Annotated in this window: 53 protein-coding genes (2 of these 53 running past the window's edge); 29 read left to right on the forward strand and 24 right to left on the reverse strand. The window is 66.1% G+C overall.

The window, feature by feature from the left end:
* On the forward strand, nt 1-209 hold the 3' portion of the coding sequence (locus WS95_RS11140; RefSeq protein ID WP_011549613.1) for an ABC transporter ATP-binding protein. Its footprint begins 505 nt before the window's first position; 209 of the gene's 714 nt are visible here — the last part of the coding sequence; the start codon falls outside the window, past its left edge; it ends in the stop codon at nt 207-209.
* A 68-nt stretch (nt 210-277) separates the two neighbouring features.
* On the opposite strand, the gene pgi is transcribed toward WS95_RS11140, so the two are convergent.
* The 3 genes from pgi to WS95_RS11155 form a co-directional block, all read right to left on the reverse strand.
* Nucleotides 278-1,900: a glucose-6-phosphate isomerase gene (gene pgi, locus WS95_RS11145; protein ID WP_059823827.1), complete on the reverse strand. Its 1,623-nt coding sequence runs from the start codon at nt 1,898-1,900 to the stop codon at nt 278-280.
* 111 nt (nt 1,901-2,011) lie between these two features.
* Nucleotides 2,012-3,556 (reverse strand): NAD(P)H-hydrate dehydratase, encoded by a 1,545-nt coding sequence (locus WS95_RS11150; RefSeq protein WP_059823829.1) that lies wholly within the window; start codon nt 3,554-3,556, stop codon nt 2,012-2,014.
* Between the two features lie 52 nt (nt 3,557-3,608).
* Nucleotides 3,609-4,910: an FAD-dependent oxidoreductase gene (locus WS95_RS11155; RefSeq protein ID WP_059823831.1), complete on the reverse strand. Its 1,302-nt coding sequence runs from the start codon at nt 4,908-4,910 to the stop codon at nt 3,609-3,611.
* A gap of 327 nt (nt 4,911-5,237) precedes the next feature.
* Here WS95_RS11155 and purL point away from each other — a divergent pair, with 327 nt between their 5' ends.
* Together purL and WS95_RS11165 are read left to right on the forward strand one after the other, a co-directional pair.
* On the forward strand, nt 5,238-9,302 hold the full coding sequence (gene purL, locus WS95_RS11160) for a phosphoribosylformylglycinamidine synthase (protein ID WP_059780942.1): 4,065 nt from the start codon (nt 5,238-5,240) through the stop codon (nt 9,300-9,302).
* Nucleotides 9,303-9,307: 5 nt separating this feature from the next.
* Nucleotides 9,308-9,853 (forward strand): GNAT family N-acetyltransferase, encoded by a 546-nt coding sequence (locus tag WS95_RS11165; protein ID WP_059823832.1) that lies wholly within the window; start codon nt 9,308-9,310, stop codon nt 9,851-9,853.
* A gap of 172 nt (nt 9,854-10,025) precedes the next feature.
* Here the strand turns inward: WS95_RS11165 and WS95_RS11170 are convergent, their stop codons facing one another.
* The 5 genes from WS95_RS11170 to WS95_RS11190 form a co-directional block, all read right to left on the reverse strand.
* Nucleotides 10,026-10,808, reverse strand: a complete 783-nt coding sequence (locus WS95_RS11170; protein ID WP_034207536.1) for a peptidylprolyl isomerase — start codon at nt 10,806-10,808, stop codon at nt 10,026-10,028.
* Between the two features lie 18 nt (nt 10,809-10,826).
* Entirely contained in the window at nt 10,827-11,135 is a 309-nt protein-coding gene (locus WS95_RS11175; RefSeq protein WP_059823834.1) for a BolA family protein, read from the reverse strand.
* A 1-nt stretch (nt 11,136) separates the two neighbouring features.
* Nucleotides 11,137-11,667, reverse strand: coding sequence for a septation protein A (locus WS95_RS11180; RefSeq protein WP_006483893.1), 531 nt, complete (start codon nt 11,665-11,667; stop codon nt 11,137-11,139).
* 130 nt (nt 11,668-11,797) lie between these two features.
* A complete protein-coding gene (msrB, locus tag WS95_RS11185) occupies nt 11,798-12,229 on the reverse strand; it encodes a peptide-methionine (R)-S-oxide reductase MsrB (protein WP_034207534.1) in 432 nt (143 codons plus the stop codon).
* A gap of 46 nt (nt 12,230-12,275) precedes the next feature.
* Entirely contained in the window at nt 12,276-13,844 is a 1,569-nt protein-coding gene (locus WS95_RS11190) for a protein adenylyltransferase SelO (RefSeq protein ID WP_059823836.1), read from the reverse strand.
* A gap of 177 nt (nt 13,845-14,021) precedes the next feature.
* Here WS95_RS11190 and WS95_RS11195 point away from each other — a divergent pair, with 177 nt between their 5' ends.
* The 5 genes from WS95_RS11195 to WS95_RS11215 all read left to right on the forward strand — a co-directional run bounded on the left by WS95_RS11195 (nt 14,022) and on the right by WS95_RS11215 (nt 21,513).
* Nucleotides 14,022-15,665 (forward strand): 3-(methylthio)propionyl-CoA ligase, encoded by a 1,644-nt coding sequence (locus tag WS95_RS11195; protein WP_059823837.1) that lies wholly within the window; start codon nt 14,022-14,024, stop codon nt 15,663-15,665.
* 190 nt (nt 15,666-15,855) lie between these two features.
* Nucleotides 15,856-17,940 (forward strand): 3-hydroxyacyl-CoA dehydrogenase NAD-binding domain-containing protein, encoded by a 2,085-nt coding sequence (locus WS95_RS11200; protein WP_059823839.1) that lies wholly within the window; start codon nt 15,856-15,858, stop codon nt 17,938-17,940.
* 44 nt (nt 17,941-17,984) lie between these two features.
* On the forward strand, nt 17,985-18,617 hold the full coding sequence (gene pncA, locus WS95_RS11205) for a bifunctional nicotinamidase/pyrazinamidase (protein WP_006483895.1): 633 nt from the start codon (nt 17,985-17,987) through the stop codon (nt 18,615-18,617).
* A gap of 50 nt (nt 18,618-18,667) precedes the next feature.
* Nucleotides 18,668-19,846, forward strand: coding sequence for an acetyl-CoA C-acyltransferase (locus WS95_RS11210; protein WP_059823841.1), 1,179 nt, complete (start codon nt 18,668-18,670; stop codon nt 19,844-19,846).
* 266 nt (nt 19,847-20,112) lie between these two features.
* Entirely contained in the window at nt 20,113-21,513 is a 1,401-nt protein-coding gene (locus tag WS95_RS11215; RefSeq protein ID WP_059823842.1) for a GGDEF domain-containing protein, read from the forward strand.
* 100 nt (nt 21,514-21,613) lie between these two features.
* Here the strand turns inward: WS95_RS11215 and WS95_RS11220 are convergent, their stop codons facing one another.
* On the reverse strand, nt 21,614-23,755 hold the full coding sequence (locus WS95_RS11220) for a hypothetical protein (RefSeq protein WP_059823844.1): 2,142 nt from the start codon (nt 23,753-23,755) through the stop codon (nt 21,614-21,616).
* Between the two features lie 702 nt (nt 23,756-24,457).
* Here WS95_RS11220 and WS95_RS11225 point away from each other — a divergent pair.
* The 4 genes from WS95_RS11225 (at nt 24,458) to arsH (ending at nt 27,199) form a co-directional block, all read left to right on the forward strand.
* On the forward strand, nt 24,458-24,793 hold the full coding sequence (locus WS95_RS11225) for an ArsR/SmtB family transcription factor (RefSeq protein WP_034207527.1): 336 nt from the start codon (nt 24,458-24,460) through the stop codon (nt 24,791-24,793).
* 30 nt (nt 24,794-24,823) lie between these two features.
* On the forward strand, nt 24,824-25,318 hold the full coding sequence (locus tag WS95_RS11230; RefSeq protein WP_059780953.1) for an arsenate reductase ArsC: 495 nt from the start codon (nt 24,824-24,826) through the stop codon (nt 25,316-25,318).
* Between the two features lie 64 nt (nt 25,319-25,382).
* Nucleotides 25,383-26,456, forward strand: a complete 1,074-nt coding sequence (gene arsB / locus WS95_RS11235) for an ACR3 family arsenite efflux transporter (protein ID WP_059823846.1) — start codon at nt 25,383-25,385, stop codon at nt 26,454-26,456.
* Between the two features lie 20 nt (nt 26,457-26,476).
* Entirely contained in the window at nt 26,477-27,199 is a 723-nt protein-coding gene (arsH, locus tag WS95_RS11240; RefSeq protein ID WP_059823847.1) for an arsenical resistance protein ArsH, read from the forward strand.
* Nucleotides 27,200-27,501: 302 nt separating this feature from the next.
* On the opposite strand, the gene WS95_RS11245 is transcribed toward arsH, so the two are convergent.
* The 4 genes from WS95_RS11245 to WS95_RS33135 all read right to left on the reverse strand — a co-directional run bounded on the left by WS95_RS11245 (nt 27,502) and on the right by WS95_RS33135 (nt 31,428).
* Nucleotides 27,502-28,416, reverse strand: a complete 915-nt coding sequence (locus WS95_RS11245; protein WP_218921592.1) for a LysR family transcriptional regulator — start codon at nt 28,414-28,416, stop codon at nt 27,502-27,504.
* A gap of 212 nt (nt 28,417-28,628) precedes the next feature.
* On the reverse strand, nt 28,629-29,702 hold the full coding sequence (locus WS95_RS33130) for a nitrilase-related carbon-nitrogen hydrolase (RefSeq protein WP_082746900.1): 1,074 nt from the start codon (nt 29,700-29,702) through the stop codon (nt 28,629-28,631).
* A 231-nt stretch (nt 29,703-29,933) separates the two neighbouring features.
* Nucleotides 29,934-30,632 carry a DJ-1/PfpI family protein gene (locus WS95_RS11255; RefSeq protein ID WP_179950185.1) on the reverse strand — a complete coding sequence of 233 codons (699 nt, stop codon included), beginning with the start codon at nt 30,630-30,632 and terminating at the stop codon, nt 29,934-29,936.
* 49 nt (nt 30,633-30,681) lie between these two features.
* Complete coding sequence (locus tag WS95_RS33135) at nt 30,682-31,428, reverse strand: DsbA family protein (protein WP_218921593.1); 747 nt, start codon at nt 31,426-31,428, stop codon at nt 30,682-30,684.
* 465 nt (nt 31,429-31,893) lie between these two features.
* Between WS95_RS33135 and WS95_RS11265 the strand changes: the two genes are divergently transcribed.
* From WS95_RS11265 to WS95_RS11270, 3 genes are all read left to right on the forward strand, one after another.
* Entirely contained in the window at nt 31,894-32,697 is an 804-nt protein-coding gene (locus tag WS95_RS11265) for a hypothetical protein (RefSeq protein ID WP_257139715.1), read from the forward strand.
* Nucleotides 32,698-32,958: 261 nt separating this feature from the next.
* Nucleotides 32,959-33,546, forward strand: a complete 588-nt coding sequence (locus tag WS95_RS34765; protein ID WP_156444471.1) for a hypothetical protein — start codon at nt 32,959-32,961, stop codon at nt 33,544-33,546.
* A gap of 261 nt (nt 33,547-33,807) precedes the next feature.
* Entirely contained in the window at nt 33,808-34,317 is a 510-nt protein-coding gene (locus WS95_RS11270; RefSeq protein ID WP_156444472.1) for a hypothetical protein, read from the forward strand.
* A gap of 302 nt (nt 34,318-34,619) precedes the next feature.
* Here WS95_RS11270 and WS95_RS11275 read toward each other — a convergent pair whose 3' ends face one another.
* The 3 genes from WS95_RS11275 to WS95_RS33145 form a co-directional block, all read right to left on the reverse strand.
* On the reverse strand, nt 34,620-35,642 hold the full coding sequence (locus tag WS95_RS11275; RefSeq protein WP_059823879.1) for a Gfo/Idh/MocA family protein: 1,023 nt from the start codon (nt 35,640-35,642) through the stop codon (nt 34,620-34,622).
* A 399-nt stretch (nt 35,643-36,041) separates the two neighbouring features.
* Nucleotides 36,042-36,656 (reverse strand): tyrosine-type recombinase/integrase, encoded by a 615-nt coding sequence (locus tag WS95_RS33140; protein ID WP_179950186.1) that lies wholly within the window; start codon nt 36,654-36,656, stop codon nt 36,042-36,044.
* A 64-nt stretch (nt 36,657-36,720) separates the two neighbouring features.
* Complete coding sequence (locus WS95_RS33145) at nt 36,721-37,473, reverse strand: tyrosine-type recombinase/integrase (protein ID WP_082746903.1); 753 nt, start codon at nt 37,471-37,473, stop codon at nt 36,721-36,723.
* Here WS95_RS33145 and WS95_RS11285 point away from each other — a divergent pair.
* The 4 genes from WS95_RS11285 to WS95_RS11300 all read left to right on the forward strand — a co-directional run bounded on the left by WS95_RS11285 (nt 37,454) and on the right by WS95_RS11300 (nt 39,837).
* Entirely contained in the window at nt 37,454-37,768 is a 315-nt protein-coding gene (locus WS95_RS11285) for a Dabb family protein (RefSeq protein ID WP_006483902.1), read from the forward strand. The two genes, WS95_RS33145 and WS95_RS11285, sit on opposite strands and share 20 nt — an antisense overlap.
* Entirely contained in the window at nt 37,765-38,244 is a 480-nt protein-coding gene (locus WS95_RS11290; RefSeq protein ID WP_034207511.1) for a PaaI family thioesterase, read from the forward strand. The genes WS95_RS11285 and WS95_RS11290 overlap by 4 nt, the downstream gene beginning before the upstream one ends.
* A 159-nt stretch (nt 38,245-38,403) precedes the next feature.
* Complete coding sequence (locus tag WS95_RS11295; RefSeq protein WP_034207510.1) at nt 38,404-39,363, forward strand: alpha/beta hydrolase; 960 nt, start codon at nt 38,404-38,406, stop codon at nt 39,361-39,363.
* Between the two features lie 27 nt (nt 39,364-39,390).
* Nucleotides 39,391-39,837 (forward strand): GNAT family N-acetyltransferase, encoded by a 447-nt coding sequence (locus WS95_RS11300; RefSeq protein WP_034207509.1) that lies wholly within the window; start codon nt 39,391-39,393, stop codon nt 39,835-39,837.
* Between the two features lie 16 nt (nt 39,838-39,853).
* Here the strand turns inward: WS95_RS11300 and WS95_RS11305 are convergent, their stop codons facing one another.
* On the reverse strand, nt 39,854-40,699 hold the full coding sequence (locus WS95_RS11305; RefSeq protein ID WP_034207508.1) for an NRDE family protein: 846 nt from the start codon (nt 40,697-40,699) through the stop codon (nt 39,854-39,856).
* Between the two features lie 76 nt (nt 40,700-40,775).
* Entirely contained in the window at nt 40,776-41,810 is a 1,035-nt protein-coding gene (gene ygfZ / locus WS95_RS11310; RefSeq protein ID WP_059780968.1) for a CAF17-like 4Fe-4S cluster assembly/insertion protein YgfZ, read from the reverse strand.
* Nucleotides 41,811-41,887: 77 nt separating this feature from the next.
* Between ygfZ and mltG the strand changes: the two genes are divergently transcribed.
* The 9 genes from mltG (at nt 41,888) to WS95_RS11355 (ending at nt 50,557) form a co-directional block, all read left to right on the forward strand.
* Nucleotides 41,888-42,907 (forward strand): endolytic transglycosylase MltG, encoded by a 1,020-nt coding sequence (mltG, locus tag WS95_RS11315; RefSeq protein ID WP_034207506.1) that lies wholly within the window; start codon nt 41,888-41,890, stop codon nt 42,905-42,907.
* Nucleotides 42,907-43,527, forward strand: coding sequence for a dTMP kinase (gene tmk, locus WS95_RS11320; protein ID WP_059780970.1), 621 nt, complete (start codon nt 42,907-42,909; stop codon nt 43,525-43,527). The genes mltG and tmk overlap by 1 nt, the downstream gene beginning before the upstream one ends.
* An 18-nt stretch (nt 43,528-43,545) precedes the next feature.
* Complete coding sequence (locus WS95_RS11325) at nt 43,546-44,574, forward strand: DNA polymerase III subunit delta' (protein WP_034207504.1); 1,029 nt, start codon at nt 43,546-43,548, stop codon at nt 44,572-44,574.
* 141 nt (nt 44,575-44,715) lie between these two features.
* Nucleotides 44,716-45,495 (forward strand): TatD family hydrolase, encoded by a 780-nt coding sequence (locus WS95_RS11330; RefSeq protein ID WP_059823861.1) that lies wholly within the window; start codon nt 44,716-44,718, stop codon nt 45,493-45,495.
* A 43-nt stretch (nt 45,496-45,538) separates the two neighbouring features.
* Entirely contained in the window at nt 45,539-46,249 is a 711-nt protein-coding gene (locus WS95_RS11335; RefSeq protein ID WP_059506074.1) for an ankyrin repeat domain-containing protein, read from the forward strand.
* 118 nt (nt 46,250-46,367) lie between these two features.
* The gene (locus tag WS95_RS11340) at nt 46,368-46,724 is read left to right on the forward strand and encodes a Rap1a/Tai family immunity protein (RefSeq protein WP_006485939.1); all 357 of its coding nucleotides are present in this window, start codon (nt 46,368-46,370) and stop codon (nt 46,722-46,724) included.
* Nucleotides 46,725-46,814: 90 nt separating this feature from the next.
* Nucleotides 46,815-47,987, forward strand: coding sequence for a mechanosensitive ion channel family protein (locus WS95_RS11345; RefSeq protein ID WP_059823881.1), 1,173 nt, complete (start codon nt 46,815-46,817; stop codon nt 47,985-47,987).
* Nucleotides 47,988-48,030: 43 nt separating this feature from the next.
* The gene (locus WS95_RS11350; protein ID WP_059780979.1) at nt 48,031-49,206 is read left to right on the forward strand and encodes an AAA family ATPase; all 1,176 of its coding nucleotides are present in this window, start codon (nt 48,031-48,033) and stop codon (nt 49,204-49,206) included.
* 286 nt (nt 49,207-49,492) lie between these two features.
* Nucleotides 49,493-50,557, forward strand: coding sequence for a glycosyltransferase family 4 protein (locus WS95_RS11355; protein WP_034207499.1), 1,065 nt, complete (start codon nt 49,493-49,495; stop codon nt 50,555-50,557).
* Nucleotides 50,558-50,679: 122 nt separating this feature from the next.
* On the opposite strand, the gene WS95_RS11360 is transcribed toward WS95_RS11355, so the two are convergent.
* From WS95_RS11360 to WS95_RS11370, 3 genes are all read right to left on the reverse strand, one after another.
* Complete coding sequence (locus WS95_RS11360) at nt 50,680-51,267, reverse strand: BPSL1445 family SYLF domain-containing lipoprotein (protein WP_034207498.1); 588 nt, start codon at nt 51,265-51,267, stop codon at nt 50,680-50,682.
* Between the two features lie 239 nt (nt 51,268-51,506).
* Complete coding sequence (locus WS95_RS11365; protein WP_034207497.1) at nt 51,507-51,956, reverse strand: membrane protein; 450 nt, start codon at nt 51,954-51,956, stop codon at nt 51,507-51,509.
* A 258-nt stretch (nt 51,957-52,214) separates the two neighbouring features.
* A complete protein-coding gene (locus WS95_RS11370; protein WP_011549641.1) occupies nt 52,215-52,505 on the reverse strand; it encodes a PsiF family protein in 291 nt (96 codons plus the stop codon).
* Between the two features lie 271 nt (nt 52,506-52,776).
* On the opposite strand from WS95_RS11370, the gene WS95_RS11375 reads away from it, so the two are divergent.
* On the forward strand, nt 52,777-53,799 hold the full coding sequence (locus WS95_RS11375) for an asparaginase (protein WP_059823862.1): 1,023 nt from the start codon (nt 52,777-52,779) through the stop codon (nt 53,797-53,799).
* Between the two features lie 103 nt (nt 53,800-53,902).
* Here the strand turns inward: WS95_RS11375 and lysM are convergent, their stop codons facing one another.
* The 3 genes from lysM to hyi all read right to left on the reverse strand — a co-directional run.
* Nucleotides 53,903-54,373 (reverse strand): peptidoglycan-binding protein LysM, encoded by a 471-nt coding sequence (lysM, locus tag WS95_RS11380; RefSeq protein WP_034207495.1) that lies wholly within the window; start codon nt 54,371-54,373, stop codon nt 53,903-53,905.
* Between the two features lie 521 nt (nt 54,374-54,894).
* The gene (locus WS95_RS11390) at nt 54,895-55,785 is read right to left on the reverse strand and encodes a 2-hydroxy-3-oxopropionate reductase (RefSeq protein ID WP_059823865.1); all 891 of its coding nucleotides are present in this window, start codon (nt 55,783-55,785) and stop codon (nt 54,895-54,897) included.
* A 41-nt stretch (nt 55,786-55,826) separates the two neighbouring features.
* Nucleotides 55,827-56,557, reverse strand: partial view of a hydroxypyruvate isomerase gene (gene hyi, locus WS95_RS11395; RefSeq protein WP_034207492.1) — the 3' portion only. It continues 79 nt past the right edge of the window; the window shows 731 of its 810 coding nt (coding positions 80-810); its start codon lies off the right edge, out of view; its stop codon occupies nt 55,827-55,829.

Below are 56,557 nucleotides of genomic sequence, written 5' to 3' on the forward strand. Positions count from 1 at the left end.
CGATCCTGTTCGCCGACGAGCCGACCGGCAGCCTCGATGCCGCGACCGGCCACGCGGTCATCGACCTGATGTTCGAACTGAACCGCACGCATGGCGCGACGCTCGTGCTCGTCACGCACGATGCCGAACTCGCGCGCCGCTGCGCAACGACGGTCACGATCGACGCGGGGCGCATCGTCGCGCCGCACGCGGCTTCGCGCAACGCGTGAGCGTTCCGGCCGGCCGCGCGGGGCGGATCGCGCGGCCGGCACGGGCATGACGCGGTCGCGTCAGCGCTTCAACGCTTGAGCGCCGCGCGGGCGCGCTCGATCAACGCCGTGGTCGACGAGTCGTGCTTCGCTGGATCGACCGATTCGGCCGACAGGTCGGCTTCGACGACCTTGCCGAGAATCTTGCCGAGCTCGACGCCCCACTGGTCGAACGGATTGATGTCCCACACCGTCGCCTGCACCAGCACCTTGTGTTCGTAGAGCGCGATCAGCGCGCCGAGCGTGCGCGGCGTCAGCGCATCGACGAGCAGCGTCGTGGTCGGGCGGTTGCCGGGGAACGTCAGGTGCGGCGCGAGCGCTTCCCTGCCGGGCCCGGCGATCTTGCGCGCTTCTTCGAGCGTGCGACCGAGCATCAACGCCTCGCTCTGCGCGAAGCAGTTCGCGAGCAGCTTCGGATGGTGGCTCGCGAGCGGATGCTCGGGCGTCAGCACCGCGATGAAGTCGATCGGCACGATCGTCGGCCCCTGGTGCAGCATCTGGAAGAACGCATGCTGGCCGTTGGTGCCGGGCTCGCCCCACGTGACGGCCGACGTCGGGTAGTCGACGAAGGCGCCGTCCAGGCGCGCGGATTTGCCGTTGCTCTCCATTTCGAGCTGTTGCAGGTACGACGGCAGGTAGTGCAGCGCTTCCGAATACGGCGCGACGAGATAGCTCTGCGAGCCGAAGAAATTCCGGTACCAGATGCCGATCAAGCCGAGCAGCACCGGCAGGTTGCGCTCGAGCGGCGCTTCGCGGAAGTGACGATCCATGTCGTTCGCGCCGGCCAGCAACTCGTCGAACTGCTCGGGGCCCACCGCGATCATGATCGACAGGCCGACCGCCGACCACAGCGAATAGCGGCCGCCGACCCAATCCCACATTTCGAACACGTTGTCGGCGGCGATACCGAACTTCACGACTTCGGCCGGGTTCGCCGACACGCCGACGAAGTGCTTCGCGAGCGCCTCCTCGGGGCAGCCGCGCGCGACGAACCAGTCGCGCAGCGAGCGCGCGTTCGTCATCGTCTCGAGCGTCGTGAAGGTCTTCGACACGACGATCGCGAGCGTTTCCTCGGGATCGACCTGTTCGAGCACGCGTGCGAGATCGGCGCCATCGACGTTCGACACGAAGTGGGTCGAGATGTCGGGCGTCGCGACGTGGTGCAGTGCATGCACGACCATCTTCGGCCCGAGATCGGAGCCGCCGATGCCGATGTTGATCACGTGGCGGATGCGCTTGCCCGTATAGCCCGTCCACGTGCCGCCGCGCACGGCGCGCGCGAACGTCGCCATCTTCGCGCGCTCGGCGCTCACCTGCGCGTGGAACGGCGCCTGCGGGTCGGTCGCGCGCAGCGCGGTGTGCAGCGCGGCGCGGCCTTCGGTCGGGTTGACGATCTCGCCCGCGAACATCGCGTCGCGGCGCGCTTCGACGCCCGCGTCGCGCGCGAGCTGCACGAGCAGGCGCAGCGTTTCGTCGTCGATGCGGTTCTTCGAGAAATCGGCCGCGAGACCGCCGCCCGGAATCGTGAAGCGTTCGGCGCGGGTCGGCGCGCGGTCGTTTTCCGGCGCGAACCAGTCGCGCAGCCGCGCGTGGCGGATCCGGTCGAAGTGGGATTGAAGGGCAGTCCAGGCGGGGAGCGATTTCAGCGTCATGGCGGTTCGAGTGAAGCGTGAATCGGGAGGAATGCCGCGCCGGCTCATCGGGATCGGAAAGCCGGCGGACGAGAAGGCCCGCCGTGCGGCGGGGCAGTCAGTATAGCGGCGTTACGTGTCGGCGCGCGGCGACGGATAAAAAAGGCGATTGATCAGCGTGCGGACCATCGGCGCGAGCTCGCCCGCAGTCAGCCCGGCCGGGCCGGCGCCGTGCGCGGTCAGCGTATCGGCCGCGAGGCCGTGCAGATAGACGCCGGCCAGCGCGGCTTCGTACGGCGCGACCCGCTGCGCGAGCAGCGCGCCGATCAGGCCGCCGAGCACGTCGCCGGTGCCGCCGGTGGCGAGCGCTGCGTTGCCGGTCGGGTTGATCGTCACGCGCCCGTCGGGCGCCGCAATCACCGTGCCCGCGCCTTTCAGCACGACGATGCCCGCGTAACGGGCGGCGAGCGCCTGCGCGGCCGCGACGCGATCGCGCTGCACGGCTGCCGTGTCGCCGCCGAGCAGGCGTGCGGCTTCGAGCGGGTGCGGCGTCAGCACGCACGGCGTGCCGCGCACGCCGTGTGCGGCGACGGCGGCCGCGAGGTCCGCGTGCGTCGCGACGAGGTTCAGCGCGTCGGCATCGAGCAGCGTCGCGACGTCTCGTGCGAGCACGTCGCGCACGAGCGTCGCCGCGGCCTCGCGCGTGCCGAGCCCGCAACCGGCCGCGATGGCGGTCATCGCGCCGAGGTCCAGGGTGTCGGCCGGATGCAGCATCAGTTCGGGAAACGGCGGATCGTACGGCGGCGCGCCCGCGCCCAGAAAGCCGACGTGCACCTTGCCGGCGCCCGCGAACAGCGCGGTGCGGGCGGCGAGGATCGGGGCGCCGCACATGCCCGTGTCGCCGCCGAGCACCGCGAGGCTGCCGTACGTGCCCTTGTGGGACGAGAAGGCGCGCGCGGGCAGCGCCGCGGCGAACCGCGCGGGCGCGTTCAGCACGATGGCCGGCGCGGCGGGCGGTGCGACGTCGAGCGACGCGACGTGGATCTCGCCGGCGAGATCGCGGCCGTCGCCCATGTAGAGGCCGGGCTTCGCGCCGATGAAGGTGAGCGTGTGGGTGGCCGCGACGGCGACGCCCGCGCCGACGATCCGGCCCGTGTCGCCGTCGAGCCCGCTCGGCACGTCGAGTGCGAGCACGCGGCGGCCGCCGCGCGCATGAGCGGCGATGCGTGCGGCCTGCTCGGCGAACACGCCGTCGAGCGCGCGGCCGAGGCCGATGCCGAACAGCCCGTCGACGACCCACGCGTAGCCTTCCAGCGACGCAGGCGGGGTGGTCGACAACGGCACGCCCGCCGCGCGCGCGAGGCCGAGCGCCCATTGCGCGTCGTCCGGCTTGACCGGCACCGGCATCCACGCATGCGTCGCGACGCCGAGCTGCTGGAGCTGCGCGGCGGCCACCAGCGCGTCGCCGCCGTTGTTGCCGGGGCCGACCGCGAACCAGACGGGGCGATCGTCGCCGGCGACGCGCTCGGACAGCCAGCGCGCGGCGGCGGCGCCGGCGCGGCCCATCAACGTGTGCGGCGGCAGCGCGGCGGTCGCATCGGCTTCGGCCGCGCGCAGGTCGGCGACGCGCAGCAGCGCGATCGGATCGGAATCGGGAAGGGGGTGGGTAACGGTCATCGCGGGATCGTGGCGGCAGGCAAGGATGCCGCCACGGGTCGGCCCGCGGCGGTCAGGTCGTGAAGCGGCCGGCGCTCAGCGCGGCGAGCGTGTCGGCGGGCCAGTGCTGGACGTTGCCGCCCAGATAGTCGGTCACCACTTTAGCAGACCCGCACGCGAGGCCCCAGCCGGTCGGGCCATGGCCGAAATTGACGAACACACGCGGATGCGGGGTCGGACCCACGACGGGCAGACCGTCCGGCGACAGCAATTGCATGCCTTGCCACGACAGCGCGGCCGAGATCTTCGCGGCGCCCGGCACCCAGTCGTGGACGGCCTGGCCGAGCAGCGCGAGCGCGGCTTCGGACAGCGGCTCGGCGAGCGGCTTCGCGGTGTCGGCCACGCTCTGCAGCACGGCGGCTCCGCCGACGCGCAGCCGCTGGTGGGTGCGCGTGATCGAGATCCGCTTGATCGAATCGACGACGCTCAGGTGCGGTGCGTGTTCTTCGTACGCGACCGGCGCGGTGAGCGTATGGACGCGCACCGGGTGCAGCGGCAGGCGCCAGCCGAGCCGTTCGAGCAGCGCGAGGCTGCCGGCGCCGGCGGCGACCACGATCGCGTCGGCGGACATCACGTCGACCTCGCGCGCCTTCGCCGCGCTCCGGTTGCCCGGCGGCACGAGTTCGACCGCCGCGCGGCCGTTGTCGACGCGGATCGCGGCGACGTCCGCGCCGAAGCGGAACTGCACGCCGTGCTCGTCGAGCGTCTGCTTGACCAGTTTCGCGAACAGCGGGCAGTTGCCGGTGCGCTCGGTTTCGAGCAGCACGCCGCCGGCGAAGCCGGGCTCGGCCGGCACCGACGGTTCGAGCGCCGCGCATTCGTCGGCGGTGAGCGTGCGGTACGGCTGGTCGAGCGTGCGCAGCAGGTCGAGCGCCGGTTGCAGCGCGTCCCAGTCGCGCGGATCGCGCACGACGTGCAGGATGCCGGGCTTCTGCTCGAATTCGAGCTCGAGGCGCGCCTCGATATCGGCGAGCGCGTCGCGCGACACGTCGATCAGCGGGCGCAGTCGTGCGTACTGCGCGGCGAACGCGTCGGACTCGCGCAGCGTGCCGAGCTGCTTGACGAAGTGGCGCACGCCGCCGTTGAAGCCCGGCTTGTAGACCACGCCGCTGTCGCGCGACTGGCGCTGGCGCATGAAAGTCGGGCCGAACCAGACGTCGAGCGGGCTCGGCAGCAGCGCGCCGCCGTCGCCGTAGGTCGCCCCTTGCGCGACGGTCGCGTGACGTTCGACCACGCACACGCGATGGCCGGCCGCGCGCAGCTGGTAGGCGGTGGCGACGCCGCTGATTCCGCCGCCGATGACGATGACATCCATTGGATTGCTTCGATGACGGGCGGCGCGCACGCCGCCCGGTGAGAATTCGCTGAGGGCCGGGCCCGGTGAACCCGGAATGATAGCGCCAAAAGCGCGCGAGCCGGCGCCGGCCGAACATGGGCCGCGCGGCCGCGCCACGGCGGCCGGCGTGCAGGCACGCGCAGGCCGGTCCGGCGCGCGGCCGTGCGCGCCGCGCGCCCGGGCACCGGCGCGGTGCATGCGGACAACCGATCGGGGGGCTTGGGCGGCCGACTTCCGGGTATAATTACGGCCTTCCTTTCGCCCCACGTCGCCACCTCGCGCGACTCATCGACGTCAGTCCAGCCCATGGCTCACTTCTCGTGTTTTCCCGGCGCTTCGGCCCTCTCCGATTTCCGTCAAACCCGTCTGCTCGACACGCTCAGGCAAATCGACGCCAACATCGTCGCGGTGCGCGGCCAGTTCCTGCACTTCGTCAATGCGGCCGAGCCGCTGTCGACCGACGACAGCGCGCGCATCGATGCGCTGATGCACTACGGCGAGCCGTTCCGGCCGGCGGGCGAGAAGGGCGCGACCGAGACCTTCGTCGTGCTGCCGCGCTTCGGCACGGTCTCGCCGTGGGCGAGCAAGGCGACCGACATCGCGCAGCACTGCGGCCTCACGCACGTGCGCCGCATCGAGCGCGGCGTCGAATTCACGGTCACGCTGAAGTCGGGCCTCCTCGGCGGCAAGAAGGCGCTGTCGGACGACGCACGCGCGACCGTCGCGGCCGCGCTGCATGACCGGATGACCGAAAGCGTGGTCGCGGCGCGCGACGACGCGAAGCACCTGTTCGACGAGCTGCCGGCCAAGCCGCTCGCGAGCGTCGACGTGCTGGGCGCCGGCCGCGGCGCGCTGGAGCGCGCGAACGTCGAGCTGGGCCTCGCGCTCGCCGACGACGAGATCGACTACTTGGTCGACGCGTTCCGCAAGCTCGAACGCAACCCGACCGACGTCGAGCTGATGATGTTCGCGCAGGCGAACAGCGAGCACTGCCGCCACAAGATCTTCAACGCGCAGTGGACGATCGACGGCGAAGCGCAGGACATGTCGCTGTTCGCGATGATCCGCAACACCGAGAAGCTGAGCCCGCAGGGCACGATCGTCGCGTATTCGGACAACTCGTCGATCATGGTCGGCGCCGAAGCCGAGCGCTGGTTCCCGCGCAAGGCGGGCGCGGCCGGCGAGCCGGGCGAGCGTTACGGCCGCCACACCGAGCTCACGCACACGCTGATGAAGGTCGAGACGCACAACCACCCGACGGCGATCTCGCCGTTCCCGGGCGCGGCGACCGGCGCGGGCGGCGAGATCCGCGACGAAGGCGCGACGGGCCGCGGTGCGCGTCCGAAGGCCGGCCTCACGGGCTTCACCGTGTCGAACCTCGACCTGCCCGACGCCCGCCAGTCGTGGGAAAACGCACGCGACGCGGCGCAGCCGGTGGCCGAGCGCAACCCGAACGAGCAGCACGGCCCGTACGGCCGTCCGGACCGCATCGCATCGCCGCTGCAGATCATGATCGACGGCCCGCTCGGCGGCGCCGCGTTCAACAACGAATTCGGCCGCCCGAACCTCGGCGGCTACTTCCGCGTGTACGAGCAGAACGTCGGCGGCACGGTGCACGGCTATCACAAGCCGATCATGATCGCGGGCGGCCTCGGCAACATCGCGGATCAGCACACGCACAAGCACGACGTGCCGGCGGGCTCGCTGCTGATCCAGATCGGCGGCCCCGGCATGCGGATCGGCATGGGCGGCGGCGCGGCCAGCTCGATGGCGACCGGCGCGAACACGGCCGAGCTCGATTTCGACTCGGTGCAGCGCGGCAACCCGGAAATCGAGCGGCGCGCGCAGGAAGTGATCAACGGCTGCTGGCAGCTCGGCGCGGAAAACCCGATCCTGAGCATCCACGACGTCGGCGCGGGCGGCCTGTCGAACGCGTTCCCCGAGATCGTCGACGGCGCGGGCAAGGGCGCGCGCTTCGAACTGCGCAAGGTCGCGCTCGAGGAATCGGGCCTGTCGCCGCGCGAAATCTGGTCGAACGAGGCGCAGGAGCGTTACGTGCTGGCGATCGCGCCGGCCGACCTGCCGCGCTTCGAGGCGATCTGCGCGCGCGAGCGCTGCCCGTTCGCGGTGGTCGGCGTCGCGACCGACGAACGCCAGCTGAAGCTCGTCGACGACGAAGCGACGGGCGCCGACCAATACCCGGTCGACATGCCGATGGAAGTGCTGCTCGGCAAGCCGCCGCGCATGCACCGCGACGTCGCGCGCGTGCGCACCGAGCGTGCGCCGGTCGACGTGACGGGCGTCGCGCTGTCGGCAGTCGCGCTCGACGTGCTGAAGCATCCGACGGTCGGCAGCAAGTCGTTCCTGATCACGATCGGCGACCGTTCGGTCGGCGGTACGTCGGTGCGCGACCAGATGGTCGGCCCGTGGCAAGTGCCGGTGGCCGACTGCGCGATCACCGCGCTCGACTATGCGGGCTTCAAGGGCGAGGCGATGACGATGGCCGAGCGTACGCCGCTCGCGGTGATCGACGCGCCGGCATCGGGCCGCATGGCCGTCGGCGAAGCGATCACGAACATCGCGAGCGCGCCGATCGCGTCGCTCGACAAGCTGAAGCTGTCGGCGAACTGGATGGCCGCGTGCGGCACGGCCGGCGAGGACGCCGCGCTGTTCGACACGGTCAAGGCGATCGGCATGGAGCTGTGCCCGGCGCTCGGGATCGGCATCCCGGTCGGCAAGGATTCGCTGTCGATGAAGACGAAGTGGGACGAGCAGGGCGTCGCGAAGGAAGTGGTGTCGCCGGTGTCGCTGATCATCTCGGCGTTCGCGCCGGTCGAGGACGTGCGCCGTCATCTTACGCCGCAACTGCGCCGCGTGGCGGACGCGGGCGACAGCGTGCTGATCGCGATCGACCTCGGCCGCGGCAAGAACCGGATGGGCGGCAGCATCTTCGCGCAGGTCACGCAGCAGGTCGGCAATGCGACGCCGGACGTCGACGACGCGGAAGACCTGAAGCGCTTCTTCGACGCGATCCAGTCGCTCAATGCACAGGGCAAGCTGCTCGCGTACCACGACCGCTCGGACGGCGGCCTGTGGGCGACCGTGTGCGAAATGGCGTTCGCGGGCCATGCGGGCGTGTCGCTGAACGTCGACATGCTGACGCTCGACCCGGACCACGAATCCGACTACGGCGACGCGAAGGACTGGGCGAAACAGACGAGCGGCCGTCGCGACGACCGCACGCTGCGCGCGCTGTTCTCCGAAGAACTCGGTGCCGTCGTGCAGGTGCGCGCGTCCGATCGCGACGCGGTGCTCGGTGCGCTGCGCGAGTTCGGCCTGTCGACGTGTTCGCACGTGATCGGCTCGGTCAACGATCGCGACGTGATCGAGGTGTACCGCGATGCGAAGAAGATCTTCGACGCGCCGCGTACCGAACTCCATCGTGCATGGAGCGAAGTGAGCTGGCGCATCGCGCGCCTGCGCGACAACCCCGCCTGCGCGGACGCCGAATACGACGCGCTGCTCGACGCGGCCGATCCGGGCCTCTCGCCGGTGCTGACGTTCGATCCGGCCGACGACGTCGCCGCGCCGTTCATCGCGACGGGCGCACGGCCACGCGTCGCGATCCTGCGCGAACAGGGCGTGAACTCGCATCTGGAAACCGCGTATGCGTTCGATCGCGCGGGCTTCGACGCGCACGACGTGCACATGAGTGACCTGCTCGCGGGCCGCGCGACGCTGGCCGATTTCGCGGGCGCGGTCGCGTGCGGCGGCTTCTCGTACGGCGACGTGCTGGGCGCGGGCGAAGGCTGGGCGAAGACGATCCGTTTCAACGCGAACCTCGCCGACATGTTCTCGGCCTTCTTCGCGCGTCCCGACACGTTCGCACTCGGTATCTGCAATGGCTGCCAGATGCTGTCGAGCCTCGCGTCGATGATCCCCGGCGCCGAAGCGTGGCCGAAGTTCACGCGCAACAAGTCCGAGCAGTTCGAGGCGCGCTTCTCGTTCGTCGAAGTGGAGAAGTCGCCGTCGATCTTCTTCGCGGGGATGGAAGGCTCGCGCATTCCCGTGGCGGTCGCGCACGGCGAAGGCTATGCGGACTTCTCGCAGCAGGGCGACATCGATCGCGTCGCGGTCGCGATGCGTTACGTCGACCACCGCGGCGAAGCGACCGAGCGCTATCCGTTCAACCCGAACGGGTCGCCCGCCGGCATCACGTCGGTCACGACCGCCGACGGCCGCTTCTCGGTGCTGATGCCGCACATGGAGCGCGTGCATCGCACGGTCACGATGAGCTGGCACCCGGAAGGCTGGGGTGAAGCGAGCCCGTGGATGCGTGTGTTCCGCAACGCGCGCCGCTGGATCGGCTGATCCGGATGATGTTCGACCCGAACGCGCCGGTCGAGGTCGTCACGCTGCGCGACGAACGTGCGGGCGAGGCCGACGCGATCGGCCGCGTGATCCGTGCGGCGTTCGCGGGCCAGCCGCAGGGTGGAGCGTTCGAGCAGCGCATCGTCGAGACGCTGCGCGCAGACGGTGCGCTGAGCGTCTCGCTCGTCGCGGAGCGCGACGGGCGTATCGTCGGGCACGTCGCGTTTTCGCCGGTCGCGATCGGCGGCGAGCCGGCCGGCAGCCAGCAGTGGTACGGACTCGCGCCGCTCGCGGTGCGGCCCGATTGCCAGCGCAAAAGCATCGGCGCGGGGCTCGTGCGCACGGGGCTCGACGCGTTGCGGCGACTCGGCGCGCGCGGCTGCGTGGTGCTCGGCGAGCCGGCGTATTACGCGCGCTTCGGATTCGAACCGCACGGCGACATCGTCTTTCCGGGCGTGCCGCCCGAGTATTTCCTCGCGCTGCCGTTCGACGCATCGGCTCCGCTGCCGTCGGGGGAAGCGCGTTATCGCGACGTGTTTCATTCCGCGTAGCGAACGCTGCGGGGCAGGGCGATGCCCGTCGCGAGAAAGCCGCTCTTCGGAGCGGCTTTTTATTGCGCGTCGGCCAGGCGCCGCCGCGTCTCGACACCCATGTTCGTGCGCGCCCAAAGAAAAAGCCGCTCCGAAGAGCGGCTTCTCGATGCGTGTATGACGCGCGCCTGCGTTACTGGATCTTCGCCTGCTGGCGCAGACCTTCCTCGAACGCCTGCAGCTTCTGCTGCACGAGCTGCTGCGCGATCTGCGCCTTCACCTGGTCGAACGGCGGCGGGGCGATGTCGCGGATGTCGTCGACGCGGATGATGTGCCAGCCGAACTGCGTCTTCACCGGCGTGTCGGTCATCTGGCCTTTCTGCAGCTTCTGTGCGGCCGCCGCGAATTCCGGCACGTACGCCTTCGGGTCGGACCAGTCGAGATCGCCGCCGTTCTTGCCCGAACCCGGATCCTTCGAGTATTGCTTCGCGAGATCCTCGAACTTCGCGCCGCCCTTGATCTTCGCGATCAGGTCCTTCGCCTGCTGCTCGTTGTCGACGAGGATGTGGTGCAGGTGGTACTCGCGGTTGCCGCCCACGCCCTTGACGAGCTGGTCGTAGCGCGCCTTCACTTCGGCGTCGGTCGGCTGGTTCTTCTTCAGGAAGCTCTCGATCATCGAGCGCAGCACGACCGTCTGCTGCGCGACGGCGACTTGCGCTTTCACGTCCGGCCGATTCGGGATGCCTTCGCGAATCGCTTCCTGCATCAGGATTTCGCGGTTCACGAGTTCCTGGCGCACGGCCTGCTGCAGTTGCGGGCCGTCGGTCTGGCCTTGCTGGACGAGCTGCGCGACCATCGCGTCGGCGCGCGACTTCGGAATCGGCGTGCCGTTCACGACGGCGATGTTCTGGGCAAATGCCGGTGCCGCTGCAAAAGCAGCCGCCGCGACCCACAGGCGGGGGGATTTCAGGATCATCGGGAATTCCTAATGAGACTAGATTGAAGATTCGTCGAATTCTTCGGGCGTGTAAGCCACGATCGCGAGCGCGTGAATGCCGCGCTGCATCGCATCAGCGAGCGCATCATACACCAGCCGGTGCCGTGCGACGCGCGGCTTGCCCGCGAACGCGGACGATACGATCGTGACCGTGAAATGACCGCCGGCGGCGGCGCCCGCGTGGCCTGCGTGCTGCGCACTGTCGTCGCGCACGGTGAGCGACAGCGGCGCGAGCGACGCGGTGAGGCGCGCTTCGATCAGCGCGATGCGTTCGTCGGGGGAAGCGTGCAGAAAGGCGTCGCTCATGTCATTCGTCCTTCAGGTACTTCGTGAGCCACAGGCTCTGCAGGATGATGAATACGACCATCGCGCCCGTCGTACCGAACAGCTTGAAATTCACCCATTGCGATTCGGTGAAGTTGTGCACCACGTACAGGTTCGCGACGCCGAGCACCGCGAAGAACAGCGCCCACGCGAGATTCAGCTTGTCCCACACGGGGGACGGCAGCGTGAGCTGCTTGCCCATCATCTTCTCGATCAGGTTCTTGCTGAACGCATAACGCGCGGCGAGCAACCCGATCGCAAACAGCCAGTACAGCACGGTCGGTTTCCATTGAATGAATTTCTCGTCATGCAGGACGAGCGTGGCGCCACCGAACACGACGATCACGCCGAGGCTGACCCACAGCATCGTGTCGACCTTCCGGTGCCGGAAGGCGACCCATGCGACCTGGGCCAGCGTCGCGACGATCGCGACGGCGGTGGCGGTAAAGATGCCCCAGACCTTGAAGGCGACAAAAAACAGGATGATCGGAAACAGATCGAACAGGAATTTCATGGCGCTCGCAGCTGCGTGACGGGCCGCCGGTGCGGCCTGTCATCGTTGTAGGGACCCGCCAGGCATCGCCGTCGCGGATCGGGGCGGTCCGGCCCGCGGCTGGCCGCCCGGCAGATCCGCCCGGCGCCGCTCATTCGTTTTCGGGTCGGGACTCGAAGTTTAACGCAGCCGAATTGATGCAGTACCGCAAACCGGTCTGGTCGCGCGGACCGTCCTCGAACACGTGGCCCAGATGCGCGCCGCAGTGGTTGCAGCGCACCTCGACGCGCACCATCCCGTGCGAGTAGTCGATCTTCTCGTCGATCACCTCGCTGTCGAGCGGCTTGAAGTAGCTGGGCCAGCCGCAGCCCGAGTGGAACTTGGCGCCGGATTCGAACAGCGGCGTGCTGCAGACGACGCACTTGTAGATGCCGGCGTCCTCGGTGTCGGTGTATTCGCCGGTGAACGCGCGCTCGGTCGCCGCGTGCTGCGTGACCTCGTACTGCATCGGCGTCAGGCGCCGGCGCAGTTCGGCGTCGTCCTTCTGGTACGGGTAGGTTTTGTCGTCGGAATCGTGTGACATGTGAGGGTTCTCCTGATCGGTCGGTCGGGTCGGACGCGTCGTGCGGTCACGACGAGCAGCTCACTTCGAGCGACCCGGCCCAGTCGGGCGGCAACGCCGCGTACGCTTCATGCTCCGGTTGTTCGTCGAACGGGCGGCGCAGGATCTGCGCGAGTCGCTCGACTTCCGAAAAATCCTTTTCCTTCGCGCGCCGGATCGCGACTTCGGCGAGATGGTTGCGAAGCACGTATTTGGGGTTCGCGCGGTTCATTGCAACCGCGCGAGCCGCGTCGTCGCGCGTTTCCTCGGACAGCCGCGCCCGGTAGAGGTTCGCCCATGCGTCGAATGCTTCGCGGTCGATGAACAAGTCGCGCACGGGCGCGTCGCGGCTCGCGTCGTGCTTCGAGACCTGCGCGAGCCGGCGGAACGTCAACGTGAAATCCGCGTGGCTCGCGTGCATCGTCTCGAGCAGCTTGTTCGCGAGCTCGGCGTCGTGCTCGCGCTCGAGCGCGAGGCCGAGCTTCGCGCGCATCGCGCGTTCGAGTGCGGGACCGAAGCGCTCCGGAAACTTCGCGAGCACGGCCTGTGCATCGTCCACCGCGCGCTCGGCGCGTGCATCGTCGTCGGCGATCCCGTGCTGCAGCCCGATCAGCGGCAGCAGCGCCTGCGCGAGGCAGTAGCAGTTCCAGTGCGCGATGCGCGGCTGCATCCGGTACGCATAGCGGCCGCCGGTATCGGAGTGGTTGCAGATGTGGTTCGCGTCGAATGCGTCGACGAAGCCGAACGGACCGTAGTCGATCGTCGCGCCGAGGATCGACATGTTGTCGGTGTTCATCACGCCGTGGCAGAAGCCGACGGCCTGCCACTGCGCGACGAGGTCGGCCGTGCGCAGCGTCGCGGCTTCGAGCAGCGCGAGGTACGGATCGTCCGCGTCGCGGCAGGCCGGATAGAAGCGGTCGATCACGTGATCGGCAAGCTGGCGCAGCAGATCGGGGCGATCGTTCGAGAAGAAGTGCTCGAAGTGGCCGAAGCGCACGAAGCTTTCCGACACGCGCGTGACGACGGCCGCCGTCTCGATCTCCTCGCGCACCACCGGCTGGTCGGAGCCGATCACCGTCAGCGCGCGCGTGGTCGGGATGCCGAGGTGATGCATCGCTTCCGAGCACAGGAATTCGCGAATCGACGAGCGCAGCACCGCACGGCCGTCGCCCATCCGCGAGTACGGCGTGCGGCCGCCGCCCTTGAGCTGCAGTTCGTAGCGCCGGCCGTCGGTGCCGGGCAATTCGCCGATCGTCAGCGCGCGGCCGTCGCCGAGCTGGCCGGCCCATACGCCGAACTGATGGCCGGAATAGACCGACGCGTACGGCATCGCGTGCGCGGGCCAGTCGCGCGTCGGGTTGCCGGCGAACAGCTCGGCGAAGCCGGGCTGCGCGGCGATCGCGGGCGGCAGGTCGAGCAGTTGCGCGACTTCGTCGGAAAAGCCGACGACGTACGGCGCGGCGAGCGGCGCGGCCGGCAGCCGCGTATGAAACGCGTCGCCGAGCGTGACGAACGCATGTTCGGCGGGCGCGCCGAGCGTCGCGGCGAGGTCGGGCAGGGTGTCAGCCGCATCGGCTGCGCTTCGGGAAAACGACATGTTGAGCGCCTCTGGGTAAGCCGATATTGTAAGGCGGCGCCGCGCCGCCCGCATGGCGGCCCGCGCACCGCGCGCCACGCCCGTCCGGGGCCGCCGACGGGCGCGCACCGGACTGCTTCCGTACGGAAACGGCCCGCACGCTGGTCACCGATTCGCATCCTCGGGGAGAACAAGACGATGGGTAAGCCGTTGCTGGGCCAGATGATGGATGTGCCGCTGCTGGTGTCGTCGCTGATTTCGCATGCCGCGCGGCACGCAGGCGACACGGAAATCGTGTCGAAGCGCGTGGAAGGCGACCTGCATCGCTACACGTACCGCGATTGCGAACGCCGCGCGAAGCGGCTGGCGCAGGCGCTCGGGCGGCTCGGCGTCGAAACCGGCGACCGCGTCGGCACGCTGGCGTGGAACGGCTACCGGCATCTCGAGGCGTATTACGGGATCGGCGGGATGGGCGCCGTGTGCCACACGATCAACCCGCGCCTGTTTCCCGAACAGATCGCGTACATCGTCAATCACGCGGAAGACCGCTACGTCCTGTTCGACATCAATTTCGCGCCGCTCGTCGACGCGATCGCGCCGCAATGCCCGCACGTGAAGGGCTGGATCGCGATGACGGATGCCGCGCACCTGCCGTCCGGCGCGACGCCGTTCCTCTGCTACGAAACGCTCGTCGACGCCGAGGACGGCCGCTACGACTGGCCGCGTCTCGACGAGCAGCAGGCGTCGGGGCTGTGCTACACGTCCGGCACGACCGGCAATCCGAAAGGCGTGCTGTATTCGAATCGATCGACCGTGTTGCATGCGTACGGCGCCGCGCTGCCCGACGCGATGAACCTGTCCGCGATGGACGCCGTGCTGCCCGTCGTGCCGATGTTCCACGTCAACGCATGGGGGCTGCCGTACGCGGTGCCGCTGACGGGCGGCAAGCTGGTGCTGCCCGGCAAGGATCTCGACGGGAAGTCGCTGTACGAACTGACGGAGGCCGAGCGCGTGACGTTTTCCGCGGGCGTGCCGACCGTGTGGCTCGGCCTGCTGAACTACATGCGCGAAGCCGGCGTGCGTTTCTCGACGCTGAACCGCACGGTGATCGGCGGCTCCGCGTGCCCGCCCGCGATGCTGCGCACGTTCGAGGACGAATACGGCGTGCGCGTGATCCATGCGTGGGGGATGACCGAGCTGTCGCCGCTCGGCACGCTCGCGAAGCTCAACTGGGCGCAGTCGCAGCGGCCGCTCGACGCGCAGCGCCGGTTGCTCGAGAAGCAGGGGCGCGTGATCTGCGGCGTCGACATGCGCATCGTCGGGGAGGACGGTCGCGAGCTGCCGTGGGACGGCGTCGCGTTCGGCGAACTGCAGGTGCGCGGGCCGTGGGTGATCGACCGCTACTTTCGCGGCGACGCGTCGCCGCTGTCGGACGGCTGGTTCCCGACCGGCGACGTCGCGACGATCGACCCCGACGGCTTCCTGCAGATCACCGACCGCAGCAAGGACGTGATCAAGTCGGGCGGCGAGTGGATCAGCTCGATCGACATCGAAAACGTCGCGATCGCGCACCCGGGGGTGGCCGAAGCCGCGTGCATCGCCTGCGCGCACCCGAAATGGACCGAGCGGCCGCTGCTCGTCGTGGTGCCGCGCGAAGGCGCGAACCTGAGCCGCGACGCGCTGCTCGCGTTCTACGAGGGCAAGGTCGCGAAATGGTGGATTCCCGACGACGTCGTGTTCGTCGAATCGCTGCCGCACACCGCGACCGGCAAGCTGCAGAAGCTGAAGCTGCGCGAGACGTTCCGCGATTACGTGTTGCCGACGGCGGTGTGCGAGCCGTAAACCCGACGCCCGGGCCGTTCCCGGCCCGCGAACCGGTCGCCCGATCCGTCCCTCGGATCGGGAACGAAATTCAAATTGAACGACCGTGCTTTTTCGTTGTATGCTGCCTGCGTTCATCCGGACATGCGGCCGTTCGACCGCGCACAATGAAGCGCAGCCAATCCGGCGCGCGATGCATGGAGGCAGGCAGATGGCAGTGGACTACTCGACTCGCGACGGCGTGGCCGTCGTCACGCTCAACAACCCGCCCGTCAACGGGCTCGGCCTGTCGACCCGTCAGGGCGTCATGGACGCGCTCGATCGCGCCGCGCAGGATCCGTCGGTCACGGCCATCGTGCTGACCGGCGCGGGCCGCGCGTTTTCGGGCGGCGCCGACATCACCGAATTCAATACGCCGAAGGCCCTGCAGGAGCCGACGCTGCACACCGTGATCCGTGCGGTGGAGGCGAGCGCGAAGCCGGTCGTCGCGGCGTTGCACAGCGTCGTGATGGGCGGCGGCCTGGAACTTGCGCTCGGCGCGCACTACCGCGTCGCGGCGCCCGGCGCGCAGGTCGCGCTGCCCGAAGTGAAGCTCGGGCTGCTGCCGGGCGCGGGCGGCACGCAACGCCTGCCGCGCGCGGTCGGGCTCGAAACCGCGCTGAACATGATCGTGTCGGGCGCGCCGGTCCCGTCGGAGCAACTCGCGAAGAGCGGGCTGTTCGACGAAATGGCCGACGGCGACCTGCTCGATGCGGCCGTCGCGTTCGCACGCAAGGTCGGCGCGCAGAAGGGGCCGCATCCGCGCGTGCGCGATCGCAAGATCGTCCACGAGAACGCGACGGGCTTCATCCAGTTCGCGCGCAATTCCGCGCGGGCGGCCGCGCCGAATTTCCCCGCGCCGCACAAGTGCATCGACGCGATCGAGGCCGGCGTGCTGAACGGTTTCGACAAGGGCAGCATCGCCGAGCGCGAAGGTTTCGTCGCGCTGATGATGACGCCGGAAAGCCGCGCGCTGCGCCATGCGTTCTTCGGCGAGCGCGCGGCGAGCAAGATTCCCGACGTGCCGGCCGATACGCCGCTGCGCGAGATCCGCCGGGTCGGCGTGATCGGCGCGGGCACGATGGGCGGCGGGATCGCGATGAACTTCGTCAACGCGGGGCTGCCCGTCACGCTGCTCGAGACGAAGCAGGAGGCGCTCGAGCGCGGCCTCGCGACGATCCGCAAGAATTACGACGCGCAGGTGAAGAAGGGCAAGCTCACGCAGGAGAAGCTCGACGCGCGCATGGCGCTGATCGCGCCGACGCTGTCCTACGACGACCTGAAGGACGCCGACCTGATCGTCGAAGCCGTATTCGAGGAACTCGGCGTGAAGGAGCAGGTGTTCCGCAAGCTCGACGAAGTCGCGAAGCCGGGCGCGATCCTCGCGTCGAACACGTCGACGCTCGACGTCGACAAGATCGCGGCGTTCACGAAGCGTCCGCAGGACGTGGTCGGCATGCACTTCTTCAGCCCGGCGAACGTGATGAAGCTGCTCGAGGTCGTGCGCGGCGCACGGACCGCGAAGGACGTGCTCGCCACCGTGATGGCGGTCGCGAAGAAGATCCGCAAGACGGCGGTCGTGTCGGGCGTGTGCGACGGCTTCATCGGTAACCGGATGATCGAGCAGTACATCCGTCAGGCGCTGTTCATGCTCGAGGAAGGCGCGCTGCCCGCGCAGGTCGATCGCGCGATCGAGAAGTTCGGGTTCGCGATGGGGCCGTTCCGGATGAGCGACCTCGCCGGCAACGACATCGGCTGGGCGATCCGCAAGCGGCGCTACGTCGAGCAGCCCGAGCTGCAGTATTCGAAGATCGCCGACCGCCTGTGCGAACAGGGCCGCTTCGGCCAGAAGACGGGCGCCGGCTGGTACGACTACGTGCCGGGCGATCGCAAGGCGAAGCCGTCGTCGCTCGTCGACGAGATGATCGTCGCGTATTCGAAGGAGCGCGGCGTCGAGCGGCGCAAGATCGGCGACGACGAGATCGTCGAGCGGCTGGTGTTCGCGCTCGTCAACGAAGGCGCGAAGATTCTCGAGGAGAAGATCGCGTCGAAGGCGTCCGACATCGACATGGTCTACCTGACCGGCTATGGCTTCCCGCTGTGGCGCGGCGGCCCGATGCTGTACGCGGACACGGTCGGCCTCTACAACGTCGAGCGCGCGATTCGCCGCTATGCGGCGGCGCCGAACGGCGACGCCTGGCGGCTCGCGCCGTCGATCGCGGAACTGGCGAAGGCCGGCCGCGGGTTCAACGGCTGACGCCGCCGCATCGCGGCGCGGCCGATCCTGTCTGGAGACACGCAATGAAACGCACCGACGACGTCCTGCTCGTGATCGACGTGCAATACGACTTCATGCCGGGCGGCGCGCTCGCGGTGCCCGACGGCGATGCGGTCGTGCCCGTGATCAACGCGCTCGCGCAACGCTTCGATCAGGTCGTGCTCACGCAGGACTGGCACCCGCGCGAGCACGTGTCGTTCGCGGCGAACCATCCGGGCCGCGAGCCGTTCTCGACGCTCGCGTTGCCGTATGGCGAGCAGGTGCTGTGGCCCGTGCACTGCGTGCAGGACACCGACGGCGCGGCGCTGCATCGCGACCTCGACATCCCGCACGCGCGGCTGGTGATCCGCAAGGGCGGCGACGCGCAGGTCGACAGCTATTCCGCGTTCGTCGAAGCCGACCGCACGACGCGCACGGGGCTCGCAGGCTACCTGCGCGAACTCGGCGCGAAGCGCGTGTGGTGCTGCGGGCTCGCGACCGACTATTGCGTCGCGTGGTCGGCGCTCGATGCGCGCGCGGCCGGTTTCGAAGCCGCGGTGATCAACGATGCGTGCCGTGCGATCGACCTGAACGGGTCGCTCGCACACGCATGGCAGCAGATGCAGGCAGCGGGCGTCGCACATGCGACCTCCGCGGGCGCGCGCCCGGCGGCGTAGCGCATTCCCCATCCGATTCAGGACATGAAGCAGGACCGAAGGAGACTCGCATGACCGAAGCCGTAATCGTATCGACCGCACGCACGCCGCTCGCGAAATCCTGGCGCGGTGCCTTCAACATGACGCACGGCGCGACGCTCGGCGGCCACGTGGTCGCGGCCGCGCTCGAACGCGCGAAGCTCGACCCGGCGCGCGTCGAGGACGTGATCATGGGCTGCGCGAACCCCGAAGGCGCGACGGGCGCGAACATCGCGCGGCAGATCGCGCTGCGCGCCGGGCTGCCGGTGAGCGTGCCGGGGATGACGGTGAACCGTTTCTGTTCGTCGGGGCTGCAGACCATCGCGCTGGCTGCGCAGCGGATCATCGCGGGCGAAGGCGACGTCTATGTGGCCGGCGGCGTCGAATCGATCTCGTGCGTGCAGAACGAGATGAACCGGCACATGATCCAGGAAGGCTGGCTCGTCCAGCACAAGCCCGAGATCTACTGGAACATGCTGCAGACCGCCGAGAACGTCGCCAAGCGCTACGGCATCTCTAAGGAGCGGCAGGACGCGTACGGCGTACAGTCGCAACTGCGCGCCGCGGCCGCGCAGGAAGCCGGGCGTTTCCGCGACGAGATCGTGCCGATCACCGTGCTCGCGGGCATCGCCGACAAGGCGACGGGCCGCCTGTTCACGCAGGAAGTGACGGTGTCGGCCGACGAGGGCATCCGCCCCGACACGACGCTCGAAGGCGTGTCGAAGATCCGTTCGGCCGTGCCGGGCGGCGTGATCACCGCGGGCAATGCGAGCCAGTTCTCGGACGGCGCGTCGGCCTGCGTCGTGATGAGCGCCGACGCCGCGCAGCGCGACGGGCTGCAGCCGCTGGGCGCGTTCCGCGGCTTCGCGGTGGCCGGCTGCGAACCGGACGAAATGGGCATCGGCCCGGTGTTCGCGGTGCCCAAGCTGCTGAAGCAGGCCGGACTGAAAGTCGACGACATCGGCCTGTGGGAGCTGAACGAGGCGTTCGCGGTGCAGGTGCTGTACTGCCGCGACACGCTCGGGATTCCCGACGATCGCCTGAACGTGAACGGCGGCGCGATCGCGGTCGGCCATCCTTACGGCGTGTCGGGCGCGCGCCTGACCGGCCACGCGCTGATCGAAGGCAAGCGGCGCGGCGTGAAGTACGTGGTCGTCACGATGTGCATCGGCGGCGGGCAGGGCGCGGCCGGCCTGTTCGAAATCCTCTGATCTTTGCGCGGCGGCTGCAGCGGCGCTGCGGCGTCGCCGCACGCCGCACGTCGCTTTAGCGAATCGGCGCAGCCGACGCGCCATTCGCTACGACGGGGACGCAAAAGGCACGCACCCGGCAATGCCGTTTCCCCTGACTTGTCAAACGAATTGCCCCACCTATACTTGCTCTGACATTTGCCTTTCGGCACGATGGGCCGGATCGTGCGTCGCGCGATCCGCGACGCGAAGATTCGAATCAACGCAGCAGACCGACCGGGGACCGAATGAGTACGACCTATGCAGCCGGGGAACCGCCGCGCGTCGTCAGCGCGGCCGCGAGGCTCTACGCGAAATGCCTGCTGGTCGGATTCGCGTTGCTGCCTGCCTATCTGATTGCCTATCTGTGGTTCTTCAGCGACCGGAGCGTCGTGTTCGAGAACCACGCCTTCCATGAAATCGCGATCGCGGCGGCGACGATCGAAGGTGCGTTCGTCACCTACGTGACGTGGGTGTGCTACCGGTCGTCGGGCGAGCCGCTGCTGCGCTGGCTGACGCTCGGCTTTCTCGGCTTCGCGATGATCTATGCGTTGCACGGCGCATTCACCGGGATGGCGCACCACAATATCTGGCTGTTCCTGCTGTACGGGCCCGCGTCGCGTTTCGTGATGTCGGCGCTGCTGCTCACGGGCCTGCTGTCGTATTCGCGTCCGCCCGACCGGATCGACAAGCGCACGAGCGCGCGGACGTGGCTGCCGTGGATCGTGTTCTTCGTGATCGTCAACGTGGCGGTCGCGTACATCGCGTATTCGCCGGTCGCGGGCGCGCTCGGCACGCGGCTGTCGATGGAAGGCGGCGCGCTGGTGTTCTCGCTGCTGAACGTGTGCGTGCTGCTCGCGCGGCGGATCCGCTCGCCGCTGATGGTGATCTACGGCGTGTCGATCATGGCGTTCGCGCTGTCGTCGCTCGCGTTCATCCTCGGCAAGCCGTGGAATCACATGTGGTGGCTCGCGCATGCGATCTTCGCGGGCGGATTCTTCCTGCTCAGTTACGGCGTCGTGCAGGCGCTGCAGACGACGCGCTCGTTCTCGGCGATCTACAGCCAGGAAGATCTGATGAGCCGGCTGTCGGAATCGATGGCGCGCACCGAAAGCGCGCTGCAGGAGCTGCGGCGCACGAACCAGAAGCTCGAGTACATGGCCGCGACCGACCCGATGACGGGCGCGTCGAACCGCCGCCAGTTCATCGCGCAGGTCGAGCGCGAGATCGTGCGGGCCGAGCGCGACGGCACGCCGTTCTGCCTGCTCGCGCTCGATCTCGACAATTTCAAGAACATCAACGATGCATACGGGCACCAGATCGGCGACGAGGTGCTGCGCGGCGTCGTGCGCCAGTGCCTCGAGGCGATCCGGCCGGCGGGTGCGCTTGCGCGGGTCGGCGGCGAGGAGTTCATGGCGCTGTTGCCGGAGATGCCGCTCGAGGGCGCGCGGATGACGGCCGAGCGCGTGCGTTCGTCGATCGCTAGTGCGCCGTTCGGGCTCGACTTCAAGCGCGTGCAGGTGACGGTCAGCGTCGGCGTCGCGCAATACGGCATCGACGGCGGCACGGTCGATGCGCTGCTGCGGGCGGTCGACGAGCGGCTGTACCAGGCGAAGCGGGAAGGGCGCAACCGCGTGGTGTCGCGATGATCCGCATCCCGCCGACGCCCCGGCGGCGGGTGCGCCACCGGGGCTTTTTCAGACCAGTGCCGGTGCCGGCCGGCACGCCCGGCACGCGCGCGGCGACGCGCTAGCGCGACGCCACCGCCGTCGCCTGTTTCGGCTGCGCCTCTTCCATCGGCTGCGACGCCTGCCACCAGTACTTGCCCGCGCGCTGCTGCGGATCGCGGATCGCGAGATACGTCGTGCTCCAGAGCTGCGCCGCGTTGGCTTCGGTCGCGTCGGCGCTGCGCGTGCCGAATGCGTCGGTCTGGTACTTGCCGTTCACGTAGGACCACGTCCACATTTCCGATGTGCGCATGTCGCGCCCATTCGAGATCACCTGCCAGATCGTCTGCCGCGCCTGCGTGAGCAGCGTGCGCGTCGTGGCCGACAGGTCCTGGCGCGCAAGCTGACGATCGAGCCCGGCCACCCACATCGCCTGCTGCCACGACCAGATCACTGTGCCGTGATACGCGGAGCTCGTGAACTTCGGCCACAGCGACGGGTTCGCGTACGCAGGGTTCGCGATCAGCATCCCGGCATCGGTCACGAGCCCGGTCGGGAACGGCCGCGTGACGTCGGCGACGATCCGCTGAAGCTGGTCGTCCGGCGGCGTGCCGAACAGCAGCGCGAAGCCGCCGTCGGAATTCATCACCGGAATCGGATTGCCCTGCTGGTCGAGCGACAGCGCGTAGAAGGCCAGCGGCGCGTTGGGCGCGGCGCCGGCCGGCACGCCGGCGGACGGCGCATAGGCCGACACGTCGGTGGCCGCCTGCGCGGCCGGCACGCTGACCTGGAACAGCGGCGGCGCCTGGGTTTCCCAGATGGCCGCTTGGTTCGCCGTGTTGGCGAGCGTCGCGCGCTGCCCGGCGTCGAGGTACGGATCGAGCAGGCCGCGGGCGAGGAACGCGTTCGCCGCCCGCAGCGCGGCCGGCACGAGCACCGCGTTCACGTCGTACGGGTACACGCCGCCGCCGAGGCCGTCGGTGCTGTCGCGCCAGTTGCCGACGATTTCGCCGGGCCGCAGATGGATCAGGTTCGCGACCGACGGCTGCTGCGCGAACGGCTGCGCGGTCGTCGCGACGTGCAGCAGATTGACCACGAGGCGGCTGCCGTTGGTCTGTCCGTCGCTGCCGCGCTGCGCCAGGTACGCGGCCGCGCGCGCCTGGCCGCGCGTATCGTCGATCAGCCACGCGGCCGCGATCGGCGCGAGCAGGTAGTCGCTGTCGATCATCTTGTAGTCGTAGGTCGGCGTCGCATCGTTCGGCCGCCCGTTCTTCTGGTTGTCGATCAGCGCGAATTCGCCGATGCCTTCCTCGTGCGCGACCTTGCCGTCGGCCGACAGGCGACTCAGCACCGACGACAGCCCGGCCTCGATCGCCGCCGGTTCGAGCACGGGCATCAGCATGCGGACCGAGATCAGCGTGTCGCGGCCGAAGTACGTGTCGTACTGCCACGAGCCGGCCAGCAGCTTGTCGTTGAAGCTGAGGAATTCGAGCACGTTCTGGCTGACCGGGTCGGGATTCACGGACGGGGCGAACAGGTCGGCGTGCGTGATCGGCGACAGCGGCGTCTCGCCCGACAGCGCATCGACGTGCAGCTTCAGCGTGTGCGAGCCCGCCGGCGCGCTCAGCACGAGCTTGCCGCCCGCTGCCGGCGCGATGCTGCCGCCGTCGCGCAGCGTGATGCGCAGCGCATAGCCGGGCGCGCCGTCGATCCGGTCGCGTTGCCATTGCGCGGTGCTGCCCTGGACCGTCGGCGCGGTGAGGATCTGTTGCGGAATCGTGGCGCCGCCGTTGAAGTCGCGCAGGAAGCGCACGTTGCTGAGCACGCCCTGACGGATCGTCAGCGTACCGGTGTCGACCGACACGTCGGCGCCGATGCCGTAGAGCGGGCGCCCGTGTGCGTCCGGGGCCGACAACGCGGACGGCGAGGTGTCGAGGCTCCAGTTCACCGGCTGCGCGGTGTCGTCGAACCACAGCCCGGTGCCGCTGTTGCCGGCGGGGAAGACCACGAGCAGGCGCGGCTTCGTCGACGAACGCACGAGCAAGTGCGCGGCGACCTTGTCCTGCCGGTAGAACGCGTTGATCTGGCCGCCGGTATCCATGCGGAACGACAACGCGGCGGTGTTCGACGGCGGGTTGTTCGATTTGACGTCGTCGTCGTTGCAGGCCGACAGCAGACCGGCACAGACGAGCCCGAGACACAGCGACTTCGCAAGGCGATGCATGTTGATGTCCCTCCTGATGACTGGCGATTTTTATCTGGATGTTCTAATCGGCGGATCTCGGGTCCGCTTGATCCCATCTTGTATTCGTTCTGGCGAATGGTGGAAGTTAATCGGGGTGTTGCGATTCTTCGAAAAGAAAAAGTTGGCAAATAACCGAATGATAGATAAATGCCGAAAGCTGAAAACGACAGGGGCGATGCGTCGATGCTCCGCGAGAAAGACGATGCGCAGGCCCTTCGCACGGGTGAGTGGCGAATCCGGGGCGGCGAAGAAGATGATACGTAAGCCGTTGTAGGCGATTCTAAATTTACGGGAAAGTCGAAGTCAATAATGTTTTTGTTTTCGAATATTGAATTGAAAAGACGGCCGCAATTATTACTCGTCTCGCCGGTAAAATGTGCAATTTAACGGATGCGGATTAATTCACTTCGGATATCCGGTGACGAAACCGATCGGCAATACCGTATCGCGCCGGCGATTGATGCCGGACAGGAAAGGAATCGTCGTGCTCGTCTCGCCATTTGGCTCACGAGCTGGCGCCCCCGCGGGCGGTGCGCACGCGGCAGTGCAATTCGCGTTCCTGTTCTTCAACCGGGCTCGTGTATTTCGCTCCACCGGAACCGCCCCTTGGGCAGGCGTGGCGGCTATCGTCGCTCATCTGACTCGCTACACAACGTTCCATATTTCGACTATTATGGAAATATGGAAACAAATCAGATCATCGCTGCGCTTGCAGCGCTCGCACACGAATCCCGGCTCGCGGTGTTTCGTGCGCTCGTCCAGGCCGGGCCGGAAGGCATGCCGGCCGGGCAAATCGCCACGTTGCTGGACGTGCCGCCGTCGTCGCTGTCGTTCCATTTGAAGGAGCTCGCGCATGCGCAACTCGTGACGAGCCGGCAAGAAGGCCGCTTCGTGTTCTATTGCGGAAATTTCGCGACGATGAACGGCTTGCTGGCCTACCTCACCGAGAACTGCTGCGGCGGGAATCCCTGTTCGCCGGTGGTGGCGTGCCCGACGCCCGATCGCTGCCGATCCTGACGCCCCGACACGCATGCGCGTGCATCGCCGATGACCACGAACGTACTGATTCTCTGCACCCACAACTCCGCCCGCAGCGTGCTGGCGGAGGGCATGCTCAATTTCTGGGCCGCGACGCTCGGCAAGGACGTCCGGGCGTACAGCGCCGGCAGCGCGCCGAGCGGTCGCGTCAACCCGTTCGCGCTGGAGGCGTTGACGAACGCCGGCGTCGACGTTGACGGATACCGCAGCAAAAGCTGGGACGAATTCGCCGGCGACGGCGCGCCCGAGATGCGTGTCGTCATCACGGTGTGTGATAGTGCGGCAGCCGAAACGTGTCCGTACTGGCCCGGCAGCCCCGTCAAGGTCCATTGGGGTTACGCCGATCCGTCGAATGCGGCCGGCGGTGACGAAGGCAGGCGACTGGCGTTCGACCTGACGCGTCAAGCGATCGGCTATCGCATGCTGCAGTTGCTGGCGTTGCCGCTCGAGCGCATGAGCAATGCCGAGCTTCAGCACGCATTGACCGATATCGCGCGACATTGATCGCCCGTACGACGGCCCGCCGACGTGAGCGGCGGGCGACGCCTTCGAGACCGAACCCCGTGCAATGACCGCGTACGACACCGCCCCGCCGAGCAAGGCCGCTGCCAAGCCGGCCATCAATTTCTTCGAACGCTACCTCACGCTCTGGGTCGCGCTGTGCATCGTCGCAGGTATCGCGCTCGGCCGGATGCTGCCCGGTTTGTTCCGGCAGATCGGCCGGATCGAATACGCGCAGGTCAATCTGCCCGTCGGGCTGCTGATCTGGGTGATGATCGTTCCGATGCTCGTCAAGGTCGACTTCGCAGCGTTGCACGAGGTACGTCGACACGTGAAAGGCATCGGCGTCACACTTGCCGTGAACTGGCTCGTCAAGCCGTTCTCGATGGCATTCCTGGGCTGGCTGTTCATTCGCCACCTGTTCGCACCGATGTTGCCGGCGGACCAGCTCGACAGCTACATCGCGGGCCTGATTTTGCTGGCCGCGGCGCCGTGTACGGCGATGGTGTTCGTGTGGAGTCGACTCACGGGCGGCGACCCGCTGTTCACATTGTCGCAGGTCGCGCTGAACGACAGCATCATGGTGATCGCGTTCGCACCGATGGTCGGGCTGCTGCTCGGCATGTCGGCGATCACCGTACCGTGGGCGACGCTGCTCGCCTCGGTCGTGCTGTACATCGTCATTCCGGTCATCTTCGCGCAGTTGTGGCGCAAGCGCCTGCTCGCCAAGGGCGCGGCTGCATTCGATGCCGCAATGGTGAGGACTGCTCCCTGGTCGATCGCCGCGCTCCTCGCGACGCTCGTCCTCCTGTTCGCCTTTCAAGGCGACGCGATTCTGGCGCAGCCGCTCGTGATCGCGCTGCTGGCGGTGCCGATCCTGATTCAGGTGTTCTTCAATTCGGCACTGGCCTACTGGCTCAACCGCACGGTCGGCGAGAAGCACAGCGTTGCATGTCCGTCGGCGCTCATCGGTGCATCCAACTTCTTCGAGCTGGCCGTCGCCGCGGCGATCAGCCTGTTCGGATTTCACTCGGGCGCCGCGCTGGCGACCGTCGTCGGCGTGCTGGTCGAGGTGCCGGCGATGTTGCTGGTCGTGCGTGTCGTCAACCGGTCGAAGGGCTGGTATGAGCATCGGGCCTGAGTACACCGGAGAATCTGCAGATGACCGACGACACGAACGATCTACCGCAACTCGACACCGAGCAGTTCCGCGTGCCGGATGCTGCCCAATTGCGGCCGGCGGCGCCGTCGACGCATCCTCCCCGAATTCTGCTGCTCTATGGCTCGCTCCGCGAGCGCTCGTTCAGCCGCCTGCTGGTCGAGGAGGCGGCACGCTTGCTCACGGCGATGGGCGCCGAAGTCCGCGTGTTCAATCCGAGCGGACTGCCTCTACCGGACGACGCGCCCGACAGTCATCCGAAGGTCGTCGAGCTTCGCGAACAGGTGACGTGGTCGGAAGGGATGGTGTGGTGCTCGCCGGAGCGGCACGGCGCGATGACGGGCATCATGAAGTCGCAGGTCGACTGGATTCCGCTGTCGGTCGGCGCCGTGCGACCGACGCAGGGCAAGACGCTCGCGGTGATGCAGGTCAGCGGCGGTTCGCAGTCGTTCAACGCGGTGAACCAGATGCGGGTGCTCGGACGCTGGATGCGCATGCTGACCATCCCGAACCAGTCGTCGGTGGCGAAGGCTTTCATGGAATTCGACGAAGCGGGGCGGATGAAGCCGTCCGCTTATTTCGATCGTGTCGTGGACGTGATGGAAGAATTGGTGAAGTTTACGTTGCTGACGAGAGACATCGGCCCGTACCTGGTCGATCGGTACAGCGAGCGGAAGGAGAGCGCCGAAGCGCTTTCACGGCGTGTGAATCAGCGAAGTATCTAGTGTGCGACGGAAGGCGAGCGACGCACGCTTCAGGGGTCTGCCGGCAATCGCAACCGATGCGTGGTCTCATCCTTCAGTCTGGCCGCCGGCATGCGGCGGAACAACACCGCCCAGCGCACGCTCGAGCAGCGCCTTCTTGAGCGGCGGGGGGCACGGCATTGATGATCCAGCACGCGACTGTGACGGGAAGCGATCTCCCATACTGCCCGGTCATGAGTGGGCCGATTGATCGGGGGCTGGCGGCCGGTCCGGCATAATCGGTCGGTTCATCCGTGCTGGCTGAAATTACCGGAAAATACGGTCTAGGCCAGGTCGCGAGGTAGCATCTTCAACTGCGGGCTGGTGTTGAGTACATCAATCACCCAGTCCAGGAAGCTTCGTACGCGCGCAGAAAGATGTTTGCTCGTTGGATAGACGATATGGATCGGGCGTAGCGGAAAATGCCACTCCGGCAATACTGGCACCAGTTCGTTTCGGCGAACGTAGGTATAGACCGAAAACGGGGCAGCCGCGACTACCCCCGCTCCGTGTAGCGCTGCAATGATCATCGCGTCGGGATCGTCGAGCATCAGTGATGCCGGTTCACTAATTTCCGTAACGCTATCTGGCGTTATCAGTCGCCACACCGCGTCGGTGATTACCGCTTCGCTGGAGCTGGACCACGATATCCTGTCTGCTCGCCTCAAAACCTGTTCGGAGTCGATTCGACCGAAACGGGCGAGATACGCAGGTGACGCGTATAGACCGAAAGCTACATCGCAAACATGTCTTGCGACTAATGTGGAATCGCGAAGTTGCCCTCCTCGGATGGCACAGTCAACGCCTTCCTCCAGAAGATGGCTAATACGATCATTGCATCCGAGATTAATGCGGATGCCAGGATAGCGCCGACGAAAGTCGGCGAGCTTGGGGGCCAGTATTGACCTCGCAATCGACGCCAGCGCCTCCACCCGGATCACGCCCTTGGGAGAGCCGGTGCTACCCGTCATGGCACTTTCCATCTCCTCGATTTCAGCCAGGATAGCTTGGCACTTGGCGAAGTAGATTCGACCGTCGTCCGTTAATTGCTGTACACGCGTGGTCCGTTGCAGCAGCCGCACGCCTAGGGCGTTCTCAAGTGCCGAAATTCTTTGCGAGACGCGTGCCTTGGGCAGGTTCATCGCATAGGCGGCCTTGGTGAAAGATCCTGCTTCGACGACTTTGACAAAGGTCGTCATGGCTGACAATTTGTCCATGGCTGGAACGGCAAAAATTCAATGCTACTACTATTTGAAATAGAGGAAGGCGATTGGTTTGAATACAATACTGGTGACTCAAAAAATTAGGCGCACCCGGTTGGCAGGTGCGCGTGGCGGTCGCCCGTTTTTTGCCTTGTCCGATGAGATCGAGCATAACGCGGATAACAAGGGGACGACCGACACGCATTGAACTATCGTCGGTAAGAGCTCGGCACCCAAATTCCGCGATCAATCATGTCTTGGATCCGTTTGTCCAGTATTTCTTTTTTGTACTCGTGATGCTTGCGCTGAGGGGAATCAAGGTAGATATTTTTTGGATACAGGGGCTCTTCGTAAATGATCTGAGCGAGTTCCGAGCGAATATCTTTTACCCAATTCGTAACTTGAGCACTTGCCCGATGGTGCCGCAAAGCTTCGATATCGATAGTGCCGGTCACGAACGTTGATCCGTTCGTATCATTTTGCTTGCCGATAATTTGCCCCTTGTAATTGACGATCATCGAGCGTCCCCCGCCGGCGTCAACGGGAGCTTGAGTTTCTGGAAAAGTGTAGATGCCACCTATATTTGGCGCCAGCACGTACATATTGTTTTCGAGCGCCCGTGCCCGATTCGATATTTCAAAGATATCGTTCTCGGTAAACGGTGTGGGCATCGACGCTCTATAAACCACTTCGGCGCCGTTCAGGGCCAATCCGCGTCCATTCTCCGGGTAATTTCCTTCCATCGCCATCATGACGCCGAGACGACCAATGGCTGTATCGACGACCGGCCAGAAAGATTGTAGATTGCGGCCGTATTTTTTGACCCACGCGTCGAACAGATCATGCGGTGACGCCGAGCGCTCGCAGGGCAGCAGGGCTGATACCTTATGATGCTTAAGAATGATCTGGCCGCTGGGATCGATGATGAAACCCACATTGAAAAACAAACCGGGCCAATCTGGATTGCGAGCTTTTGCCTGAGCGATAATGAACACGCGGTGCTGAACCGCTAGTTTTGAAAGGCGATCCGTTTCGGGGCCGGGAATATCAATCGCACCGGTTCGAATAAACTCCTCCGGAGCTAAATCCAATGCCTCATCATTGAATCCTTGCAGCGCTCCTTCGGGAATGACCAGCAATTTGACTGGCACATCCAGGGACGAAAGCCACAGCGCACCCGCGGCAAGCTCCTCGATATGATCGAGATTACGGGTGATATCCTGTCGCGACCGGATACCCCATACAGTGGGAATCAACCCAACCACGCCATATGGTTCAATCATCGGTTTTCCTTTTCACGATTAAGCTCGCCGAGTCGGAAGTGGCTGGATCGACACATAGATCCGCCGGAGATTCAAATTGCTTGTTCCGGAATCGCAAGCATGAGAGATGGGGAGTGTTCGGAGAAACGGTGGCAATGTGCAGGAACACGATCCGCTTCGCCTCGACGCCAGTAGTGTTTCATCCATAAGCGTCTGCGGCGGCGTCGCCGCCGCAGACCGGTTACCCACTCGTCAGTCCGGCATGAAGACGGTTTCGAGCTGATCCTGCAGAGCCGCCGCCGCTACCGGATCATCATTCATGACCGGCCCGACGTCCGAAAACAGCGCCTCGCCATGAAGGGCCAAAGTATCCCACGACTGTGCGAGGCCGCGGGCACTGTCCTCGCCAAGTAGCGCTCGGGTCAGCGCGATCGTGCTCGGATGCACCGTCGCAGCCCCGCCGGAAGTGAAGATCCGATTGGTGTGATCGACCAACCATGCGCGACGAGGCGAGACGAGTTTCGCACCGAGTGCGGGCAGGCGCCGAGCCAGGCTGGCCGGCGACGTGATCTCGTGCTGGTTCAGCACGCCTGCGCGATACAGGACGCCGACGCCTGCACAATTCGCCGCAACCCATCGACCTTCCGCGTGATGCGCTCGAATCAAGTCGAGTATGCGCGGGTCCTTGGAAGCAGAGCCTGCGCCGATGCCGCCGGGGACGTAAAGCACGTCGAATCGGTCGTTGCTGGTCACGGTTCGTTCGCTCTGGATATGAGCGCCCATATGCGTCGGCAGAACGCCGCCTTCGAAGCTGCCGAGCGATACTTCCAGCGTCTTGCCTTGCTGGGACAAATTCCATGCCGCGGCGCGCATCAACTCCCACGCGGCAAAAAGGTCTTGCTCGCCAACATTAGGAAAGGCGAGAAACAGGATTGATTTGATTTCGTTCACGATATTTTCCATCAATAAGAACTAAATGAAACCGCAATATGCGGCAGGCTTACCGTTCGCCGACAAACAACTTCAGCTTGCGGATGAGTTGCTCGGCGGTGACAGAGCCTCTGGAGATTTCAGTAAGGCCGCCGTCGTATTCCACGAGAATGGTCGGAAATGCCCTAACTCCCATTGCACGACTACGCGCGAAATCGTCGACTGTTTCGAGCATCGCGCCGTCGGACGCAAAGACATCGGCAAAGGCGTCAAAATTTATGCCGAGTTGATGACAAACCGAGCGATAAAATTCCACTTCCTTGGGATCGCCAGTCTCAACATAGAACTTGCGCTGCACAGCACTAAAAAACTCAAGAACGGCTTCTTTTGCCCCGCTGGTTTCCTCGACGAGCGTCCGAACTGCTACAACGGCGCGGCACGCCGGTTCAGTGTCGTAATCAAAATAGGGGAGTTCCAACAGTCCGAAGCCAAAAGGTTGTCCGGTGACCTCATGGATATCGCTCCATTCCTGCCGCAAGAACTGCTTGAACGAACTATTCCATTCATCACCACCGCCGGCGCGGAGTCCACCGAGCGTGATTTCGAATGCGACGTCGTGGGCTACGCAATAGGAATGCAATTCATTCAGCGCGGGTGAAATTCCCCAGCACCACGAACACATGGGGTCGCCTATATAGTGCACTTTGGGTTTTGATCCAACTGCAGGACGGACATCCGAACCTGGCGCAACGTCGGGCACCAGGCAGACTCCCGTGAGGGGATCGCACATCGGCGGGAGAAAGGCTTTGTCTATCATGGACATACTCGGAGAAAGAGAATGTCCCAATCATACTTTTCAGTTTTTTGTGTATAAATACCTTATTATTTATAATACTGTTCAATTTTATTGAACGAATCATCGAGCTGCGCGGTTATTGTCTGTGCTCCGGTTCTTGTGAGAATGCAGCCATGACCAAGAAGACAGGGGCCTGCGGAGCGACAGTGGTGGGTTTCAGAATGCGCAAAGCGTATTGGGTGCAACCACTATTGTCCGATAGAGAACGGACGGCCTGCAAAGCCGTTTAGGTGAGATCGGCCACGATGAGTGGGGGATGGTAGAGCCGGGCTGAACGTGTAAATGGCCGCTGCAGGGGCGAGCGGGCGACTTTCCCTACATCGGCACGAGCGACCTTTCCGCTAAACTCTGCGGACTAACATCTCACAACGAGGGACGCACATGGCAGGGGCCCACAAGATTACACCGTCAAACCCACGACTCTCGTTGCTGCTCGCCTTGGTCAACCAGATGATCGCGGATATGTCGCGTCAACGCTCGTTGCTTGTGCGCGCGACAGTCGGGATATTGCTTGTCGCCAGCGCGTTTTCAGGGTGTGCGCCCCTATCGGCGTCTGCGCCGACGGATCCTCAACAACGGTTTGCCGCAGAGCAGCGGAATGCGAATGCGTTGTATAGCCAGAAAGTGTTGGCATATAAGCCGATGTTTGAGAATCCTGGCGGCTATGATCGAGCGCAGATACTGGAAGCGTACGAGGCAGTGCTGCAGCAGTACTCCGTCGCAGCAATCGCTTATGCCCGCACCATTTATCCCGAGGCTCGACAGACGCTTCCACCTTCCCTGCAGCCATTGCCGACGCCGTCGGGGACGGTCACGCTGGCGGTCGTCAATCGCGACTACGAACATGCGCTCGGAATGGACGCTGCGTTGTGGGAGATGAATATGGCGGCAAAGTTTGGCCGACCGTCCAAGTTGCCGATACCGAAATACACCGGCCCTGTGCTCATCATGCCGCCTGCGCCACCGTTACCGCCCCTGCAGGATGTTCGCGATCCAAAGTTCGCGCGGCTCGTGACCATGACGAAGAAACTCGACGATGCGCAGAAGGCCGATCTGGCACGAGAGCAAGCCGCGATCGAGCAACAGTATGCCGACCAAGCCGCGTGGAGGGCTCGACACCCCACGGGGCAGTATGACCACATCGATCCGAGGACTGGACTACCGTATGCGCCTCCGCAACAGGAGATGCAGCGATGGTGCATGATGGGCGGTGGCCGAGTGCCTTGCTGAAACGGTCGGATTGGGTGCCCAGAAGCACGAAAGCCCGCAACGAGCGGGCTTTTTTGCGTGCTACAGATTTGCTACAGCAAGGGGCGGGAGCCTTGCTGGACAAGCCTTGCACTTGTCATTCCATCTCCTGAACTACGGGACGGATGCCTGCCCTTTGCAGCAGCTCACCAGGAGGTCACTGGAGCAAAACCCAAGTGGCGTTCTTCTTTTTGTCCTACCATTGTCGTCGGCGCCAATCCTAGGTGAAGCGAGGAAAACAAGATGTCGACCCATAGCCCGGATACGTCGAAGGACGACGCGGTGACGCAGGCCAATGCGGAAGATTCCGCAGGGAATGTGGAAACGCAGCAGCATCAAAGCATCCAAGTGCCGACTTCCGCGTGCGTGGAGTCGCCAGCCGAGGCTACCGCGGGAGGTAACTGGGGGGGTATAGGCACTTGGGATCAGCCCCTGTCACCCGCCGACGTGATGGCCCTCGTGCCCGGAGGTACGGCGTATCAGTCGACGGCGCACTCGACAGGCGCTGCAATGCAGCAGACGCAAGAAAACACCGCCGACGCGGCGCGTCCTGGTGGCGTGGCGACAATTGAAGATCCCCCCGAATACACTGCCGCGAATTCGGATGCTGCCAGTAAAAGCGATCGGTCGGGCGCCTTGGAGGCGATGCCTCAAGAAAGTCTGCGCGGTGGTCAGCTCAAGTGGAACGAGCAGCGTAGTGAATTGGCTTTGGACTCTGCCGAGCCAAGGATTCCGAGTGCCGGTGATCCGATCAATTACAACGATCCAGTCGGGGAACGTGTAGAGAAGCCGGATGATCTTTCCCCGTTCGGCGGTGGTGGAATCAACTAGTGGCCGGCCGGGCAAAGTCACTCGTCCGTGCTCTGCGGGCGGCTAAATTGGATGGTCAAATACCTCAATATGCTGATTTTGAAACTGTTCTGACGGCCTACAAAGCCGTTTAGGCCGGTTCTCCGGCAGTGCGAAGTTCGCCTTTCGGCCAATTTCCAATGATCAAGACAGGTGATTGTCGGCCAGCAGAGGTCGATCGACTTCTGGCGTAGGATTGTCATTGATCGCGTTGCGCTATTGGCGAGCTGCGGGGGAGCCACCTTGATCGAATTGCTTGAGCCCTTTTCTCGCCAAATGGCGGGAGATCTTCTCTCAATCTTCCCGAGCTGGAGGAGCTATTTTTCTATTGTTGCCCGTAATGGCGAGAATTATTTCAATGTTCGGGTGCCATCGCTCGCAGGATCGAAAGGTGGGCCCTTAGAGGTTTCTTCCTTGTACAACGACGAGGTGACGGTTTTCTACGCAGCAACCCATCGGCATTTCTTCTCCGTTCTAGGCAATGCCGAAGAGGCCGGTGGTGCAGTCGAGTTCATCCGGAAGATACTGGACGAACACCTTGCCGTGGTCTCATACATTTGCACGGGCGATGCAACTATACGAGACGGGGTTTTTGCAAGCGTCGCAGTCCGGGTGGACCAGATTCCCCGCACAAACTATGAGTATTACTACTCTACTTCGATGCGCGTGCGCTCATGGAAGGGCACTTTCGACGCCGACTTCGCTGCCCCGTACGTCAGAGACAGGCCGATGGGTAGTGATGGGCGAGCGTAGGACTTGGCGTAGGTTTGCGCATCCGGCCCCGTCAAATAAGGCGCAGGTACTGCTGCATCATTGGACTTACGGGGGCAGGTGCTGCTGCGGGTTGGGTGCTCATGTGACCGGGGGAAAATTGCTTTGGCCTCGTCAGTTTACCAGCGGCTGCCGCTCCGCATTTGGCATTTGGGGCGACAGCAGGACAGTTCGACAGACCACACGGACCGATCGGATCTTGCTCGCAACCTCTAACAAGAGCCACGTCGATAGAATTCTCAGTGGCGCCCGGGTGCGCGTCATTCCCGACAACGCCGCATCGCCTATATAGCTTCGAAGGGATATCTAAGCCCGAGCTTGGCACGGGCGGAGTCCATGATTGCGATCATTTCCATCGACATATCGTGAGTGACGATCGGGCTTTCAATGCGCCCAGAGCGCAGTACGTCACAGAAATGGGCTGTTTCATAGTTGAGTCCACCCCCCTCAAACGGCTCGTGCAGTTCGACTGTCCGTCCTCCAACGTAGTGGATGGTCGCTCGTGATGGGTTCCACCAGTTTTCGTGGATTGTCACGGATCCCCTCGTGCCGGCGAGAAATGCGTCACCCTTGCCGTCCAGATCCAGTCCGCAGAAAATCTGCGCGATACCCTTTTCGTGAAGGATGTTGAGGCTGGCGAAAGTATCGACTCCGGTTTCTCCCAAGCGCCCGAGCGTGTGCACATCAAGCGCTCTCCCTAGGAATCGCACCGCCAGGAATGCTTCGTAGATCCCGATGTTTAACAAAGCACCACCGCCGCGTTCCAAACGGAACGATGGGTGATCGGGAGGGGCGTCCGGAATCGAACAGCCGGCGCGCACGAATCCGATGTCACCGATCGGGTCTTTCGCAAGATGTTCCATGAGCTTTATGAAAAGCGGATAGAACGGTGGCTTCATTGCCTCCATAAACAGAACATTGGATGCTTTTGCAGCATTCACCAGATGTTGAAGTTCGCGCACGCTTACGGCCGCTGGCTTCTCGCATAGAACGGCGCGACGGGCGGAAAACGCTCGCGTAGCGTAATACGAATGACTATCTTGCAGCGTTGCAATATACAGGGCGTCGATGTTTTCCAGCAGGTCATCGAAATTCGCGTATGCGTGTGTCCGGTGCTTCTGGGCAAACTCCTCAGCCTGTATCTCTCGTCGTGCCCACACGCCGGCAAGCTCGACGTTTGGCACAAAACTCAAACCTTCAGCGAATCGACCTGCTATGTGGCCTGCGCCAACAATTCCCCATCGGATTGTTCGTGAGGAGTCCGACGTAGTACCGTTCTGATGGCTCGACTCTTCTGTTGTTGGCATTGTCATGGGCTGCCCACGGTTAGTGTACGCAACGAAATAGGGCCGTCCGACCCTGCAATCCGCTCCCACGATCGGCAGCGTGATGCCGCCCTGCTGGAGTGGTCGTGAGAGTTCATTATAGAACCACTTTGATACCAGTCAATAGCGAGGTTCCCTTGGATGGGAGTGGGGCAGAATGTGACGTTGACAGTCCGGGTTTTGGGAACGGCTCAGGACCCTTTGCGTGTCGGAAGCCCTGACGATTCAACCCATGTTCCGATTGGCCTGATAGCGGTCGTGTACATTGAAATTAACTAGCGGACTCCGGTCCCTAACGACCTATCCGGAAAAGCCGAAGCGTAGGTTTCGGCGTAGGTTTGTAATTTAAGCCTTGCTACAGCGGCCGCAGGTACTGCTGCATCATCGGTGACTGACAGGGGTGCTCGCGGCGCCTCCGACTTGGAGTGCTTCTTGTTCGATGTCGTCGAGCCAGTTCGCCCACGCTTGCATCATCTCTCGACGCTCCGGCAAGTACTTGGCGTGGTTGTACGTCGAGCGGGTCCGGTCCTTGTCTTTATGAGACAACTGCATTTCGACCACTTCGTCCTTCCATCCCATTTCATGGAGGTTGGTCGACGCAGTTGCCCGAAAGTCATGACCCGTTATCGGTTCAGGGTTGTCGGGGACCATGTAGTCGATCGCGCGGTTGATCGTTGCGCGACTCATGTGTGGGCGCTTTCGATTGCTATGCAGAATCGGCAAGATGTACCCGCGATTTCCGTACATTTCCTGCAGCTCGCGCAGCAGTTTTACCGCCTGCGTTGGAAGGGGAACGATGTGTAGGCGTCTTGATTTGATTTTCTCCGCGGGTACCTTCCATTCGGCCGTTCGCAGGTCAATTTCTTCCCATCGCGAACGGCAAAGCTCGATCGTTCGCGGAAACAGCATCATCAGTAAACGAATCGCAATCGCGGTTCGTCCGCTCTTGTAGGTGGGAAGCTGGCGAAAGAGCCTCTTCAGTTCGTCACGGCTCAACACCCGAGCATTCTCTGTCGGAGGTTGTAGGACCGAGCCACGCAGTACCGACGCGGGATCTGTATCAGCTCGCAGTGTGATCACCGCATACTGGAACACGTTGGACACGTACAGGCGCAGTTTGATCGCTACGGAAGGGGAGCCACGCTCTTCGGACCCGGCGCATCAAAGCAAGCACGTCATGCGCGGTAACAGAGCGCATGGGGTGGTTCCCGATGTACGGGTAAGCATCGGCTTCGAGCATGCGCAGAATCTCGCCATAGTGCCGCTCGGTCCAAGTCTTCCGCTTCTTCTCCAGCCACTCGTCGCTGACTGCGCGAAAAGTTGCTTTGCCTTCGTTGATACGCGCCGATAGCGCTTCCTGTCGCGCATGCGACGGGTGCAGTCCGTTCCTGACGAGTTCGCGGGCATGGTCACGCGCTGCGCGAGCCTCTTGAAGGTTGATCGTGGGGTACTCGCCGATGGCGAAGAGATTTTCCTTCCCGGCAATTCTGTACTTGTAACGCCAGAGCTTGGAGCCTGACGGCTTCACCAACAGATACAGTCCATCGCCGTCGGTAAGTTTGGTAGGCTTGTTGCCTGCCTTCGCTTGTCGGATCTCGACGTCGGTAAGCGGTACGGTGAAAATGTGCGTATCGTCTCTCGATGGCCGACATGATGTCCGCCTTTTATACCCCTTTTTTCTCGGCCGAACGCGATTTCCGGCGAACGCAAGCGAACGATGGAAGGGCCTGAAGTGCCCAACCGGCAACGATTTCAGGCAAACAGCCGAACCAACACGAACAGGAGCGAACGAAGTGATCAGACATATTGTCATGTGGAAGTTGAAGGAATCGGCGGAAGGCGCGACGCGTGCGCAGAACGCGCTGAAGCTGAAGGAGAAGCTCGAAGGCTGCCGCGATCTCGTGCCGGGCACCTTGCAGATCGACGTCGGCGTGGCGACGCCGGGCCTCGACGCGACCGCCGACATCGTGCTCGTCTCCGATTTCGCCGACAAGGCCGCGCTCGATGCATACCAGGTGCATCCGGTTCACCAGGAAGTGAAGAAATTCGTCGTCGCGGTGGCCGAATCGCGCGAGTGCGTCGACTACATCGTCGACAACGCACGATGAGCGACGCGGCAACCCCGACGGAAGGCCCGTCGATCGAAAGCCCGTTCGTCGATCTGCTCGGCGTGCAGCTCGTGTCCGCGAAGGATGGCGCGAGCGAGATCGCGCTGCCGCTCGAGGAGCGCCACATGAACACGTGGAGCATCGCGCACGGCGGCGTGACGATGACGCTCGCCGACATCGCGCTCGCGATGGCGGCGCGCAGCCTGACCGACGACGGCGTCGGCGTCGTCACGGTCGAGATGAAGGTGAACTTTATGCAGCCGGGCCGCGGCGAATTGCGCGCTTACGGGCGCGTGATGCACCGCTCGACGACGATGGCCTACTGCGAAGGCGAAGTGCGCGACAGCGACGGCAATTTCGTCGCGAAGGCGCTCGGTACGTTCAAGTACATGCGGCGGCTCGCGGTCGGCCGCGACATCAAGCGGCAACGCTCGCGCACCGCGCCTGACGCCCAGCCCGGCCCGAGCGACGCGTAAGCATCCGTCGCGCACGGCCCTGTCCCTTCGATGAGGCAGGGCCGTCTCGTTTGGGCGCACGGGCGGGCCGGCGCACCGCGCGCCGCGCCCGCCGGCCGCGCGCGTGGCATCATGTCACGCTTGTCCGTTCACGGCGCCACGCGGGCGCCGTCCACACCGATGCCGCTGAATCCGAAGATCGCCCAGGTGCTCGACATGATCGAGCGCGCGAAACGTCCGTCGTATCACCACCAGACGCCGCAGCAGGCGCGCGCCGCGTACGAGAAGAGCGCGCCGATCCTCGACGTCGCGCCGGCGCCGATGCATTCGGTGGAGGCATGCGTCGTGCCGACGCGGGACGGCCGCACGATCGGTGCGCGGCTGTATCTGCCGGTCGAGCCGAGCCTGGCGGAGCCGCTGCCCGCGCTCGTGTACTACCACGGCGGCGGCTTCACGGTCGGCAGCGTCGACACGCACGATGCGCTGTGCCGGATGTTCGCGCACGATGCGCAATGCGCGGTGCTGTCGGTCGGCTACCGGCTCGCGCCCGAACACCGGTTTCCGACCGCGGTGAACGACGCGGACGACGCATTGCAGTGGCTGCATCGCGAGGCCGCCGCGTTCGGCATCGACGCCGCGCGGCTGGCCGTTGGCGGCGACAGTGCGGGCGGGACGCTCGCGACGGTCTGCGCGGTGCTCGCGCGCGACGCGGGCATCCGTCTTGCGCTGCAACTGCTGATCTATCCGGGCGTGACGGGTTACCAGGACACCGAATCGCATGCACGGCTCGCGAACGGCTACCTGCTGACGCAGGACACGATCCAGTGGTTCTTCACGCAATACGTGCGCGATCGGGCGGACCGCGACGACTGGCGTTTCGCGCCGCTCGACGGCACGCGCGATGCGCCGTCGTTCGCGGGTGTCGCGCCGGCCTGGATCGCGACGGCCGAATTCGATCCGTTGAGCGACGAGGGCGCCGCGTACGCGGACAAGTTGCGCGCGGCCGGCAACACGGTCACGCTGGTCCGCTATCCGGGGATGATCCACGAATTCTTCAAGATGGGCGGCTACGTGCCGGAGGTGCGGGCCGCGCATGCCGATGCGGTCGCGGCGCTGAAGGCTGCATTCGACGAGGTTTGACGGCGCGCATGCCGCGGGAGAGCTGCGATGACGAACGGCGCGGGCGAAGTGGAAACGGGCGACTGGACGGTGCTGGGCGGCGACGCTGCGCGGATTCGCGACGCGGTGTTCGTGCGCGAACAGCAGATTCCGCCGGAATGGGAACTCGACGACGACGATCCGCTGTCGCTGCATGCGGTCGCGTACCGGACCGATGCGGCGACAGGGCTGCGCCGCGCGGTCGCGACGGGGCGGTTGCTGCCGTCCGGCACGATCGGCCGCGTCGCGGTGCTCGCCGACATGCGCGGGCAGGGTGTCGGGTCGGCCGTGCTGAATGCGCTGCTGGACGCCGCGCGGCGTCGCGGCGAAGCCGTCGTGCGGCTGTACGCACAGGATTCGGCGGTGTCGTTCTATCTGCGGCACGGGTTCGCGGCGGTCGGCGAACCGTTCGTCGAGGCCGGCGTGCCGCACGTCGAGATGGCACGCGCGCCGTAGCGCGCAAGGCGTGCGCTCAGCGCGGTCGCGTCGCGTCGATATCGAACGCGAACGCGCGCTCGAACGCGCCCGGGCGGACGGTCCGGTGCGAGCCGTCGTCGTCGCTGCGCTCCTTGACCTCGACCGTCAGCCGCACGCCTTCCTTCATCGTGACGCGCAGCGCCGTGGTGCCGCGCGTGCCGTATTCGGGCGTTTCGATGAACGCGGCCGACAGCGCACGCTCGCGCTCGATCGGAATGCCCGTGTGCGGCAGTGCGTCGTCGTCGGCGACGTGCGGGTCGCGCATCAGCGCGATCAGTTCGTCGAGCGACGGGGTCGGATTGTCGGTGAGCAGCGTGCCGAGCTCCGCGCGCTTGCGCACCACTTTCGGCCAGGGCGTGTCGAGCCGCGCATTCGACAGCGCATGCACGCCCGGTGCGATCGCGACGGGCGCGGCGACGCGGCTTTCACCCTCGGGCGCACGGTTGCAGAACCATGCGAGTTCGCGCCGGCGCCAGTCGCCGACGAGCAGGTTGAAGCCGTTGTACACGGCCGCGTGTTCGGCAAGTTGCGCGAGATAGTCGAGCGGCGCGACGGACGCGCCGCCGAGAAAGTCGGATACCAGCTTGCCGCGGGTCGGCGCGCCCGCGCGGATGTCGAACGGCGCGCGGTAGTTGGTCAGCGCGGCGAAGCGGCCGTCGCGCGATACGCCGAGCCACGTGCCGCCCGCTTCGAGATCGCGGCCGGCCAGTACGCCCGGCACGTCCTCCCACCACGAGAGCGGCGCGCTGGTCCGGCGAAAGAATTCGTCGCGATTGGCGGCGAGGGTAAAGACGGGACCGGCGGCGGCATCGGGCTGCCAGTCGAAGGCAATCAGACACATCGGGCGAATCTCTCGCAGGAAACGTCGCGGGCCGGCTGCGACTCGCGAGCCGGCCCGCGAACGGGTTGTCAGTGCATCACGCTTCGGTCGGCCACGCGTACGGCAGCGCGTCGAACGCGAGTGCCGGGCCGTCGGCCGAACCGAGGTGCACCGAGCCGCTGTCGAGCGCGGCGAGCTTGATCTCGACCAGCGCGTCGACGCCGCCCGCCGGCGCGGCCGCCGCATTGACGATCATCCCGCACGGCTGGCCCGGGTCGTCGCTGTGGAACAGCTCGACGCCGGCATGCACGGTATCGGTCTCGCCGGCGACGTGCGCGAGCGCGGTGCGGCGCTTGATCGTGCCGCGGTACTGGCTGCGCGCCACGACTTCCTGGCCCGGGTAGCACCCTTTCCTGAAGTTAACGGCACCGATCACGTCGAAGTTGACCATCTGCGGGACGAACTGCTCGACGGCCGGCTGCGTGATGCGCGGCTCGCCCGCGCGAACGTCGAGCCAGTCCCACACGGCGGGCGACACGACGGGCAGCGTGCCGGTGAGCGCGGCGACGCGCGCATCGACTTCGGCGCGCGGGCCGATCCACAGATAGCGCTTGCGGCCGGCCGCGTCGGGCACGCGGATCAGCGCGCCGGCCGGGCCGTCGACCTTCACGTGCACGCCGTCGGGCAACGCATCGAAGATGCCCGACAGCGCCTCGCGCACGTCGCCGACGAAGCCGGCCACCGCGAGCGTGTCGCTCGCGTCGGTCAGCTTCGCCTTCGCGCGCAGCACGAACATCGACAGCCGCTTCTGCACGGCCGGCTGCACGTCCTTCGACACGAGCAGGCGCACGCCGTGGCCGGCCCGCCACGCGAGGAACGACGCGAGCAGGCGGCCCTTCGGCGAGCAGTACCCGGACAGCCGCGCGCTGCCGGCATCGAGATGCTCGATGTCGTTGGTGAGCTGGCTGTGCAGGAACGTGGCGGCGTCGTCGCCGGCCACGTCGATCACGCCGAACTGCGGCAGCGGCATGCAGGCGCCCGGCGCGTCGAAATCGGCGGCGGACGGGCGGGGGAAAACGGGGAGCGAGGCAGATGCGGCCTGGGCAGCCGGTGAAGCGAACGGTGTGCTCATGGAATGAGGGAACAGTCAACCCTGACTTTGACGGAGGCGAGCAAGTATTATATGGGTCTTACCTGAGTCACGTTTCCATGTCCCTACTGAAGAAATGCGCCGCGACGATCGTGGCGCTGGCCGTCGTTGTGGCCGCTGCCGGCGCGGGCGGCGGGTATTACTGGGCGACCCGGCCGCTGTCGCTGGGTTCGGCATCGCTCGACGTCACGATCAAGCCGCGCAGCAGCGTGAAGAGCGTCGCGTCGCAGCTCAAGCGCGGCGGCGTGCCGGTCGAGCCGCTCGCCTTCGTCGCGATGACGCGCGTGCTCGGGCTGTCGAGCCGGCTCAAATCGGGCAACTACGAATTCAAGACCGGCATCACGCCTTACGACGTGCTGCAGAAGATCGCGCGCGGCGACGTGAACGAGTACGTCGCGACGGTCATCGAGGGCTGGACCTTCAAGCGGATGCGCGCGGAGCTCGACGCGAACCCCGATCTCGCGCATTCGACGGCCGGCATGAGCGACGCCGAGCTGCTGCGCGCGATCGGCGCATCGGACAGCGCGGTACAGCGCGGCAGCGGCGAGGGGCTGTTCTTTCCCGATACCTACCTGTTCGACAAGGGCACGAGCGACCTGAACATCTACCGGCGCGCCTACCGCCTGATGCAGACGCGCGTCGACGAGGCATGGGCCGCACGCACGCCGGGGCTGCCGTACAAGACGCCTTACGAAATGCTGACGATCGCGTCGATCGTCGAGAAGGAAACCGGCCATGCGGCCGACCGCGCGTTCGTCGCGGCCGTGTTCGCGAACCGGCTGCGCATCGGCATGCCGCTGCAGACCGATCCTTCGGTGATCTACGGGCTCGGCGACGCGTACGACGGCCGTCTGCGCAAGCGCGACCTGCAGGCCGACACTCCTTACAATACCTACACCCGACGCGGGCTGCCGCCCACGCCGATCGCGTTGCCGGGTGTCGCCGCGCTGCAGGCGGCGATCAATCCGGCCCCGACGAGCGCGCTCTATTTCGTCGCGAAGGGCGACGGCACGAGCGTGTTCTCGGACACGCTCGGCGACCACAACAAGGCCGTGGACAAGTACATACGAGGTCAATAATGGCGAGCGGTAAATTCATCACGTTCGAAGGCATCGACGGGGCGGGGAAGACCACCCACCTGTCATGGTTCTGCGAACGCCTCCAGGACCGGCTGGCCGCGGCCGGCCGGCAGGTCGTCGTCACCCGCGAGCCGGGCGGCACGCAGCTTGGCGAGAAACTGCGCGAGATCCTGCTGAACCAGCCGATGGATCTCGAGACGGAAGCGCTGCTGATGTTCGCCGCGCGTCGCGAGCACCTCGCGCTCGTGATCGAGCCGGCGCTCGCGTGCGGCGACTGGGTCGTGTCGGATCGCTTCACCGACGCGACCTTCGCGTACCAGGGCGGCGGCCGCGGGCTGCCGCGCGACAAGCTCGAGACGCTCGAGCGCTGGGTGCAGGGCGGTTTCCAGCCCGACCTCACGGTGCTGTTCGACGTTGCGCCGCAGGTCGCGAGCGAGCGTCGCGGCGCCGCGCGCATGCCGGACAAGTTCGAAAGCGAGTCCGACGCGTTCTTTACCCGTACACGCGCCGAATACCTGCGGCGCGCGGAAGAGGCGCCGCACCGCTTCGCGGTCGTCGACGCGACGCGATCGATTCCCGAGATCCGCCAGCAGCTCGAACGCGTGCTCGCCGCGCTGTAACCCGCAAGGAACGCCCCCATGATCTATCCGTGGCAAACCGACGACTGGAACCGCCTGCAGCAACTGCGCGCGCAATGGCCGCATGCGCTGCTGCTGCACGGCCAGGCCGGGATCGGCAAGCTGCAGTTCGCGCAGCATCTCGCGCAGGGTTTCCTGTGCGAATCGCCGCAACCGAACGGCGAGCCGTGCGGCGCCTGCGCGGCCTGCAACTGGTTCTCGCAGGGCAACCATCCGGACTACCGGATCGTGCTGCCCGAGGCGCTGGCGGGCGAGGCGCCGGGTGCGGCGGACGACGCGAAGCCGGCCGACGCGGACGAAGGCGGCAAGAAGACGCGGGCGCCGAGCAAGGAAATCAAGATCGAGCAGGTGCGCGCGCTGCTCGACTTCTGCGGGGTGGGTTCGCACCGCGGCGGCGCGCGCGTCGTCGTGCTGTATCCGGCCGAGGCGCTCAATGTGGCCGCGTCGAACGCGCTGCTGAAAACGCTGGAGGAACCGCCGCCGGGCGTCGTGTTCCTGCTCGTGTCGGCGCGCATCGACCGCTTGTTGCCGACGATCGTCAGCCGCTGCCGCCAGTGGCCGATGACCGTGCCGGCGCCGGAGGCCGCCGCCGCGTGGCTCGCGGCGCAGGGTGTCGACCACGCCAGCGCGCTGCTCGCCGAAGCCGGCGGCGCGCCGCTCGCCGCGCTGGCGCTCGCGAGCGACGAGAACCGTCCGCTGCGCGACTACACGCTCGGGCAACTGGCCGCCGGTGCGGCCTGCGATCCGTTCGCGTGCGGCGAGACGCTGCAGAAGCTGCCGGTGCCGCTGGTGCTCGGCTGGCTGCAGCGCTGGCTGTACGATCTGCTCGCCCAGCGAATGGCCGGTGCGCCGCGCTACTTCCCGATGCATGCGGCAGCCCTGGCGCGCTGCGCGGAAGCGGTCGACGCGAACGCATTCGCGCGCTTCATGAAAGCCGTGACGCGGCAGCGGACGGTCGAGAACCATCCGCTCAACGCACGGCTCGTGTTCGAGGAATTGTTTCTCGGATATCGGGAAATGTTCGTTTGATTCTGCATTGTTTCCGATGGGTTGCGAAACGATGAACGGATCACGCGGGGGCGCGACCGTGGCCGGCCGATCCACCCACGTCGCCCGGTGTCGCATGCCGGCGGGCGCATGAGCGCCCGTCTCACGTATTCAGGAAACACGATGTTCGTCGACTCTCACTGCCATATCAATTTCAAGGGCCTGGCCGACCGTCTGCCGGCCGTTCTCGAGAACATGCGCGAGCACGACGTCACGCACGCGCTGTGCGTGTCGGTCGATTTCGAGACGCTGCCCGACGTACTCGCGATCGCCGACGCGCACGACAACGTGTACGCATCGGTCGGCGTGCATCCCGATCACGAGGATGCGCGCGAACCGACGCTCGCGGAGCTCGTCGAGCTGGCCGCGCACCCGAAGGTCGTCGCGATCGGCGAAACCGGCCTCGACTACTATCGCCTCGAAGGCCGCTCGATCGCCGACATGGAATGGCAGCGCGAGCGCTTTCGCACGCACATCCGCGCGGCGACCGCGACGATGAAGCCGCTGATCATTCACACGCGCGCGTCGTCGGAAGACACGCTGCGCATCATGGCCGAGGAACGCGCGGACGTGCCGGGCGGCGTGATGCACTGCTTCACCGAGCCGTGGCCGGTCGCCGAGCAGGCGCTCGCGCAGAATTTCCATATCTCGCTGTCGGGTATCGTCACGTTCAAGAGCGCGACCGACGTGCAGGACGTCGCGCGGCGCGTGCCGCTCGACCGGCTGCTGATCGAGACCGACTCGCCGTACCTCGCGCCGGTGCCGTATCGCGGCAAGCCGAATGAACCTGCGTACGTCAGCCATGTCGGACGCTTTATCGCATCCGAACGCGGGATCGCCGTCGAGGCGCTCGCCGATGCGACGACGCAGAACTTTTTCCGGCTGTTCAAGATCGCCCGCTAACGACGGGCGCGCAGCCGACAACCCAGGGAAGGAGCCCACAACAATGACGAAGCCGACCAACCATCTGCCCAAACGCGCACTCGTTGCGGCCGCATTCGTCGCGAGCGGGCTGTTCGCCGCCGCCGGCGCGCATGCCGAGTCGCTCGACGCGATCGTCAAGGCCGTCAAGTTCGACGACATCGCCGATATCGGCAAGCAGCTCAAGAGCGGCAAGCTCGATCCGAACACGCTCGCGCCGAACGGCGACCCGATCCTCGTGATCGCCGCGCGCGAGAAATCCGACAAGGTCGCGGCGGCGATCGCCACGACGCCGAACGTCGATCTCGAGAAGGAAGACAAGGCCGGCGAAAACGCGCTGATGCTCGCGTCGCTGAACGGCGACCTCGACCTCGTCAAGCTGCTGATCGACAAGGGCGCGGAAGTCAGCAAGAAGGGCTGGGCGCCGCTGCACTACGCGGCGACCAACGGCCACGACGCGGTCGTCAAGGTGCTGCTCGACCACGACGCGTACATCGACACCGCGTCGCCGAACGGCACGACGCCGCTGATGATGGCCGCGCGCGGCAACCATGCGTCGACGGTCACGCTGCTGCTCGACCAGGGCGCCGATCCGCAGGTGAAGAACCAGCTCGGCATCACCGCGCTCGAGTTCGCGAAGCACTACAACGCGCCGGACGCGATCGAGATCCTGAGCAAGCGGACGACGCGTATCGGTGCAGCGACGCCGGCAGATGCTCAAAAGAGTGCAAAATAACGGTTTTTGGTGCGGCGGCGCCTGTCCGCCCGGCCGCCTTCCGGCCGGAACGGGGCATCCGGCGCCGCACCGGCCAACGCAGCAGGCGGTCCCCCGCCGCATTGACATAAGGAACACCATGTTGCGCGCAATGTTTTGTGCCGCGGCGTTTGCCGTGCCGTTGTCGGCGGCGGCTTTCACGGGCGCGGATCTCGACCGGCTGTGCGCGAAGACGGACGTCAAGTCGCGGGCGTCGTGCGCGGCCTATATCGAAGGCGCCGCCGACGGCGTCTACAACACGATCGATGCGATCGGCGGCACCACGGGGCCGCGCGTCGGTCAGTACTTCTGCCTGCCGCCCGACATCCGGGCGCAACAGATGACGGACGCGGTGCGCAAGTACATCGCGGAAAATCCGAAGCTGGCCGACTACAACGCGAGCACCGCGGTGTCGCTCGGTCTCGGCAAGGCGTTTCCCTGCAGGAGCGGCAACTGATCTGACGCCGTGTCCGGGCGCGTGCACGGCCCGGACGTCGCCGACGCATCCCAGGACGAAGCCAGTGCGCTTCATCACGCGAGGGCGCCGATGATTTCAATCGAGGAACTGCAGCGCATCGCCGATGCGCCGTTGCATTCATGGCTCGGCACGCTGGGCGTGTCGGTCATCGTCATACTGATCGTCGCGGTCGTGCACCGCCTCGGCGCACGCATCGTCAAGCGCGTCGCGCAGCCGTATCCGCTGATGAGCGCGATCCTGCGCTACATCGACAAGCCGTCGCTCGTCGTGCTGGCGCTGCTGGCGCTCGAATTCCTGTGGCTCCAGGCGGACGACGGCATATCGTTCGTGCGCGGCATGCGCACCGCGGCCGCGGTCGGCTCCATCGTGTCGCTCACGTGGCTGCTGGTGCGGCTCGCGGCCGGCGTCGGCGACGCGATCATCCAGGCCCATCCGATCGATACGGTCGACAATCTCCAGGCGCGGCGCGTCCATACGCAGGCCAAGGTGCTCGTGCGGACCGTGATGGTACTGATCGTGATCATCGGCACCGGCGCCGCGCTGATGACGTTCCCGAACGTGCGCCAGATCGGCGCGAGCCTGCTGGCGTCGGCCGGTGTGGCAGGGCTGGTCGCCGGTATCGCCGCGCGGCCGGTGCTCGGCAACCTGATCGCCGGATTGCAGATCGCGCTCACGCAGCCGATCCGGCTCGACGACGTGGTCGTGATCCAGGGCGAGTGGGGGCGCATCGAGGAAATCACCGGCTCGTTCGTGTCGGTGCGGCTGTGGGACCAGCGGCGTCTCGTCGTGCCGCTGCAGTGGATCATCGAGAACCCGTTCACGAACTGGACGCGCAGCAGCGCGGAGATCATCGGCACCGTTTACCTGTCGGTCGATTACCGCACGCCGCTCGCGCCGCTGCGCGAGGAACTCGCACGGCTCGTCCATGCCGCGCCGGAATGGGACGGCCGCGTGCAGGTGCTGCAGGTGACCGACGCGACGGAGCGCACGATGCAACTGCGTGCGCTCGTCAGCGCGGCCGACTCGTCGTCGTGCTGGGATCTGCGCTGCCGCGTGCGCGAAGGGCTGATCGCCTATCTGCAGAACCGCTACCCGCAATGCCTGCCGCGCAGCCGGATGGAACTGTATCCGCACGAATCCGCGCCCGATGCGCCGAATCCCGAACGGCCGCACGCGCGCTCGCCTGCCGCCAGCACGGCGGCCAACACCGCAGCCGACCCGCAGGCCGTCGACGGCCGCTGAACGCGGCCCGGCGCCGGCCTGCCATGCCCCATCGCCCATTCCCATGACCGCGCTGAAGACGCTCGCCATCGCCAATTACCGCTCGCTGCGCGAGCTCATCGTGCCGCTCGCGGCGCTCAACGTCGTCACGGGGCCGAACGGCAGCGGCAAGTCGAGCGTGTACCGCGCGCTGAGGCTGCTCGCCGACACCGCGCAGGGGCGCGTGATCCCGTCGCTCGCGCGCGAGGGCGGCTTGCCGTCGACGTTGTGGGCCGGGCCCGAGCGCTTTTCGCGCGCGATGCTGGCCGGCGAGGTGCCGGTGACGGGCACCGTGCGCAACGGGCCGGTGAGCCTGAAGCTCGGCTTTGCGTGCGACGATTTCGGCTATTCGATCGATCTCGGCCTGCCGCTGCCGAGCAGTTCGCAGTTCGCGCTCGATCCGGTGATCAAGCGCGAATGCATCTGGGGCGGCGCGTTGCCGCGCCCGTCCACGCTGCTGGTCGACCGGCAGGGCGCGCAGATTCGCATGCGTACCGCGTCGGGCGACTGGCGGACGATTCCGCAACCGGTCGCGAGCTTCGACAGCATGATGACCGAGTTCGCCGATCCGACCGGCGCGCCCGAGATGATCGCGGTGCGCGAGCGGATTCGTTCGTGGCGCTTCTACGACCATTTCCGGACCGATGCGCAGGCGCCGGCGCGCCAGTCGCACATCGGCACCCATACGCCGGTGCTCGCGGACGACGGGGCCGACCTGGCCGCCGCGCTGCAGACGATCCGCGAAATTGGCGACGCGGCGGCGCTCGACGCGGCGATCGACGACGCGTTTCCCGGCGCGTCGGTCGAGATCGACAATCCGGGCGGCCGCGGCCGCTTCGACGTGCTGATGCGCCAGCCGGGGCTGCTGCGGCCGCTGGCGGCGGCCGAGCTGTCCGACGGCACGCTGCGCTACCTGCTGCTCGCGGCCGCGCTGTTGACGCCGCGGCCGCCGGCGCTGATGGTGCTGAACGAACCCGAGACGAGCCTGCATCCCGATCTGCTGCCGGCGCTCGGCCGCCTGATCGCGCAGGCCGCCCGGCATTCGCAGGTGCTGGTCGTGTCGCACGCGGCGCGGCTCATCGCGACGCTCGAGCGCGAGGCCGGCTGCGAATCGCTGGTGCTCGACAAGCAGCTCGGCGCGACCGCGCTCGTCGATGCCGACTCGCGCGACCTGCCGGCCTGGAAGTGGCCGTCGCGCTGACGGCCTGATGGCGCGCGTTGGGTCGCGATCGGCGCGCGAAGGCATCGGATCGGCGCCGAACGGGCTCGATGCGAGGCGGCCGAGCCCGTGCGGCGGAATGTATCCGGTCTGTAACAACCCCCAAAAAATGAAAGGCCTGCGGTTCCGCTCATCGGGATCGCGAATAATAATGGGATATCCGGCTGGCGCCGCGCCGGCCGGCGCGGCATGGACGCGGGGCGTGCGCGCGCAAGCGCGGCCCCCTGCCGGCCGTCCCGCAACGGACAGGACACAGGAGACGTGGACCATGAGAATTGCGCAGATCGCCCCGCTGACCGAATCCGTCCCGCCGAAGCTGTACGGCGGCACGGAGCGCGTCGTGTCCTACATCACCGAGGCGCTCGTCGAGCTCGGCCACGATGTGACGCTGTTCGCGAGCGGCGATTCGACGACGCGGGCGAAGCTCGAGCCCGTGTGGCCGCGCGCGCTGCGACTCGATTCGTCGATCCGCGACCGGGTCGCGCCGCACATGCTGCTGATGGAGACGGTCGCTCGCCGCGCGAAGGATTTCGACGTGCTCCATTTCCACATGGACTACTACTCGTTCTCGGTCTTCAACCGACAGGAAACGCCTTACGTGACGACGCTGCATGGCCGGCTCGACCTCCCCGAGCAGCAACCGGTGTTCGACACGTTCAACACGGCGCCGGTGATCTCGATTTCCAATTCGCAGCGCCAGCCGTTGCCGCAGGCGAAATGGCTGACGACCGTCTATCACGGGTTGCCCGAGACGCTGTACATGCCGCAGCCGGTCGAGCCGCGCTATCTCGCGTTCCTCGGCCGCATCTCGCCGGAAAAACGCGTCGACACAGCGATCCGCATTGCCGGCCAGTGCGGGTTGCCGATCCGGATCGCCGCGAAGATCGACGCGGCCGACCAGGAATACTTCGACCGCGAGATCAAGCCGCTCTTCGCGTTGCCGCACGTCGAATACGTCGGCGAGATCGCCGATCACGAGAAGGCTGAATTCCTGTCGGGCGCGCATGCGCTGCTGTTTCCGATCGACTGGCCGGAGCCGTTCGGCCTGGTGATGATCGAGGCGATGTCGTGCGGCACGCCGGTGATCGCGTTCAACCGCGGTGCGGTGCCGGAAGTGGTGGACGAGGGCGTGTCGGGTTTCATCGTCGAGGATGAAATCAGCGCGGTGGCCGCCGTGAACCGGCTGCACCTGCTGCCGCGTGCGCGCGTGCGGCAGCGCTTCGAGGCGCGCTTCACGTCGCGCCGGATGGCGCAGCAGTACGTGGACGTGTACCAGTCGGTGATCCGCGCGCAGAAACGCTCGCGCTTCAAGGTGATCGATTCGACGACCTGAGCCGCCCGGCCGACCCGACCGCATTGGCGCAGCGCGCCGGCGGATAAAAAACGGCGATGCCCGCGAGGACATCGCCGTTTGCGCATGACCCGCGCGCGGTACGCGCGGGCAGGGCGTCAACGTCAGATCTTGAGCTTCGTGACCTTCGTGCCGTTGATCGACACGTCGCCCATCAGGCCGGCGTTGGTCAGCACGACGACCTGGACCGGTGCGGTGGCCGTGTTTGAGTCGACCGCGCCGTTCGCGCCCATCTTCACGAGCGCGACCGATGCGCCGGCGCCGGCGGCCCAGCCGTCCGAGTTGCGGAATTCGTCGAGCGCCTGCTGCGTCATGAACAGGAACACGATCGCCTTCGACTGCGCGCCGGCCTGCAGGCCGACCGACAGCGACGACGTGTTGTAGTAGCCGACCGTGCTGCCGCCGACGCGCAGCGCGCCGTTGCCGGACTGGCCGCCGACGATGAAGCCGGCTTGCAGCACTTCGGGGAAGACCAGCACGCCGCGCGATTTCGCGACGAGTTCGCGCGAACCCTTGACCGTGGAGTACATGCGCGACAGCGTGGCGTCGACGCTCGCGTCGATCGACTGGCGTTTGGACGCGTTGGTCGCGGCGTTGTCCGGCTTGTCCGGGGTGGTGGTGCAACCGGTGAGCGCGAGGCTACCGACGATGAGCGCAGCGGCGGCTTTCAGCACAAGATTCCGTTTTTGCATCGTTGTTCTCCATCGGATGACGTTCGGAGTGAGTCTCGCTCAAGGAGCGGATCACGTCGGCAGTTATATCACAGCGGATTACGGCCTCTTTTCGTTGCCGCGTGAAAAAGCGTCAAATCGCGTGAGGGTGTCGCGGCGCGCCAACGGACGATGCGGCGCCGACGCGCGAGGGGCGGGTCGGCATGCGGGGCGCGCGACGGCCGGGCGGGAGGGCGCGGCGTCTGCAGCGCGCGCCCGTGTCAGTGTGTGACGGGCGGAACGGGCGGCTTGATCGGCGGGCGGCGAAGCGCGCGGCGGATCAGCGCGATCACGATGCCGCACGCGAACAGGAACGCGGCCGGGACGACCCAGTAGCCGACGAACGCATGCCACAGATAGCCGGCGAGCGTATTGCGGCGTACCACGTATTCGTCGCGCGCCGCCTGCTGGCGCGGCGCGTTGGCGGCGAGCACGTCGGCCGGGCAGCCGGCCGCACGCGCTTCGTCAGGATCGCCATGACACTTCGCGGCGGCGCCGGCGGCCTGCTGCGTGTCGGTGAGCTGCCAGGTGGTCAGCGCGAGCTGCAGGTCCGCCTTGTTGTAGGCCATTTCCTCGCGGATCTCGCGGACGGCGACGATCGCGACGGGCACTGCCCAGAACACGATCACGATCAGCCAGCGGCGGAACCAGCGGTGTTGTCTCCATGCCATCCAAGCCTCCGTTTGACGCGCGTGCGCGTCCGTCTCGAGGGCGGCCCGATGGCGCTTCTTGGTCTTGGGTGGGCCGCGTTGCAGCCATCATAGAAGAAAACGCGGCGAAATGCCGCACCATGTGGCGGCACCGGGCCGGCAGCCGGAAAAAACGGGGCGGGAAAGACGGGAATGCATGCGTCGATGCGCGTGCAACGAAAACGAAAATGCCGCGCCCGCCGAAGCGGGGCGCGGCATTCGGGACGGGAGGGCCGGGACTCAGGCGGCCGGCTGGTTGCTCAGGCAGCTCTTCATGAACGCCTTGCGATCGTCACCCTTCTTGCCGGTGGCCTGCGTATTGCACGCCTTCATCTTTTCCTGCTGCGTCATCGCCTTCGCGGGCTTCGCCGACAGGCAGTCCTTCATGAACGCCTTGCGTTCGTCGCCCGTCTTGCCGGCTGCCTGGGTGTTGCAGGCCTTCATCTTGTCCTGCTGGCTGTTCGCCGCGAACGCGGGGGAAGCCAGCATGCCGCCGAGAAGCACTGCGGCTACGAGCGATTGGATTTTCATTTCGACACTCCCATGGGGTGAATTGCGTGTGATCGACGCCGTCACGAAGCGCGACGCGATGAGGACAGGGCCACATCGCACCGCGCGCTCCGATTATGGCAAATCAAGGTGAAAACACCAAAACGGCACTTTCTATAACGTTGCGGACGCCACGGCCGTTGACGCCGCGCGCGGCCCGGAGATCAGGACAAACCATGATGCGCGCCGGCCGTCGCCGGCCGCCGCGCCGGAACCTGCCGGCTCGCGGCCGCGAGCCATTACAATCGCGGCCATGAATACACCGAACACCGCATCCCCTTCGTCCGCGGCGACACTGCCGCGCATCGCCGTACTCGCCACCGGCGGCACGATCGCCGGCGCCGCGCCCGACGCGGCCAGCACGGCCGGCTACCAGGCCGGCGCGCTCGGCGTCAATTTCCTGGTCGACGCCGTGCCGGCGCTCGCGTCGGTCGCACGCATCGACGCGGAACAGGTCGCCAGCATCGACAGCAAGGATCTCGCGCTGCCGCTGTGGAACACGCTCGCCGCGCGGATCGACGCGCTGATGGCCGACCCGGCCGTCGACGGCATCGTGATCACCCACGGCACCGATACGCTGGAGGAAACCGCGTATGCGCTGCATCTGGTCGTGCGGGGCGACAAGCCGGTCGTGCTGACGGCCGCGATGCGGCCGGCCACCGCGCTGTCGTCCGACGGCCCGCTGAACCTGCTGAACGCGGTGACGGTGGCCGCGCATCCGGCCGCGCGCGGGCAGGGCGTGCTGGTCGCGTTCAACAACCGGATCCACGGCGCGCGCGATGTCGTGAAGACGAGCACCTATGCGGTCGACGCGTTCCAGTCGCCGGAACTCGGCGCGCTCGGCTGGGTGCAGGACGGCCGCGTCGAATTCGCGCGCCGCGTCACGCGCACGCGCGACACGCAACTGGCGATCGCCGCGACCTGGCCGCCGGTCGAAGTCGTCGCGAGCTATGCGGGCGCGACGCGCACGGCCGTCGATGCGGTCGTCGCGGCCGGCGTGCGCGGACTCGTCGTCGCGGGCACCGGCAACGGGTCGATTCATGCGACGCTGCAGGCGGCGCTCGCCGATGCGGCGAACGCGGGCGTGGCGGTGGTCCGTGCGTCGCGCGTCGGTTCGGGGCACGTGATGCGCAACGGCGCCGCGAGCGACGATGCGCTCGGTTTCGTGAGCGCGGGCTCGCTGCACCCGTTCAAGGCGCGCGTGCTGCTGATGCTCGCGCTCGCGAACGGCATTCGGGATCGCGACGCACTGCAGCACGCGTTCGATACGCTGTGATGGATGGCCGCCGCTCGGGCGGCGTGCAGCGCGCATAAAAAATGGCAGGCCGGTGGCCTGCCATTTTTGCGTCGGTGCTGCGAGAACGCTCAGGACCGCACGTTCAGGACTGCGGCGGAATCACGAGCTTCTGGCCCGGGTAGATCCGGTCCGGGCTCGACAGCATCGGCTTGTTCGCCTCGAAGATCGCCGGGTACTTGCTCGCATCGCCATACACTTCCTTGGCGATCGCCGACAGCGTGTCGCCCGGCTTCACGTCGTGGTACTGCACTTCCGGATCGTCCGGCTGCAGATCGTCGTCGTTGACGCCCGCGACGCCTTGCACGTTGCCGGCCGCGACCTTGACCTTCGCCTTCGTGTCGAGATCGGCGACGCTGCCCGACAGCGTGACGGTGCGCGATGCGCCGTCGAACGCGACGGTCAGGTTCGACGTGTCGAGACCTTGCGTGTTGATGTAGTTCTTGATTGCGTCGGCCGCGGTCTGGTTCGCGGCATTCGGATCTTCCGCCGCTTGCGCGTCGGCATGACCCAGCAGTTTTTCACCCGCCTCCTTGATAAACGAAAGAAGACCCATCGTTGCACTCCTTAGGTGGTTGAAAAGAAAACGCGCCGTGAAGTGGCGAAAAAAACACCGCGCTGGATGCAGGCCCAGAAGGGCGCGCAAGCGCGGCGGTTTTCTCGAAAGGCGTGGCGAAAGTGTAGGCGTTCAACGCGACGATTGCATGAAAAATCGCACGCTCGAACGTAAAGAAATGTAATACGCGAAATCCGACAGGCGGACACCCGACGACGACGTCTGACCGACCAAGGCTTCCCCGGCGCCGCCGGGTGCCGCTGCGGACCCCACCACGCCGCTCTCAGCCCAGAGCGGCGTTTTTCGCCCCGTCGCGCACGCGTTTCAGCGATACGCGGCGGGGCGCCCCACCGTGATGCGCGTGTGCTCGCGCATCGATGCGACCGGCCGCGGCCGGGTCGCCTGTGTCGTTCGCGCATCCGCCGTGGCGGTGGATCGCGCGTCATTGCATTTGCCGCGGCATTCGCCGAATGCAGCCGGCGAAGCAGCCGCCGAACGCGACGGCATGCCGCGGCGTGCGCTCAGCCCTGCGTCTTCTCGATCTCGAAATTCGACATGATCTCGAGCGCGCGCACGAGGGCCGAGTGGTCCCATGCCTTGCCGCCGTGCGATGCGCACACGCTGAACAGCTGCTGCGCGCTGGCCGTGTGCGGCAGCGCGAGGCCGAGCTTGCGCGCGCCGTCGAGCGCGAGGTTCAGGTCCTTCTGGTGCAGCTCGATGCGGAAACCCGGATCGAACGTGCGCTTGGTCATCCGCGCACCGTGCACTTCGAGGATGCGCGACGCGGCGAACCCGCCCATCAGCGCCTGGCGCACGCGCTCCGGATCGGCGCCCGAACGGGCGGCGAACAGCAGCGCTTCGCCGACCGCCTCGATGTTCAGCGCGACGATGATCTGGTTCGCGACCTTGCAGGTCTGGCCGGCACCGTTGTCGCCGACGAGCGTGATGTTCTTGCCCATCTTCTCGAACAGCGGCTTCGCACGCTCGAACGCCTTTTCCGGGCCGCCGACCATGATCGTCAGCGTCGCTTCGCGTGCGCCGACTTCGCCGCCGGACACCGGTGCGTCGAGGTAGTCGCAGCCGAGTTCGTTGATCTGCTTCGCGAAGGCCTGCGTGTCGAGCGGCGAGATCGAGCTCATGTCGATCACGAGCTTGCCGGCCGTGAGGCCCTTCGCGACGCCGTCGTCGGCGAACAGCACGTTACGCACGTCGGGCGTGTCCGGCACCATCGAGATGATGATGTCCGCGTGCTGCGCGACTTCGGTCGAGTTCGCGACGACCTTCGCGCTCGCGCGCAGGTCGTCCGGGATCGGGAACGCACCGTTCACGACGAGCTGATGATCGCCCTTGAGCAGGTTGCGCGCCATGTGCGCGCCCATGATGCCGAGGCCGATGAAACCGATGGTTGCCATGTGAAAGTCTCCTATAGGGCTGAAAACGGGAAGAGCGCGACTCAGGCGGCGCGACGCGCCGACGCCGGTGCGCAGCCGGCCACGCTTTGCAGCCAGCCGAGGCCTTCCGTCGTGGTGGTACGGGGCTTGTATTCGCAGCCGACGTAGCCGGCATAGCCGAGCCGGTCGAGCAGCGCGAACAGGAACGCGTAGTTGATCTCGCCGGTGCCGGGCTCGTTGCGGCCCGGGTTGTCCGCGAGCTGGACGTGGCCGATCGACGCGAGGTTGCGTTCGATCGTCGCGGCCAGTTCGCCTTCCATGCGTTGCATGTGATAGATGTCGTACTGCAGGAACAGGTTGTCCGAGCCGACCGCGCGGATCACGTCGAGCCCTTCGGACGAGCGGTTCAGCGCGAAGCCCGGGATGTCGAAGCTGTTGCACGGCTCGACCAGCAGGCGGATGCCTTCGCGCTTCAGCGCGTCGGCGGCGAAGCGCAGGTTGTCGACGATCGTCACGAACGTCTTGTCGCGCGCCGTGCTCGCCGACGGGATGCCGACGAGGCAGTTCAACTGCGGCACCTTCAGCGCCTTCGCGTACTCGATCGCCCGGCCGACCCCTTCCTGGAATTCGCTCACGCGATCGGGCAGGCACGCGATCCCGCGCTCGCCCTGATCCCAGTTGCCGGCGGGCAGGTTGTGCAGCACGAGGCGCAGGCGGTGCGTCTCGAGCCGCTCGGCGAGTTCCTCTTTCGCGTACGGATACGGGAACAGGAACTCGACGGCGTCGAAGCCCG

Origin of the sequence: Burkholderia sp. MSMB1826, assembly GCF_001526325.1 — a bacterium.
In the GTDB taxonomy this organism is placed as follows: Bacteria; Pseudomonadota; Gammaproteobacteria; order Burkholderiales; family Burkholderiaceae; genus Burkholderia.

Bases quoted from the DNA above. Each gene is read 5' to 3' on its own strand.
- WS95_RS11335 (WP_059506074.1), top strand. From the start codon at position 45,539: ATGACGAAGCCGACCAACCATCTGCCCAAACGCGCACTCGTTGCGGCC.
- WS95_RS11230 (WP_059780953.1), top strand. From the start codon at position 24,824: ATGACCACGAACGTACTGATTCTCTGCACCCACAACTCCGCCCGCAGC.
- WS95_RS11300 (WP_034207509.1), top strand. From the start codon at position 39,391: ATGACGAACGGCGCGGGCGAAGTGGAAACGGGCGACTGGACGGTGCTG.
- WS95_RS11295 (WP_034207510.1), top strand. From the start codon at position 38,404: ATGCCGCTGAATCCGAAGATCGCCCAGGTGCTCGACATGATCGAGCGC.
- purL (WP_059780942.1), top strand. From the start codon at position 5,238: ATGGCTCACTTCTCGTGTTTTCCCGGCGCTTCGGCCCTCTCCGATTTC.
- WS95_RS11195 (WP_059823837.1), top strand. From the start codon at position 14,022: ATGGGTAAGCCGTTGCTGGGCCAGATGATGGATGTGCCGCTGCTGGTG.
- WS95_RS34765 (WP_156444471.1), top strand. From the start codon at position 32,959: ATGTCGACCCATAGCCCGGATACGTCGAAGGACGACGCGGTGACGCAG.
- pncA (WP_006483895.1), top strand. From the start codon at position 17,985: ATGAAACGCACCGACGACGTCCTGCTCGTGATCGACGTGCAATACGAC.
- WS95_RS11175 (WP_059823834.1), bottom strand. From the start codon at position 11,135: ATGAGCGACGCCTTTCTGCACGCTTCCCCCGACGAACGCATCGCGCTG.
- WS95_RS11330 (WP_059823861.1), top strand. From the start codon at position 44,716: ATGTTCGTCGACTCTCACTGCCATATCAATTTCAAGGGCCTGGCCGAC.
- arsH (WP_059823847.1), top strand. From the start codon at position 26,477: ATGACCGACGACACGAACGATCTACCGCAACTCGACACCGAGCAGTTC.
- WS95_RS11225 (WP_034207527.1), top strand. From the start codon at position 24,458: ATGGAAACAAATCAGATCATCGCTGCGCTTGCAGCGCTCGCACACGAA.
- lysM (WP_034207495.1), bottom strand. From the start codon at position 54,373: ATGGGTCTTCTTTCGTTTATCAAGGAGGCGGGTGAAAAACTGCTGGGT.
- WS95_RS11155 (WP_059823831.1), bottom strand. From the start codon at position 4,910: ATGGATGTCATCGTCATCGGCGGCGGAATCAGCGGCGTCGCCACCGCC.
- WS95_RS11220 (WP_059823844.1), bottom strand. From the start codon at position 23,755: ATGCATCGCCTTGCGAAGTCGCTGTGTCTCGGGCTCGTCTGTGCCGGT.
- WS95_RS11370 (WP_011549641.1), bottom strand. From the start codon at position 52,505: ATGAAAATCCAATCGCTCGTAGCCGCAGTGCTTCTCGGCGGCATGCTG.
- WS95_RS11365 (WP_034207497.1), bottom strand. From the start codon at position 51,956: ATGGCATGGAGACAACACCGCTGGTTCCGCCGCTGGCTGATCGTGATC.
- tmk (WP_059780970.1), top strand. From the start codon at position 42,907: ATGGCGAGCGGTAAATTCATCACGTTCGAAGGCATCGACGGGGCGGGG.
- WS95_RS11245 (WP_218921592.1), bottom strand. From the start codon at position 28,416: ATGACGACCTTTGTCAAAGTCGTCGAAGCAGGATCTTTCACCAAGGCC.
- mltG (WP_034207506.1), top strand. From the start codon at position 41,888: ATGTCCCTACTGAAGAAATGCGCCGCGACGATCGTGGCGCTGGCCGTC.
- WS95_RS33135 (WP_218921593.1), bottom strand. From the start codon at position 31,428: ATGATAGACAAAGCCTTTCTCCCGCCGATGTGCGATCCCCTCACGGGA.
- WS95_RS11200 (WP_059823839.1), top strand. From the start codon at position 15,856: ATGGCAGTGGACTACTCGACTCGCGACGGCGTGGCCGTCGTCACGCTC.
- WS95_RS11150 (WP_059823829.1), bottom strand. From the start codon at position 3,556: ATGACCGTTACCCACCCCCTTCCCGATTCCGATCCGATCGCGCTGCTG.
- WS95_RS11180 (WP_006483893.1), bottom strand. From the start codon at position 11,667: ATGAAATTCCTGTTCGATCTGTTTCCGATCATCCTGTTTTTTGTCGCC.
- WS95_RS11210 (WP_059823841.1), top strand. From the start codon at position 18,668: ATGACCGAAGCCGTAATCGTATCGACCGCACGCACGCCGCTCGCGAAA.
- WS95_RS11215 (WP_059823842.1), top strand. From the start codon at position 20,113: ATGAGTACGACCTATGCAGCCGGGGAACCGCCGCGCGTCGTCAGCGCG.
- WS95_RS11390 (WP_059823865.1), bottom strand. From the start codon at position 55,785: ATGGCAACCATCGGTTTCATCGGCCTCGGCATCATGGGCGCGCACATG.
- arsB (WP_059823846.1), top strand. From the start codon at position 25,383: ATGACCGCGTACGACACCGCCCCGCCGAGCAAGGCCGCTGCCAAGCCG.
- WS95_RS11170 (WP_034207536.1), bottom strand. From the start codon at position 10,808: ATGATCCTGAAATCCCCCCGCCTGTGGGTCGCGGCGGCTGCTTTTGCA.
- WS95_RS33145 (WP_082746903.1), bottom strand. From the start codon at position 37,473: ATGACAATATGTCTGATCACTTCGTTCGCTCCTGTTCGTGTTGGTTCG.
- ygfZ (WP_059780968.1), bottom strand. From the start codon at position 41,810: ATGAGCACACCGTTCGCTTCACCGGCTGCCCAGGCCGCATCTGCCTCG.
- WS95_RS11190 (WP_059823836.1), bottom strand. From the start codon at position 13,844: ATGTCGTTTTCCCGAAGCGCAGCCGATGCGGCTGACACCCTGCCCGAC.
- WS95_RS11305 (WP_034207508.1), bottom strand. From the start codon at position 40,699: ATGTGTCTGATTGCCTTCGACTGGCAGCCCGATGCCGCCGCCGGTCCC.
- WS95_RS11165 (WP_059823832.1), top strand. From the start codon at position 9,308: ATGATGTTCGACCCGAACGCGCCGGTCGAGGTCGTCACGCTGCGCGAC.
- WS95_RS11355 (WP_034207499.1), top strand. From the start codon at position 49,493: ATGAGAATTGCGCAGATCGCCCCGCTGACCGAATCCGTCCCGCCGAAG.
- WS95_RS33130 (WP_082746900.1), bottom strand. From the start codon at position 29,702: ATGATTGAACCATATGGCGTGGTTGGGTTGATTCCCACTGTATGGGGT.
- WS95_RS11340 (WP_006485939.1), top strand. From the start codon at position 46,368: ATGTTGCGCGCAATGTTTTGTGCCGCGGCGTTTGCCGTGCCGTTGTCG.
- WS95_RS11360 (WP_034207498.1), bottom strand. From the start codon at position 51,267: ATGCAAAAACGGAATCTTGTGCTGAAAGCCGCCGCTGCGCTCATCGTC.
- WS95_RS11350 (WP_059780979.1), top strand. From the start codon at position 48,031: ATGACCGCGCTGAAGACGCTCGCCATCGCCAATTACCGCTCGCTGCGC.
- msrB (WP_034207534.1), bottom strand. From the start codon at position 12,229: ATGTCACACGATTCCGACGACAAAACCTACCCGTACCAGAAGGACGAC.
- WS95_RS11375 (WP_059823862.1), top strand. From the start codon at position 52,777: ATGAATACACCGAACACCGCATCCCCTTCGTCCGCGGCGACACTGCCG.
- WS95_RS11345 (WP_059823881.1), top strand. From the start codon at position 46,815: ATGATTTCAATCGAGGAACTGCAGCGCATCGCCGATGCGCCGTTGCAT.
- pgi (WP_059823827.1), bottom strand. From the start codon at position 1,900: ATGACGCTGAAATCGCTCCCCGCCTGGACTGCCCTTCAATCCCACTTC.
- WS95_RS11275 (WP_059823879.1), bottom strand. From the start codon at position 35,642: ATGCCAACAACAGAAGAGTCGAGCCATCAGAACGGTACTACGTCGGAC.
- WS95_RS11290 (WP_034207511.1), top strand. From the start codon at position 37,765: ATGAGCGACGCGGCAACCCCGACGGAAGGCCCGTCGATCGAAAGCCCG.
- WS95_RS11325 (WP_034207504.1), top strand. From the start codon at position 43,546: ATGATCTATCCGTGGCAAACCGACGACTGGAACCGCCTGCAGCAACTG.